The following is a 56427-nucleotide window of genomic DNA, read 5'->3' as shown; positions in this document are numbered from 1 at the left end:
AGGCCATGCTCAACGTCCCCTTCGGCGATACGTTCGCCGTGCGCGGCGCCTTCGGCTTCACCCAGCGCGACGGCTTCGACTACAACAGCTTCAACGACACCCATGTGAACGACCGCGACCTGTTCACCACCCGTCTGTCGGCCCGGTGGGAGCCGACGGCGCGGTTCCGCGCCAATGCGATCTGGGAGCATTTCGAGGAAGACGACCACCGCTCCCGCACCGGCAAACAGCTGTGCACCACCGATCCGGGTCCGACCCAGGTCGGATCGGCGACGATCACCACCCCTTACAATCAAGATCAGTTGAGCCAGGGCTGTCTGCCGGGTTCACTGTATTCCGACGCCGCCTATGGGGCGCCCAACGGTGGTTCCTTCGGGCCGATCCGGCTGCTGTCCGGTTTCTTCAGCCTGGGCGGCTTCGACGCAAACGGCGCCAGCGTCTATCCGATCCCACAGGGCTTCGACCCCTATGAGGGCGTCGTGCAGTCGCGAGACCTGCGTGAGATCGCCACCAACTACGATCCCGTCTTCCGGGCCGAGAACGACGTCGTCCAGGTCAATCTCGAATTCGACCTGACCGACACCCTGACCCTGTTCTCACAGACCGCCTACGCCAAGGACGACTATTATGCGTCGCAGGACTATGCGCGCTACGTCTCCAACCCCGCCTTCTCGGACAGCAGCCAGGTGTTCGATTTCTTCGGCGACCTGATTCCGTCGCCGGCCGCGCCCGGCGGCGTCTACACCGATCCGCAACTGGGGCCGTCAAACCGGATCCTGTCGGCCGACATCAGCCAGTCCGACAATCGACAATGGTATCAGGAGTTCCGCCTTCAGTCCGACATGGCGGGCGATTTCAACTTCAGCCTCGGCGCCAACTATTTGGACTTCAAGTCGCAGGACGATTACTACGTTTTCAACAACACCTTCTCCTACCTCGCCGAATATTTCTACAACTTCGAGCTGGGTCCGGACGGAAGTTCGCAAACCGTACCCTGCGATGACGATCGCGTGTTCGAATGCGTCTATGTCGACCCCAATCCGCTGAGCGAAATCAACGGCGAAGGTCACAACTATTTCCGCAGCAAGAACGTCGTCCACACCCGCTCCTGGGCCGTCTTCGGCGAAGGCTATTGGGACCTGACGCCGGAACTGCGGCTGACGACCGGCCTGCGCTATACCGAGGACCGCAAGGACACGACACCCTATCCCAGCCAGCTGCTGCTGGGCGCGCCGCTCGGCGGCGGGTCCGGTCCGGGGTCGGGCGGATTCGTGCGTCGGGGCTATTACGCCCTGCCGGACATCGAACAGAAGTGGGAGGCGGTCACCGGCCGGATCGTGCTGGATTGGACACCCGATCTGTCCTTCACCGACGACACCCTAGTCTACGCCTCCTTCTCCCGCGGCTATAAGGGGGGCGGCACCAATCCGCCTCGCCTGGAGCTGGACCCCAAGGTCGTCCAGTACCAGCCCCTGGCCAGCACCTTTGATCCCGAATACGTCAACGCCTTCGAAATCGGCGCCAAGAATACGCTGATGGACGGGGCGCTGCGGCTGAATGCGACCGGTTTCTACTATGATTACAAGGACTATCAGGTTTCCCAGATCGTCGATCGCATCTCATTGAATGAGAATTTCGACGCTGAAATCTGGGGTCTGGAGCTTGAAGCGGTCTACCGGCCGACGCCCAGTTTCCAGATCGACGGCAATCTCGGCTATCTGAAGTCCCGCATCGCCGACGGCGAGCGGTCCATCAACGTCATGGACCGCACCCAAGGCGACCCCGACTGGATCACCATCCGTCCCTGGATCCAGGTGCCGTCGAACTGCATCGCCCCGCGCGCCTATGCTGAAACCATCCTCAACAGCGCTTTCGGACCCGATGCGGCCAATCTGGCGCTGAGCGCCCTGTGCGCCGGCTCGTCGCGGTTCGGCACCTTCAACCCCAACTTCAACTCCATCCTTCCCTTCTGGGCGCTCTACGGCTTCACCTATGATCCCTTGACCGAGGCGCCGAACGGCGGACGGGGTTTCGAGGCCGACCTGGGCGGCAACGAACTGCCCAACTCGCCCAACTGGACCGCCAACATCGGGGCCCAGTACAGCTGGTTCCTGGGCGATTGGGACCTGACGCTGCGCGGCGACTATTATCGCCAGGGCGAGAGCTTCTTCCGCGTCTACAACACCGAATACGACCGGCTGGAGGGCTGGGACAATCTGAACCTGTCGGTGTCCCTGACCAATGAGGCGCGGGGCCTGAAGCTCCAGGCCTATGTCAAGAACGTCTTCGACGATGCGCCCATCGTCGACGCCTTCACCAACTCGGACGACACCGGGCTGACGACCAATGTCTTCACCCTGGACCCGCGGCTGTTCGCCGTGCGGCTGACCAAGTCGTTCTGAGGCTGACGTCAGGCCGGTCTTCCCGGCCACCCTGTAAGGCCGTCCCCGACGTCAAGAGACGCCGACAGGACGGCCTTATGTCGTTTTATATCACTGAAAAATATACGTATTTCTCCTTGACTCCGACCTACCTTCCGCGTTGTAAGTACATCGCCCCTAGCGGGTGAACACACGCTCAACGGGTCCAACCAAGGACCCACTCAAAGGGAGGACTACCATGATCAAGATGCTTTCCATCGCAGCTGCGGCGCTCGCTTCCGTCGCCGTCGCTTCCCCCAGCTTCGCCCAATCCTTCTCGCCCAGCTCGGGCAGCGTATCCGGATCGGGTTCTGTGACCCTGTCGCAAACGATCAGCGTCACCTGCAACGTCTCCATCACCGCAAGCCCGCTGAGCGCGACCAGCGCGCCCATCCCGACTCGCAGCATCTCGCCCGGCGGCATCGCCTGCTTGGCCGTTGCGCCGTCCGGCGCTTGGAGCGCGGCCGTGGTGCCGGGATCGACCACCTCGATCGCCCTGACCATCGGCGCCAACACCGTGGCCAACGATCCCTGCTACGGCACGGTGGTGGTCGCCTGGAACAATGCGACCAGCACGGCGACCTTCAACAACAACGTCCTGCCCCCCGTGAACGCCGGCGGTCGCAACTGCACCATCGTCAGCGGCTCGATCCGTATTCCGGGTCTGCAAATCCTCTAGGCTCGGCTGGTCCCCGGATCCTAAACCTGAAAGCCTGGCCGGGCGTCCGCGACGCCCGGCCTTTTTTCTTTCCGCGCGGTCCGGCTCGCTCCTAGATTGTCCCTGTGATCTCCCTCTGTCTCACGCTCGCCGGGTTCAGCGCCGCCGCCGTCCAGGCGACGCCGGCGCCGCAGGCCGATCCGCCCCCGGTGACCGTCCTGCCCGACGTGGAGGTGGCCGCCCGGCGGGGGGCGGCGCGCACCCCGCCCCAGTATGAATATGACGCCGCCCGCATCGACGCCCTGGCCGGCGCCAGCGTCGGCGACGTCCTGGGCCAGGCCGCGCGTCAGTTCAGCCCCGGCCAGCCGCCCGTGGTCATCATCAACGGCGTCCGCATGCCGGACCCCTCCGTCTTTCTGGACCTGCCGCCCGACGCCCTGGAGCGGTTGGAGGTCCTGCCGGCCGGTTCGGCGGCGGAATACGGCGGCTCTCCCTCCGGCCGGGTCTTCAACCTGGTCCTGCAGCGCAGTTTCGCCAGCCGCGACGGCGCCCTGACGGCGGCCGCTCCGACCGCCGGAGGATTCCGCGAGCTTTCCGCCACGGCGCGCCAGTCCCGGCTCCAGGACCGCAACATCACCAACCTGACCCTGACCCTGCGCGACGTCTCTGCCCTTCTCGCCGACGATCGCCCGGCCTATCTGCGTGATCACCCCGACAGCGCGGACGTCAGCCTGACGCCCGAGAGCCGGTTCCTTTCGGCCAACGCCGCCTTCAACCGCAGCCTGGGCGACTGGGCCGCCAGCCTGAACGCCTCGGCGAGCCAAACCTCCAGCCGATCGACCACGCGGGACGCCGACGGCCTGACGGTTCTCTCCACCGACACCCGCCGTTGGGAGGTGCGCAGCGGCCTCAGCGGTTCGGTTCTAGACTGGACCGCCCAGGTCAATCTCCTCGCCACGGCCGATGTCGTCGAGGCCGAAGGCCCGACGCCTTCCCAGACCGACCTGATGAGCTGGAGCGGCGCGGTCGCCCTGAACCGCAGCCTGCCGGGCCTGGGCGCCGGCCCGATCGCCGTCAATCTGTCCGCCGATGCGAACCGGAACCGAACCCGGACGGAGGCTGGGGGAGAGACGGACCGGCGCGCCACGACGGCCTCCGCCTGGCAGGGGCAGATCACCGTCCCCCTGTCCCAGCCTGCGCCGCCGCCTGGTCTCGAGGGCGAGGCGAAGACCCTGAAAATCGGGGGCGTGAGCCTGGGCGGCCTGTCCGTCAGCCTGGGCGCGGGGGGCCGCGACACCGACGCCGGGGGCGGAAACAGTCTGGACCTGGGCGCCGCCTGGCAGCCGCGTGACAAGGTCAGCCTCAGCGCCAGTTGGAACCGCACCCTGACCGCGCCCAGCGACCTGGACCGCTTCGCCCCGCCGCGCCAGGGCCCGAACGCCGTCGTCTATGACTTCCGCACCGGTGAGGCGGTCGAGGTCCAGACCCTGGTCGGCGGAAATCCCGACCTGACCGCCGCCCGGTCCGAAGGCGCGGCTCTAAACCTGTCGCTGGGCCCCTTCACCCGGTGGAGCGTCGGCTTCAACCAGGGCCTGTCCCTGGCCCGCACGCGCGACGGGATCTCGTCGAGTCTTCAGCCGACGCCACAGACCGAGGCCGCCTATCCCGACCGGTTCCTGCGCGATGCGTCGGGCCGTCTCGTTCGGATCGACCTGCGCCCCTTCAACGCCACGGCTTCAGAGACCCGGTCTCTGACCACCAGTCTGAGCCTGAACCCGCCGGTCGATCCGGAGGCCTCCGCCGCGACCTGGACGGTCAACCTGTTTCACACCTGGCGGCTGACCGACCGGACCGAGCTGGGCCGGGGCCTGCCGGTCCTGGATCGTCTGGCCGGTGACGGCGGCGGCGTGTCCGGCCAGGACCTGGGATGGACGCTCAGCCGGATGAAGGGGCCGCTGAAGATCGACGTCACCGGCCGGTGGACGGCGGGCTATCGCAGCCGGGCGACCATCGGTGAAGACGGCCCGGCCGACCTGCGGATCAGCGACTTCGCCCGCCTGGACCTGAAGGCGACCTATCGCCTCTTCCGGGACGTGTCCGGGCGACGGGCGGAAGGGGCGCGGCTGGAGCTGTCGATCCAGAACCTGACCGACGAACGCCCCTCCGCCCGCCTCGCCGACGGCGCCCCCGCCCCCGGCTACGGCCGCGACAGCCGCGACCCCGTCGGCCGCCGCATCGAGATCACCTTGGGCAAGCGGTTCTAGATGTGCAGGCCCAACAGCGGGAGCCCGCGTCAGGGCGTGAGATAGATCGGATTGCCGATGAGGACGAGGCGACCGTGGATGTCGCGGACCTGAACCCGGATCCAGTGGCGCGCGCCGTCTCCGGATACGGCGAAGCTCGCCTCGCCCTCCGCCGGGGTCGGACGGGCCAGGGCCGGAACCAGAGCCGCGTCCTCGATCACCTCGATCTGCCCGCCGGGCACGCCGCGCGCGGTGACGAAGAAGGTCGCCGTCGCTCCCCGAGCCAGCGGGAGCGATCCGCCCATCTCGGCCCGGGCGGGCCCCGCCTCCGCCCGTAGATCCAGCAGCCGATCAGGCCGCATGTCGATATCTATGAACACCCGCCCGGATCGGACGCCCGCCAGCAGCCCCTTGACCGAAAGCTCGGGCATATAGACCGCCGTGGTAGGGGAGCCGAGCGTGCCCAGACGTTCGGTCGGAAGGTCCGGATTGTGGATGTCGCTGCCGCCGATCCCGGTGACGTGTTCGCCCTGATTGAGCAGTCGGTCCCACAGGTCGAACCCCTGTTTAGGGCCCTCGGGCGTGCCGAACTCGTCCAGGGTGCCGCCGTTCACCACCTCGACCGCGCCGATGGAGCCGGGTGGAAGGGGATCGACGGACCAGCCGCAGCCCATACATTCCTCTCCGGTCGCTACGCCGGGGTGGTTGACCGACACCAGGCCGCCGGAGTCGTTGGCCGCCTGAATCCACGACAAGGCGTCCGCAGCGTCGGGCTGCGTCATCCGGTACTCGAGGAACTGCGTCAGGCCGAAGACATTGGCGTGGCCGAAGAAGGTCGTCATCTCCCGCCCCGGCGCCAGAAGCACTTTGTCGAAATGCTCCTGCAACTCGCGCATCTCATTGTAGTGGGCGGTGGTGTTGTGATCGGTGATGGCGACGAAATCCAGGTTTCGGCCCGCAGCTGTTTCGACGGCGCGATAGACGGGGCAATGGGTCTCCCGTCCGCTGTGGGCCGCGCAGCTGCCGTCGGAATCGCCGGTGTGGACGTGGAAATCGCCGCGATACCAGCCCGGCGCGGGATTGATCGGGGCGTCTGCGAACTCGACCGGGCGAGGGCGGGTTTCGACGGCGACGCGGGTCTCGTACTCGATCTCGGCGCCGGGTCGGATCTGCGAGGCGCTGAGAACCAGCCGCCAACGTCCCGCCGGCAGCGGGCCGGGCAGATAGCCCGGCGTCGCCTCTTCCGTGGACAGGGTGAAGACGTCGCGGGTCGTGCCGCTCCACCCCCTGAAGCGCTCAGGGTCGAACACGCCGATATCGACCCCTGCGTCCTGGGTGCGCCTGAGATAGCGGAAACGAACGGTCACCCGGGTGGCGCCGGGCGGCACCGTGAAGACCACTTCGCGGTGGGTCTGGTGATCGGCGCGAGTCAGACGGCCGGTGATGACCTGTTCGGGAGGATCGACGCGGCGGTCGGCGGCCAAGGCCGAGCCGGCGGCGAAAAGGACGAGCGCGGCGAGCGTCGCGCAGAGCGGCGTTTTCATGAGGATCTTTCCTCTTCATCAGAGCCGGGACGGCGCGCGGCGTCGCCGCGCGCCGGAAAGGCTGGACTAGAAGCTGTATTTGGCGGTCAGGAGGGCCGTCCGCCCCGACTGGACGATGTCGGAGATGGCGGAGCTGTTGCGGCCGACATGCGACCAATAGCTGTGGGTTCCGGTCAGGTTCGCGATCGAAAGGTCCAGATCGACCGCGCCCAGGCGATAGCCCGCGTGCAGATCGACCCGCCTCGTCGGGCGGACCCACACGTCGCTCCAGCTCGAGCCCGTCGAGAACAGATCGTACTTCTGCAGGAAGTCGCTGGTGTAGCGATAGAGAAGATCCAGGGTGAAGCGGTCGTCGGCGTAGAAGACGCCGATATTGCCGGTGACGTTCGGCGCGTTCTGCATGCGCTGATGGCGGCCCCACTCGGCGCCGATGTCGACTTCGGAATGCTGCAGCGTCAGATTTCCGCCGATGGAGAAACCGTCGAGCACAGGGTTCAGCGCGCCCAGCTTCTGCTGCCCTTCGAACTCGACGCCGAACAGATCCCCGTCGCCGCCGTTACGGGGCTGGTTGACGATGACTCTGCTGATCTGGCCGCGTTCGGTGTTCACATAGTTCGAACCGCTGCCGTAGATGTAGTTGGACAGGTGCTTGTAATAGGCGCCGATGTTCAGATAGCCGTGTTGATCGAAGGTCCACCCGCCGCTGACGTCGAAGTTGATCGCGTCGATCGCCTTGAGGTCCGGATTGCCGCGCGTGATCGAGGTCACGCGCGTCGCCGGATCATAGGTCTGGGTCGCCGATCCCCCCAGTTGGAAGAAGGGCGGCCGGGTGTAGCTGGTCCAAAGACTGGCGCGATAGACGGAGCGATCGCTGGGGCGATAGGTCAGGGCGATGCTGGGCAGCAGTTTGGAATAGGCGGATCGGTTGCTGTCGAAGGCGCCCAGAACCTCGTCCCCCGCCTCATTCCATTGCCGCACCCAGTAGCGGTTGTGGATGATGCTCTTTTCGTAACGCAGGCCCGCCACCACCTGGGCGTCGCCGAAAACGGACAAGGTGCTGATATAGCCGGCCCACACCGCCTCGCTGCCGCTCAGGGTGTTGCAGTTCTCGTTGGTGACGACCTTCCAGGCGGAGTCGCTTCCGGTGCAGATGTCGCTGGCGGCGTCCAGCTTGGCCTGGGTGTCGGTCAGGGCGCCGAAGCGACGCGACAGTTCATCCAGATCGAAATCGGGGATCGGATAGTCGTACTGACCGGGAAAGCCCGGAAAATACCCCTTCAGCAGTCGGCGGTCATCGGCGATCGTGGCTAAAGGATTGGGTTCGTTCACCGTCCAGTCGCGGTTGCTGACGTCGCGGCTGCTGCGCACATACCGAAGCCCCCCGCTGATCAGACGGGCGAAATCGCCGTCTCTTTCGCGGCTGACGTCCAGCTTGGCGCCGTATTTGGTCTGCTCGCTGAGGCCGGTGGTCTTTTCGTAGCAACAGGCGGCGGGCATGGAGCCGGGACTGGAGGCCGCCCTTTCCATGTCCGGCGTCAGCTGGGGCACGGGGTAGCCGCTGGAATTATAGCTCACCAGGGTCGGCCGTCCGAACGGGGAGGCCCCGGCGCTGGCGCCGCCGATCGGCACCGAAGTGGTCCAAAGCTCCAGATGGTCCGGGCGATCGTTGCGCCCCTGTGAATAGAAGGCGTTGGGAGCGAACGTCCAGCCGTTCGCCTGTTTGTCCATGCCCAGAGACAGGGTGATCAGCTCCGCCCGTTCCGGGTTGGTCTCGTACCAGAGCCGGTTCGAGACGAAGGGAATTGTGGTGCCGTAGCGACCGCCGCCCAGGTCGATGTACTTGCCCTGGAAGACCTTGTTGCCGTCGGCATCCAGGATGTAGCCGCCTGCGGCGTCGGTCTTGTACACATTGTCGCTGACGATCTTGGCGCCGTTCCTGTCGAGGATGAAATTCCCGTCAAGATCGGTCTTGAACGGACTGCGCCCCTCGCGATTGACGGCGTGTTCGCCGATGATCTGGTTCAGGCTGGAGTTCTGGGTCGTGAAATAGCGGGCGGAGGTTCCCCGGAGATAGACGCTGGTGTCGGCGTCCGGCCGCCAATCCAGCGAAAGCGTTCCCCCCCACATCTCCGTCCGGCCGCTGGACACGCCGATATTCATGCCCGCCAGGAGGATGTTGGAGATCGGATCGACCCCGGCGGGATTGTTCCCATCGGCGTCCACCACGGCATAGGCGCGGGAATCGTCGCCGCTGGCCGCAGCCTGCAATCCGCCCATCAGCGAATTGGCGTAGTTTCGTACCGAATAATAGCCGCTGGCGTAGACGCCGAACCGTTCCTCCGCATCCAGCTTGCGGCCGTATTCGGCGGCGACGCCCTGACCGGCGCCGTCCGCGTCCAGCCGCAGGGCCTGGCTTTCAAGACGCCCGCTGACGCTGACCGACCCGCGCGACCGTCCCGAAAAGTCGAAGGCGGTGGGGGTGCGGAAATCAATTGTCCCGCCGATTGCGTCGCCGTTCATGTCGGGGGTGGAGGTCTTTCGCAAGACCACGGTCTGCACCGCCGCGGGCGGCAGAAGGTTCAGCTGCACCGCGCGGGAGTAGGCCTGGGCCTGGGCCACCTCCACCCCGTTCAGCAGGGTCACATTGTATTCGGCGTTCATGCCCCGGATCGAGACGAACTGGCCTTCGCCGCGCGAGGCGCCGTCGATCGCATAGGCGTTGCTGCCGCTCAGGAACGAACTGCCGTTCTGCATGACGTTGACGCTGGGCAGCAGCCCCAGAATCTCGGCGGCGTTGTGGGTGGCGGTATGCTGTAGGTCGGCGGCCGACAGCATCGATATGGGCTGGATCGCCTGGAACGCTCTGAAGCCGGCGTCGCGGCGGGTGCCGACCACCACCACCTCTTCCAGCTGCGCTGCGGCTTGCTGATCGGCTTGGCGAACGGCGCGATCCGTCGCTGCCTGGGGTGCGCGCGCCGCAGGCCGAATGACTACGACATTGGACCTGCGCTGGTAGGACAGGTCCTGGCCGCGCAGAAGCTGATCCAGAGCCTGCTCGACGGTCAGGCGGCCGACCGCGCCCTGCGTCGTCCGCCCCGCGACGACCTCAGGGTCGGCGACCACAGTGAGGCCCGTGGCGCGCGACAGGCGGATCAGAGCCTCGCCCAGCGCGCCAGGGGGAATGTTGAAGGCGATCGGCGCCGCAGCGTCGGACGCCGCCGGAGCGGTGGCGGCCGCAGGCGTGACCACAGCGGCGCAGGCGCCGGCGGCGATCGCCACGGCCAGGGCCGAGGCGTGGAAGTCGTAGATGCGTTTGGTCATTCTATCCCCCGATATTCCGGCGCTCTGGCCGAGATGACGGGAGTTACGACGCCGGGGTCCGGCGAAACCGGACAGGGAGTTTTGACAAGGTTTTGTGAAAGGCGCCTTCGCCTCAGCCGCCCTGGGTCAGCACCAGACCGTCCGAACGTTCTCGGACGACGAAGCCGTGCAGGTCGGCCAGGGCGTCCAGATCCTCACGCGGGGTGTCCAGCCGCACCCGGCCCGTGATGCGTTTGGACTCCAGGGCCGGGCTGGCCACGACGATGGCGACGCCGCTGCGCCGTCTCAGCGCCTCGACCACGCGGTGAAGCGGCCAATCGCGCGCCTCGATCCAACCGCCCCGCCAGTCGCCGGCCTGGGCGTCGAAGCCGCTGACCGATCCGACGACTCCTCGGGTCAAATCGGCCTGTTGATTGGCGTTCAGCGTCGCCACCCCCGTCTCACCCTTCAGTCGAACCGTGCCGGAATAGACCTGAACGGCGGCCTGATCGCCGGAGATGCTGACATTGAAGGTGGTTCCCAGATCGGTCAGCGAGCCGTGATCCAGCGCAAGGACGAAGGGCCGTTCCGGATCGTGGCGGATGTCGAACAGGGCCTCGCCCCGGATCAGCCGCGCATGTCGTCCGCCGCCTTGCTGCGCCAGGCTCAGTCGGGTGTCGCCGTTGAGGTGGATTCGGCTGCCGTCCGACAGGGTGATCGTCCGCAGTTGTCCCGGCGCTGTGACCACCAACAGAGGCGACCTGGGCGCCGCGACCGGATAGAGGCGCTCGCGCAGCGGCGGCGCGCTCAAGACGCCGGCCAGCAGCAGGCCGGCGACCAGGGCGGCCGCCAGGGCCGGCGTCCAGCCCCGGACCGGGCGTGTGAAGGCCCCTGCGCGCGCCTGGGGGCGCAACCCGACGACCTTGGGTCGGGCGTCGTGCAGCCGCATGGCCTCGACCAGCGCGGGATCGCGCATCGTCTGATCGATCTGATCATAGGCGCGCCTGTGTTCGGGCGACGCCTGGAGCCAGTCGTTCAACGCCTCGGCGCCGCCGCCCTGGTCCACCCACCGCGCGGCCTGATCTTTGAGGGAGGAGGTCATCTCTGGTCGATCGCTTCGCACAACTGCCGCATGCCGCGCACGATGTGTTTTTCCACGGCATCCGGCGTCAGGTCCAGAGCCTCGGCAATCTCCGCATGAGTCTGGCCGTGCAGTCGACGCCGGATGAAGACTTCCCGACGCAGCGGCGGCATCTCTTCGAGCAGTTGGACGAACTGTTGAAGCCGCTGTTTGTGCAGCAGCATCTGGTCCGGCAGGGGCGCATCGCTGCTCTGGCCGTCGCTCAAGGGCTCGGCCTCGACACGGCGACGGCGGCGGAAGTGGTCGCGCATGACGTTCCAGGCGATGGTCCTGGCCGCCGCCGAGATGTTCTGGACGGCGTGTCGACGGGAAAACAGCAGCAAGCGGACCAGGCTTTCCTGCACCAGATCCTCGCGCACGCTCTCATCTCGCACATGACGCGACAGAAATCGCATCAACGGCCGGCGCTGCCCGTCGATTTCCAAGGCTTCGGAGAAGCGCGCGTGATCGTCCAAGACTGTCGCCCGTCTCTCCAGACCCGGAGCCGGGCTTAGCAGGCGCTTTTGACAGACTCATAACGCCTCGACGGCCGCCCTCGGCTTTCAACCAAAGATCGGCCCAAGAGGGCGAAACCGCTCGGAAAAGCGCGACCGCGTTTCACCCTTCCCGCATCAGGCGGCTGATTTGGCGCGGCGCCTCGCCCGGCGAACAGGGCCGAATCCAGCGCATTCAGCGCCTCGGGCCGGGGGTGTCGGCCATCATTGGGCCTCCAGCGCGTCCAGCCGTCCGCGCAGCATCTGCAGCATGGCCGAGAAGTCGCGGCCGCCGTGGCCCAGGCCGTCGAACAGGGCGTAGAGGGCCTCGGCCTGGGCGCCCAGGGGGGTGGAGGCGCCGGACTTGGCCGCCGCGTCCTGGGCCAGTTTCAGATCCTTCAGCATCATGGCGGTGGCGAATCCGCCCTGATAGCCGCGGTTCGACGGGGCGGCGGGTACGGGGCCGGGCCAGGGGTAATAGCTGGTCACGCTCCAGCACTGGCCCGAGGATTTGGAGGCGATCTCGAAGAAGCGCTCCGGGTCCAGACCCAGTTTTTCGGCCAGGGCGATCGCCTCGCACGCGCCCAGCATGGATATGCCCAGGAGCATGTTGTTGCAGATCTTGGCCGCCTGGCCCGCGCCGTGATCGCCGGCGCGGATGGTGATCCGGCTCATCGGCTCCAGCGCCGCCTCGACCCGGGCGAAATCGCCCTCGTCGCAGCCGACCATGAAGGCCAGGGTTCCCGCATCGGCCGCCGCCGTCCCGCCCGACACCGGCGCGTCGGCGAAGGCGTAGCCGGCCGCCTTGGCCAGGCCCGCCACCTTGCGCGCCGTCTCCACGTCGATGGTGGAGCAGTCCAGCAGCAGGGCGCTGGACGGCGCCGCCCCGATGATCTGTTCGGCATAGACCTTATGCACATGGGGTCCGGCGGGCAGCATGGTGATCACCACCTCGGCGTCGCGCACGGCCTCGGCGACCGAAGCCGCAGGCGTGCAGCCGGCGGCGGCGGCCCTGTCCAGGGCCGCCTGCGACAGGTCGAAGGCGGCGACGGCGTGGCCGGCCTTGGCCTGGTTGGCGGCCATGCCCCCGCCCATATTGCCCAGGCCGATGAAGGCGATCTTGGTCATGGTCTCTCTCCCTATTGTCGCCCGCTCATCCCCGCGAAAGCGGGGACGCTGTCAGGGCAGCGGCGTCCATTGTTCATGTTCAGGCAGAGGCGCGAACAGGGCGGCCAGCGTCGCCTCGGTAACGCCCGACAGGTCCGCAGGGGACCATTTCGGCGCATTGTCCTTGTCGACGATCACCGCGCGGACACCCTCCTGGAAGTCGTGGGTCCGCACCATCCGGCCGCCCAGGGCGTATTCCATCGCCATATTGTCGGCGAAGGTGGTCAGCCTGGCCCCGGTGCGGATCTGGCGCAGCGAGACCTTCAACGACTGGGGCGACTTGTTCTTCAGAACCGCCAGCTGAGCCAGGGCCCAGTCCGAACCGTCCGCCTCCAGGGCCGCGAAGATCTCTTCGACCGTGTCGAAGGCGAACAGCCGGTCGATGGCCGCGCGGTGGTCCGAAAGGCCCGGCGGAATGCGGAAATCGTAACGTTCGGCGACCGCGATCGGCTCGCCGCCGTTCACTATGTCCGCCTTCAACGCCTCGATCTGGTCGGACGGGACATAGTGGGTGTGGATGCCCAGTTCGATCGTCTGTTGCGCCTTCAACCGCGCCCCCGTCAGCGCCAGCCAGACGCCGGTCTGGCCCGGCAGGCGCGGCAGGAACCAGCCGCCGCCCACGTCGGGGAACAGGCCGATGCCCGTCTCGGGCATGGCGTAGGTGGTCCGCTCGGTGGCGATACGGATGGCGGCGGGTTCCGATATGCCGACGCCGCCGCCCATGACGATCCCGTCCACGATCGCCGTGATCGGCTTGGGATAGTCGAACATCAGATGGTTCAGCCGGTATTCCGCCAGGAAGAAGGCCCTGGCCTCCGACGCATCGCCCGCCCCGCTCTCGGCGAGCGTGCGGATGTCGCCCCCGGCGCAGAAGCCGCGCTCGCCGGCATGGTCGATCAGCACCGACGTGACCGCCGCATCGTCGCGCCAGGCCAGCAGGGCCTGGGTCATGACCTCGCACATCGGCCGGTTCAGGGCGTGGATGGCCTTGGGCCGGTTCAGGGTGATGCGGCCCACGCCATTCTCGATGCGGGCGATGATTTCGGCTTCGGTGGTCATTCTCGGCTCAATCCCGCAAATCAAAAACATCGACGCCGACGGCGCGGCAGGCGTCCAACAAGGCAGCGTCTCGGGAGGCCAGCGCCCCCCCATTGCCCAAGGCATGAAGCAGATAGGCGGTGTCAAACAGGCTGAGTCCGTGCGTCACGGACGGACCGATCAGGGCCAACGTCGCCTCGCTGTCCCTAGGAGGCGTCACGCGAATGTCCAGCTGACCCAGCTTCTCGCGCAACGGGTCAAGATCGGCGCGGCCTCGCCCCACCCGCAATGAGATGAAGTTGCCGATCTCCCACGCGAACACATCCGGCGCCGTCCGATAAATCGCCTCGTCCAGCAGCAATCGATCCGCCGCCCGTGTGCGCTGTTCGGCGAACAGCCAGCTGATCGCGCAGGAGGCGTCAATCGTGACGGTCTTCATCGCGGATCACTTTTTTAAGCTCGTCCCAGCTCATCTCCGCCAGGGTCGAGTCTATGGGTTGGGCGTCGCGCCAGGCGATGATCTCCTCGGCTATGGCGCGGCGTTCTTCCGGCGACCGGGTCCGGCGCTGCGGCGACGCCGGCACGATCTTGACCGCCGCCCGCCCCCGTCGCGTGACCAGCACCTCTTCGCCCGTTCGCTCCACCTCAGCGATCAAGCTGGTGAACGAGGTCTTGGCTTCCAGCACTCCGATCTCACGCATGGCTCTGTCTCCTGACCATTATGGTCAGAACATAAACCGTCCAAGGGGCTGGAGCCATAGGCGGCGTCATGCCCGCCCCATCTCCCGCGCAATGATCACCCGCATGATCTCATTGGTCCCTTCCAGGATGCGGTGGACCCGCAGGTCGCGCACGATCCGCTCCAGCGGATAGTCCTTCAGATAGCCGTAGCCGCCGTGCAGTTGCAGGGCCTCGTCGGCGATCTGGAAACAGGCGTCAGTGGCCATTCGCTTGGCCATGGCGCACCATTTGGTCTTTTCCGGATGGTCGGCGTCGATGGCCCAGGCGCCGCGCAGCACCATCAGCCGCGCCGCCTCCAGGTCCGTGGCCATGTCCGCCAGCCGGAACTGCAGCGCCTGAAACTCGCCGATCGGGCGGCCGAACTGTTTGCGGGTGGCGACATAGTCCTGGGCCGTCTCCAGGGCCAGCCGCGCCCCGCCCAGCGAACAGGCGGCGATGTTCAGACGCCCGCCGTCCAGCCCCGCCATGGCGTAGCGGAAGCCCGCCCCCTCCTCGCCCAGCAGATTGGCGACGGGCACGCGACAGTCGTCGAACTGGACGATGGCGGTCGGCTGGGCGTTCCAGCCCATTTTCCGTTCCTGGGCCCCGAACGACAGGCCCGGCGTGCCGGCCTCCACCACCAGGGCGCTGATCCCCTTGGGGCCTTCGCCGCCGGTGCGAACCATGACGACATAGAGGTCGCTGGTCCCCGCGCCCGAGATGAAGGCCTTGGAGCCGTTCAGCACATAGTGGTCGCCGTCGCGCACCGCCGTGGTCCGCAGCGCCGCCGCGTCGGAGCCGGACCCCGGCTCGGTCAGGCAGTACGAAGCGATCTTCTCCATCCCGACCAGCGACGGCACGAACCGCGCGCGCAGAGCGTCCGATCCGAACCGGTCGATCATCCAGGTCGCCATATTGTGGATCGAGATGAAGGCCGCCGTCGCCACATCGCCGCGCGACAACTCCTCGAAGATCAGCGCCGCCTCGACGCGGCCGAGCGCCATGCCGCCGTGTTCCTCAGCCGTGTAGATGCCGCAGAAGCCCATCTCGGCCGCCTGTTTCATCACGGCGACGGGGAAATGCTTCTCCTCGTCCCAGCGGGCCGAATGGGGCGCCAGTTCAGCCTCGGCGAAGGCGCGCGCCGCATCCTGGATGGCGCGTTGGTCGTCGGTAAGGGCGAAGTTCATAGGTCATCACTCCCCGCCCCTCCCCCGTCATCCTCGGGCTTGACCCGAGGATCGGAGGCCGGAGCGTCTGCGCGTCCGCGTCGTCGCACAAGCCGCGGACAATCCGGCCCTCGGGTCAAGCCCGAGGGTGACGGCGGCGAAGGGTCAGCGCATCGTCGGAATGACGAACGAGCTGTCCGAATGCTCCAGGGCGCTGTCGGGCCAGCGGGCGGTCACGGTCTTGGTCTTGGTCCAGAAGCGGACCCCTTCCATGCCGTGCTGGTTGATGTCGCCGAAGGCCGAACGCTTCCAGCCGCCGAAGGTGTGATAGGCGACCGGCACCGGAATGGGCACGTTTATCCCGACCATGCCGACATTGACCCAGGCGGCGAAGTCGCGGGCCGCGCGGCCGTTCTGGGTGAAGATGGCGACGCCGTTGCCGTACTGGTGGTTCGACGGCAGGGCCAGGGCCTCCTCGAAGGTTTCGGCGCGGACGATCTGCAGCACCGGGCCGAAGATCTCCTCCTGATAGGACGACATCTCGGGCTTCACATGGTCGAACAGGGACGGGCCGATGAAATAGCCCTTCTCATGCCCCTGCAGGCTGAAGTCGCGACCGTCGACGACCAGTTCGGCGCCTTCCTGAACGCCCTTCTCGATCCAGCCGGCGACGCGCTCGCGGTGCTGGGCCGTGACGACGGGACCGTAGTGGGCGCCGGCGTCGGTCGAGACGCCGACCCGCAGCGAGGGGATTTCGGCGACCATCCGTTCACGGAGTTCGTCCGCCGTCTTCTTGCCGACCGGCACGACCACCGGCAGGGCCATGCAGCGCTCGCCGGCCGAGCCATAGGCCGCGCCCGCCAGATCCTTGATCACCTGATCCATGTCGGCGTCAGGCAGGACGATCCCGTGGTTCTTGGCCCCGCCCATGGCCTGGACCCGCTTATGGTTGGCCGCGCCGGTCTGATAGACATAGTGGGCGATGTCGGACGAGCCGACGAAGCTGACGGCGTGGACCAGGGGATGGGTCAGGATGGCGTCGACCGCGGTCTTGTCGCCATGCACCACGTTCAGCACGCCGTTGGGCGCCCCGGCCTCCAGCATCAGTTCGGCCAGCCGCACCGGCACCGACGGATCGCGTTCGGACGGCTTCAGCACGAAGGTGTTGCCCACCGCGATCGCCACGCCGAACATCCACATCGGGATCATGGCCGGGAAGTTGAACGGGGTGATGCCCGCCACCACGCCCAGCGGCTGGCGCATCGAATAGACGTCGATGCCGGGCCCGGCGCCTTGGGTGTATTCGCCCTTCAGCGCATGGGGGATGCCGCAGGCGAACTCGATCACCTCAAGCCCGCGCTGGATGTCGCCCTTGGAGTCGGCGATGACCTTGCCGTGCTCGCTGGACAGCAGTTCGGCCAGTTCGTTCATGTTCGCCTCGACCAGGCGTTTGAAGTCGAACATGACTCGGGCGCGACGCTGGGGATTGGTGCTGGACCAGCCCTCGAAAGCGTTCTGGGCCGCCTGGACGGCGCGATCGACCTCGCCGGCCGTGGCCAGCTGGACCCGCGCCTGAACCGCCCCCGTATTGGGATCGAACACCTCGCCGAACCGGCCCGACGCGCCCGCGAAGACGGCGCCGTCGATGAAATGGTTGATGTCGCGCATGAGCGTTCCTGCCTTTTTTTATCTTGCCCAGACCTAGACTGTTCATCTACGGACTTGAACTGCGTTTTTGCGTGTTTGAGATTGCATTTCTGCATGTTCGATTGGGACGATCTCCGAGTGTTCCTCGCCGCCGCCCGCAGCGGCTCCCTTTCGACAGCGTCCATCCGGCTCGGGATTGACGCGGCGACCGTGGGCCGCCGGATCGCGAGGCTGGAGTCGGCCCTGAAGGCCACCTTGCTTGTGAGGTCCAAAAGCGGCCTTCGGCTGACAGCCGCCGGCGCCTACCTCCTCGAAACGGGCGCCCAGGCTGAGGTGGCGATGGAAGCTGCGGCGAGCGTCGGCCATCCCGATCGCATCGCGGGCACCGTGCGGATCAGCGCCGCCGAGGGATTCGGCGCCACCATCCTGGCGCCTGCCCTTTCCGGGCTTCGCCGACAGCATCCTCATCTCCGGATAGAACTGGCGGCCAGTTCGGGCTTTCTCTCTCCCAGCCGTCGCGAGGTGGATATGGCCGTCACCCTGAGCGCGCCCGACAGCGCTCGCCTGGTCGTGGAGCCGCTGACGCCCTATCAGCTCGGGCTCTACGCCTCGCCGGAGTATCTCGAGCGACACCCGACGCCCCAGGACGCCAATGACCTGACCGGGCACGACATCGTCGGCTATGTCGAGGATCTGATCTATGCGCCGGAGCTCAGGTATCTCGATGAGGTTTCACCGGGTTTGAAGCCTGTCCTTTCCTCTTCATCCATCCGCGCGCAGAGGGAAATCATCGCCGGGAACGGGGGAATCGGCGTCCTGCCCTGCTTCATGGCGACCGGCCTCCAACGCGTGCTGCCAGACCTCTGGATAGAGCGTCGTTTCTGGCTCAGCACCCACCGGGAGGTCCACGGCAGTGCACGGATCAAGGCTGTTCACGCCTGGATAAAGGACATCTGCGACATGCACCGCACACGACTGTCTCCCCACGAGCGTCGCGGGTCCGATCAGGACCGTCCGGCTCGACAGGGATCGAAGCGGCGCTGACGGCCGCTGTCCCGCGCATCATCGCGTTTGAGGACGGTCTCGCCTATATAGCGACCCTTCCTCCTGGACTCGCATGTTCCGGACGGGAGCTTCGAATACCTCGCCATTTTCGTGTGCGCCCTGCGTGCGCTGAGATGTCGAAAAGCCGGAAACAACGTCGCAAACCGGCGCAAGATCGAGCGCACAGTCTGCCAACCAAAGTTTTGATATTACTGAACAATGCCTATAACCCACGCACGTAGGCTGTCCGTGGCCCCGATGATGGACTGGACCGACCGGCATTGCCGGGCGTTTCACCGCGCCCTCAGCGCGCGGGCCCTGCTCTATACGGAGATGGTGACGGCGCCGGCGGTGCTGCATGGGGATCGGGATCATCTGCTGGGGTTCGATGCGGTCGAACATCCGGTCGCCCTGCAACTGGGCGGGTCCGATCCTGAAGAGCTGGCCCAGGCGGCCAGGATCGGCGAAGCCTACGGCTATGACGAGATCAATCTGAACGTCGGCTGTCCCTCGGACCGGGTTCAGTCGGGCCGGTTCGGCGCCTGTCTGATGCGCGAGCCGGCGCTGGTCGCCGACTGTATGGCGGCGATCCGGGAGGCCGTGTCCGTGCCCGCCACGGTCAAATGCCGGATCGGCGTCGATGACCAGGACCCCCAGGTCAGCCTGTTCGCCACCGTGGACGCCTGCGCCGCCGTCGGGATCGAGGTCTTCATCGTCCATGCGCGCAAGGCCTGGCTTCAGGGCCTGTCGCCCAAGGAGAACCGGGACGTGCCGCCCCTGGATTATGGACTGGTGCGCCGGCTGAAGCGCGAGCGGCCCCAGCTGAACATTTCGATCAACGGCGGGATCGCCGATCTGGATCAGGCCGAGGCCCTGCTGGACGACACCGACGGGGTGCGGCTGGACGGGGTGATGCTGGGCCGGGCCGCCTATCATGAGCCGGCCCTCCTGGGTCAGGCGGATCGGCGCCTGTTCGGGGCCGAGACGGTCGACGTCGACGCCTTTGCGGCCCTGGACCGTTATCGCCCCTATATGGCGGCCCGGCTGGCGGAGGGGGTGCGGCTGGCGGCCATGACGCGCCACATGCTGGGGCTGATGCACGGACGGCCGGGGGCACGGGCCTTCCGCCGCATTCTGACGGTCGAGGCCATCCGGCCGGGCGCGGGGCTGGAGGTTCTGGACCGCGCCGCCGAGGCGGTGCGCGAGGCCGAGGCGCGGCGCGACGCGGCGGCCTGACGCCCAGCCGGGCCGGGAACCGTCCGGGTCGCCGCGCCTTTCAGCGTCGAACCCTTTTCGCGACCGGAGTCCGCCATGAAGCTCATCGCCCTCGCCGCCGCCGCGGCCGCCCTCCTGCCCGCCGCCCAGGCCGCAGCCCAGACGCCCGTTTCCAGTGCGGAGCGGGGCCGGTTCGCCCTGGGCGCCCAGGTCGGCACGCCGGGCGCCGGGCTTCAGGCCCAGTTCGCCGTGAACGACTATCTGGTGCTGCGCGGCGGCTATGACGCGCTTCAGTGGGACCGCGACGACACCTATGACGGCATCGACTATGAGGCCGACATCGACTTCAAGTCGCCGGGCGCCTTCGTGGATCTGCACCCGTTCAAGAACCCCTTCTTCGTCTCGGCCGGCGCCTATTTCGGCACGCGCAAGGTCGATCTGAACGCCACCCCGACCGAGCCGGTCAATATCGGCGGCCTGGTCTTCACGCCTGAGCAGGTCGGAACCCTGACCGGCCGCATCGACCTGGAAAGCACGGCCCCCTTCGTCGGCCTCGGGTTCGACAACACCTTCACCCATGACGGGCGCTGGGGCTTGCGGCTGCTGGCCGGCGCGGCCTTCGGCGATGCGCCCCAGGTCGATCTGAACGCCTCGGGCGGGACCCTGTCCGACCAGCCGGCCTTCCAGGATCGTCTGGCGGAAGAGGAGCGTGAGATTCAGGCCGACGCCGACGACTACAAGGTCCTGCCCGTCGTGCAGATCGGGCTCAACTACCGGTTCTGATGGTGAAGGCGCCCCGCGCCTGCTAAGGGCGCGGCATGTTCGGCCTGCCCCTGTCTGAAATCGCCCTGCTGGTTCTGGCCCTGATCGGGGCGGGGCTGTTCGGCGGGATCATCGCCGGCCTGTTCGGGGTGGGCGGCGGCACGGTTCTGGTGCCGGTGCTGTTCTACGCCTTCACTGTCCTGGGCGTCGGGGGAGAGGGCGATCTGCACACCGCCATCGGCACCTCGCTGGCGACCATCGTGGTCACGGCCCTGCGGTCCCTGGCCGCCCACCGCAAGCACGGGGCCGTGGACGAACAGGTGCTGCGGACCTGGACGCCCTGGGTGGCCCTGGGCGCCGTGGCGGGGGCGGCCATCGCCGGCGTGACCTCCATGGAGGGGCTGGCCCTGGTTTACGGCGTCCTGCTGATCCTGGTGGCGGCCCAGATGGGCCTGCTGCCCGAGCGCTACGTGCTGAGGAATGACATGCCCACGGGCGGGACCCGAGGCGTCCTGGGAAGCCTGATCGGCCTGTTCTCGGCCATGATGGGCGTGGGGGGCGGCAGTCTGGGCGGCATGACGATGACCCTGTTCGGCCGGCCGATCCACCAGGCGGTGGCGACTGCCTCGGGCTTCGGGGTCGCGATCGGGGCGGCGGCGGCGGCCGGTTTCGTCGTTTTCGGCTGGGACGCGCCGGGCCGCCCGCCCCTGTCGCTCGGCTATGTCAATCTGCCCGCCGCCGTGATCATGGGGATGATGACGGCCCTGTCGGCGCCGCTGGGCGCGCGACTGGCGCACCGGCTGGATCGGCGCGTCCTGAAAAAAGCCTTTGCAGTCTATCTGTTGGCGACAGCCCTATCGGTCGTCATCAAGGCGTTTTGAGCCGCGCCCCTTTCTGGCCACAAGTCCCGGCGACAAAACGCGCGCCGGCGGCGTTGGGAGCCGGCGCCTCTATGAGCAAATCGGATGATCGGCGCCTCCGCTGCCTTCGCCTTGTTGTGGACCGCTCTGTCCTCGGTTTCGAGCGAGCCAGTCCCTTACAATGTCGCTGTCGCGGCGGATGCAGCCAGGGTTGAAACCCCGGCGGACGACATCGGTTCCCCCGATCTGGAGGCTGCGGCCCTGACGGAGGAACAGGCCGAGCTTATGGCCGGCGATCCCGACTGGCGCGCCTCGGCCCGGCTCTATCATGCGGGCGGCGGCGGGGCGACGGGCAATGATTCCCTGGGTTGCCGTCCCATCGCCATGCGCACCGTGGCGGTCGATCCCCGCGTCATTCCGCGTCGCACCAAACTCTTCATCCGCGAAACCGTGGGGATGCGTCTGGCCGACGGTTCGATCCATGACGGCTATTGGTACGCCTCCGACACCGGCGGGGCGATCAAGGGTCAGAAGATCGACCTCTATACCGGAAGCGGCCGCGGCTCGATGGCCCAGGCGCGCCGTCTGAACATGCGGACCCTGACCATCGCCGACGCCGGTCGTTTCGACGGCTGCCCCCCGGCCTGGGAAAGCGCCGGCCGCTAAATCACCTTCAAGACGTGAAAAACGCCGGCTCCGTCAGGGGCCGGCGTTTTCATGTGCGGGATTTGCGAAGGCTCAGTCCAGTTCGCTGACCTTCAGCGTCGACTGGACCATGTCGTCGCCATAGGTGCCGACCCAGACGTCATAGCGGCCGCTCTGCGGATTGGTGATCTGGACCTTGGGGTTCAGACTGCCGCCGCTGTCGTCGTCGCAGTACCAGCGGCCGTTCGGCGTATTGATCAACAGGGTGGTGTCTTCCGACGCCTCGACCAGGAAGGTCAGGTCCAGATTTCCCGCCTCGAAGAAGACCTGATAGTCGGGCGCCGCGCTGACCGAACCTTCACAGCCCGCCTTGGCGTTGGCGGCCGGGACCGAGCCGCCGGCCAGGATCGACTTTTCGTGGGGATCGGGGGTAAAGCCGGTGCGCAGGCGCACCGAGCCGTAGTTCGGCTCCTTATCCGTATCGGGGCTTTCGCCGCCGCCGCTGCTGGAGCCGCCCAGTTCGCTGACCTCGAGCGTCGCCTGGACCATCTTGTCATTATAGGTGCCCAGCCAGATGTCGTAGCGGCCGCTCTGCGGATCGGAGATCAGCACCTGGGGGTTCAGATCGCCGCCGCTGTCGTCGTCGCACAGCCACTGACCGTCGGGCGTATTGATCAGAAGCGTGGTGTCTTCCGAGGCCGTGGCCCGGATGGTCAGGTCCAGTTCGCCGGCCTCATAGGTCAGTTGCAGATCCGGCGCGGCGCTGACCGAACCTTCGCAGCCCGAACGGGCGGCCGAGGCGGCCACGGAACCGCCGGCCAGGATGGACTTGGTCCAGGGATCGGGGGTGAAGCCGCTTTCCAGCTCCACCTCCCCATAGTTGGGCGACAGGGTGAAGTCCGGGCGGCTTCCCGACTTCTGGGCCAGGGCCACGCCCGGTGTGAACATGAGGGCGGCGACGGCCGCGGCGGCGATGCGTTTCATGAAGCGTTTCCCCTTCCCTGCGGCCTCCCGCCGCACCTTCTGCATAACCCATTTTCCAGAAAGGCGCAGCTTCCGAAACCCAGGGCGCGCGGTCAGAATTTGCGTTTGCCGGACACCGTCTCGAAGAACAGGCGGAAGTCGCCCATCAGGCTCCACAGCGGATATTTGAAGGTGGCAGGCTTGTTCTTCTCGAAGAAGAAATGTCCAACCCAGGCGAAGCCGTAGCCGACCAGGGGCATGGCCAGAAGCCACCAGGGATTCAGGGTCACGACGAAGGCGAGAAGGGCCAGGATCACCAGTCCGGTGCCCACGACGTGGATGCGCCGACAGGTCCGGTTGGAATGCTCATGGATGTAACAGGGGTAGAAGGCCTCGAACGAGGCGTATCGGCCCTGGGGTTCGGACGGCGTGCTCATGGGCGAAGGGTGCGCCTCCGTCCAGAATCAATCAAGTCTCAGCCCTTGGGCTTGCCCTTGAAGCCGTCCTTCTTGAACCCGTCCTTCTTGAAGCCCGGCTTGGCCTTGAACGGCTTCTTGGCGAAGGGCTTGTCGCCCGCCGCATTCGACCGCGGATTGGCGGCGCCGTCGGTCTTGGGCGCCCAGGGCTTCTTCTTGAACGGCGGACGGGCGTCGCCCTCTCCGCCTTCGGCGCGCTTGTAGGACGTCTTCTTGAAGGGGCGGTCGCCGTCCTCGCGCGGCTTGCCGGCGAAGCGCGACGCCTTCATCGACCCCGGCGTGGGCGCCTCCGACGGCGTGATCTTCACCTCTTCCTTCGAAGCGGCGACCGCTTCGCGGAAGGCCTTTTCATGGGTCTTGGCGATTTCGAACCGGGTCTCTTCGGGGAAGGTGCGGATCGAGCCGATCTGAGGCTTGGAGATGCCGCCGATGCGGCAGATCAGCGGGATAAGCCACTTGGGGTCGGCGTTCTTGTTGCGGCCCACGTCCAGGCGGAACCAGACCACCTCGTCGGCGCCCAGCCGCTCGCCCGGCCAGGGCTGGGCCGCCGTGCCGTCGTCATTGCGGGCGGCGCGGTCGCGCTTGGCCGGTCCGCGATCCGAACCCGGATCGGACAGTTCTTCCGGCGCCGGCTGTTCCTTGCGCAACAGGCGAACCAGGGCGGCGGCGATCTCGTCGGGCGTGCGCTCGGCGATCATCCGTTTGGCGACGATCATGTCCTCGTCCGACACCTCGGCCTCGAAATGGGCGGGCGACAGCAGCCGATCCTCGTCGGCCTTGCGGATTTCGTCGAAGGTCGGGGCGCCGGACCAGACGGCCTCGATCCCCGCCTCGTCCATCAGACGCTCGGCCTTGCGGCGACGCGAGTGGGGCACCAGCATGACCGAGACGCCCTTCTTGCCCGCCCGGCCCGTCCGGCCCGAACGGTGCAGCAGGCCGGCGCGGTTCATCGGCAGTTCGGCGTGGATGACCAGGCCCAGGTCGGGCAGGTCCAGACCCCGCGCGGCGACGTCGGTGGCGACGCAGACGCGGGCGCGGCCGTCCCGCAGCGACTGAAGCGCGTCGGTCCGCTCGCGCTGGCCCATTTCGCCCGACAGGCTGACCGAGGAGAAGCCGCGTTCCAGCAGCGACGACTGCAGATGCCGCACGCTGTCGCGCGTGGAGCAGAAGACCATGGCCCGCGGCGCCTCGAACCAGCGCAGGGTGTTGACCACGGCGTGTTCGATCTCGTTGGGGGCGATGCGATAGGCCCTGTATTCGATGTCGGCGTGCTGGCGCGACTTGTCGGTGGCGTCGATGCGCACCGCATCCTTCTGATAGCGCTTGGCCAGGGTCACGATCTCGCGCGCCAGAGTGGCCGAGAACAGCAGGGTGCGGCGGCCTTCCGGCGCCTGGTCCAGAATGTGCTCCAGGTCCTCGCGGAAGCCCATGTCCAGCATCTCGTCGGCCTCGTCGAGCACCGCGACCTTCAGCTCGGACAGGTCCAGATTGCCCCGGTCGATATGGTCCTTCAGACGGCCGGGCGTGCCGACGACGATGTGGACGCCGAAGCTTAAGGCACGCGCTTCACGGCGCGCGTCCATGCCGCCGACGCAGGTGGCGATCTTGGCGCCGGAATCGGCGTAAAGCCATTGCAGCTCGGCGGCGACCTGCATGGCCAGCTCCCGCGTGGGCGCGATGGCCAGGCACAGGGGCGCGCCGCCGGGGCCGAACTGGGGACTGTCGCCCAGCAGGGTCGGCGCCGCCGCCAGGCCGAAGGCCACCGTCTTGCCCGATCCGGTCTGGGCCGAGACCAGCAGGTCGCGGTCCGCATGGCCCTCTTCCAGCACGGCGGCCTGAACCGGGGTCGGTTCGGCATAGCCCTTGTTGATCAGAGCGCGGTCGAGCGCGGGGTGAACGGCGGGAAAGGGCATCGGCTACCTGGAATGACGGACGAGGCGGTCGTCGAAACGACCGCGCCCGGCCGAGGACAGACCTCAGGCCGGGCGAATGATGGGCGCTCTATACACGGATAAAGGCTGAAGCGGGGCGGAAAACGCCGTTCACCCTGTTCCTTCAGGCGACGTTGACCTGAGGGCGACAGTCTGGCGATCAAACCCGCCTCGTTCGGAGCCTATCATGCAAGCGCTTTCCATCGCCGCCGCCGGAATGACCAGCGCCCAGATGCGGTTCGAAAACAGCGCGCGCCGCACTGCGACCGCGCCGCTCGACAACCTCGCCGAGGAAACCGTCGAACGGCTTCAGGCCAAGACCGCCTTCAGCGCCAACGCCGCCGTGGTCCGAACCGCCGACGAAATGACGGCGACCCTGCTGGACATCCTGGCCTGAGCCGCGACGCCGTTTAGAACTCTTCCCAGCCGTCGGCTTCGGGCGCCGCCTTGGGCGCAAGGGCCGCGCCGCCGCGCCCCAGGGTCTTCAAGGCCGCCGCCATATGGGGCGTAGACGCCCGCGCCGAAGCCGGAGCCGGCGCCGCCGGACGTTGCGCCGCGGACTTGGCGGGGGAGGCCTGACCCACGGTCCCGACCTTGAACCGGGCCGCAGAGGCTTGCAGGGACTGGGCTTCCTGATCCAGGGCGTGGCTGGCGGCGGTCGACTGTTCGACCATGGCCGCATTCTGCTGGGTGACCTGGTCCATCTGGTTCACGGCCGTATTGACCTGGGCCAGGCCGACCGCCTGTTCCTGGCCGAGGCGGCGATGTCGGCCACCAGGCCGTCGATCTCGGCCACCCGGTCCACGATCCGTTGCAAAGCCTCGCCGGTCTGGCCGACCAAGGTCACGCCCGTGCCCACCTGGCTGGTGGAGGTCGAGATCAGGGTCTTGATCTCTTTCGCGGCCTCCGCCGACCGCTGGGCGAGCGCCCGAACTTCAGACGCCACCACCGCAAAGCCGCGACCGGCCTCGCCCGCCCGGGCCGCCTCGACCCCGGCGTTCAGGGCCAGAAGATTGGTCTGGAAGGCGATCTCGTCGATGACCCCGATGATCTGGCTGATCTGCGAGGACGAGGATTCGATCGCCTGCATGGCTTCGACCGCGTCGCGGACGATGACGCCGGAAGTCTCGGCGTCGCCCTTGGCGGCGTCGACGACGTCGGCCGCCTGGCGAGCGCCGGAGGCGGTCTTCTTCACCGTGGCGGTGATCTCGTCCAGCGCCGCCGCCGTCTCTTCCAGAGAGGCCGCCTGCTGTTCGGTGCGGCGCGACAGGTCGTCGGCGGCCTGGGAAATCTCGGCCGCGCCTGAGCGGATGCCGGCCACATTGCCCAGGACGACGCTCATGGCCTGTTGCAGCTGGGCGATGGCGGCGTTGAAGTCGGACTTGAGCTGGGCGGCCTTGGGCGCGAACTCGGTTTCGATCCGATAGGTCAGGTCGCCGTTGGACATGGCCGACAGCCCCTCGGCCAGGGCCGTAAGCGCGATCCGATCCTCCTCGGCGATCCGGGCCTTTTCGGCTTCATTGGCGCGATGTTCGGCCTCGCTGACCGCCCGCTGCGACTGGGCCTCGGCTTCCAGCCGGGCCTTTTCGACGGCGTTGTCGCGGAAGGTGCCGACGGCCGCGGCCATCCGGCCGATCTCGTCGCCACGCTCCTGGGCCGGGATGGAGACCTTCAGATCGCCGCCGGCCAGCTGCGCCATGGCGCGGGTCATGGCGACGATCGGCTGGCTGAGCGCCCGGACCAGCCAGACCGTCATGGCGGCGGCGACCAGCAGGGCCAGGATCCCGCCGACGACCAGGGCCGCATAGCCCCGTCCGAAAGCCGCCTTCTTGGCGGCGCTTCTTTGGCTCAGCACCGCATCGGCGGCCTGATCGACAGCGGCGACGGCGGCGCGAATGTCCTTCAGGTCCGCCGTCTGCAACAGCCGCGCTTCGGCCTGGAGCCGGGTCGCCGGATCGGCGGCCTGGGCCATCAGCCCCTGCGACTGCTGGTGAAAGGCGTCGCTGGCGGCCTTCAACGCCTGATGCTGGGCGGCGTAGACATGATCGGCGTCGCTGGCGTCCAGGGCCTGGGCCGCCTGGTCGAAGGCGGCCTTGCGCGCCAGATAGTCCCGTCGCGCCGTCTCCTGGCCCGTCGCCACATAGGCGCGCAGGGCGTTCTGCTGTTCCACGGCGGCGGCCAGGGTCAGAGTGGCCGCCTCGCTGATCTGATAGGCGGACCGTTCGGCCGTGTCCGACCGTTGCAGCGTCACCAGGCTGAACAGGACGACCAGGGTCGCCACGCCGCACGCGCTCATCATCGCCCCGAGCGCGATCATCAGCTTGATGGATATGGACAAGGACTTGAACACGACCGGCTCCGAAAGCGGTTAACCCGTCGCAACTACCGGACAAGCCTTACCAAACCTTCTAAGGCGACGCTTCCAATCCGACCTTTTCGGGTAGGTGGAAATACCCAGTGAACTGTTCGAAGACCGCCCGGTCGCCGACGATCCTCAGCCCGCCTTCGGCCTCAAGCGCCGCCGTCGGAACCTTGCCGTAAACGGCCGCCGCGACCCGTTCGGGGCGGGTGGTCAGGACCACGGCGGCGTCGTCGATCGGCCCCCGCCGCGCGTCCAGACCGCCGTCCCGGATCTCAACCCGGAAGGTCTCGTCTTCAAAGACGAAGCCCAGGACCAGGGCGGCGTCGCCGGCCAGGGCGGGATCGAACATGGTCTTGAACGACAGCATGATCGAGACGGCGCTGATCGGCAGGGTCGGATCATGCTGGGGCGACCGCGCCGCCCAGCGCCCCAGGACGATGAAGACCGGCTCGATCTCCAGCCCCCAGTCGGTCAGCTCATAGACCTGGACCGAGGCGGGCGGCGGCAGTTTGCGACGCCGCAGAACTCCCGACGCCTCCAGCCCCTCCAGCCTCTGGGTCAGGACATTGGCCGATATGCCGTGCAGGTCCTTCTTCAGATCGCCGAACCGGCGCGGGCCCAGCATCAGCTCGCGCACGACCAGCAGGGCCCAGCGTTCGCCGATCAGATCCAGCCCATGGGCGGCCCCGCAGGCGTCATGATAACGACGCCCCGGCTTTGCAGTTACTTTTTCTAACTTCATTATTGACTATTCTAACTACCAAAGGCACGGTCCGCAAAGAGGGAGAGGAACGCCGCATGACCCAACTGATCTTCATCAACCTGCCCGTCGCCGACCTTGACCGTTCGATCGCCTTTTATGAAGCCGTCGGGGCGACGAAAAACCCGATGTTCAGCGATGAGACGGCCGCCTGTATGGTGGTGTCGGACGTGATCCACGTCATGCTGCTGACCCACGACAAGTGGCGCAGCTTCACCGACCGGGCCATTCCCGACGCCCAGGTCTCGGCCCAGATGCTGCTGTGCCTGTCGCGCGAGGACAAGGCGGCGGTGGATGCGACGGTCGCCCAGGCCGCCGGCGCCGGGGGTCTGCCCGACCCGAACAGCCCCCAGGATTACGGCTTCATGTACGGCCGCAGCTACGCCGATCCCGACGGCCATATCTGGGAGGTCATGTGGATGGACCCCACAGCCGTCGCCGCCGGGCCCGAGGCCTTCGCCGCCCATGACCTGACGCCGGCCTGAGGCGGAGATCGTCATGTCCGAGATTTTCGAACTCCGCATCAGCCGCCTGATCAGGGCCGCGCCGGAAACGGTCTGGAACGTCTATACGCAACGCACCGCCGAATGGTTCTGCCCCCGCCCCTGGACCACGCCGGTGGTGGACTGGGACCTGCGCGTCGGCGGCCGGGCCAATGTCGAAATGGCCTCGCCCGAGGGGGAGCGTCATCCCTATTCCGGCGTCTTCCTGGAGGTGGTTCCGGGCCGCAGACTGGTCTCGACCGGCGCCTTCACCGAGGGCTGGGTTCCCCAGGCCGGCGAGATGAACTTCGTCCGCATCGACACCTTCGAGGCCGAGGACGATGCGACCCTCTACACCGCCGTCGCCCGCCATTGGGACGAAAAGGCCATGTCGGCGCACCGAGCCATGGGCTTCGAACAGGGCTGGGCCGCCGTCGCCGATCAACTGGCCGAACTGGCCGAGGGCGTGGCGTGATGGCCGACAAGATCGTTCCCTGCCTGTGGTTCGACGGCGAGGCGGAAGCCGCCACCGCCTTCTATGTGTCGCTTCTGCCCGACAGCCGTATCACCGCCGTCAACCACTCGCCGGTCGACACGCCGTCCGGCCCGGCCGGTTCGGTCCTGACGGTGCAGTTCGTCCTGGCGGGCCGTGAGTATCTGGCCCTGAACGGAGGGCCGAACTTCCGTTTCACCGAGGCCGTCTCCTTCATGGTGATGACCGAGGATCAGGCCGAAACCGACCGGCTGTGGGACGCCCTGACCGCTGACGGCGGCCGCGAGAACGCCTGCGGCTGGTTGAAGGACCGTTGGGGCCTGTCGTGGCAGATAACGCCTCGGCGCCTGGTGGAACTGACGACCGACCCCGATCCCGCCCGCGCCAAGGCCGCCATGCAGGCCATGATGGAGATGATCAAGATCGACGTCGCGGCCCTGGAACGCGCCGTCGCCGACCTCTGAACCCTCAGCAAAGGACGACCCCATGACCTATGTGACCGGCTTCCTGACCCCCGTGAAATCCGAGGACAAGGCGCGCTACGTCAAGTCCGCCCAGGCCTCCTGGCCCCTGTTTCAGAAATACGGCGCCCTGTCCCAGGTCGAGACCTGGGGCGAGGACGTGCCCGACGGCAAGCTGACCAGCTTTCCCATGGCCGTAAAGCTGGAGCCGGGCGAGGTGGTGGTCTTCTCCTGGGTCACCTGGCCCGACCGCGCCACCGCCGACGCCTGCTGGGCGCAGATGGAGACCGACCCCGGCTTCGCCGAGATGGACATGCCCTTCGACGGCAAGCGGATGATGTGGGGCGGTTTCGAAACCATCTTCCAGTCATAGGGGCTCAGCGGCGCGCCGCCTTCAGGGCCGCCGTCAGGGCCTTGCGGCGTTTTGCATGGGTCCGCTCCCGCTCGGCCTGTTCGTCCTCCAAGGCCTTCAGCCGATCCGCCAGATCCGCCATCGCCTGCTGATGTTCGGCGTCCAGGGTCTCAAGCTCGGCTTCCAGCCGCTGGATCTTGGCGCGCCGGGCCTTGGACGGACCGGCGGCCTTCTTCGGTCCGGCCGCCTTCTTGATCTTGCCGACGTCGATGGCCAGGCCGCGTTCGATCACCTCGCCTGGAGCGGCTAAGGCCGCCTCATAGTCGGGGCCGCCGCTCAGTTCGCTGGCCAGGCCCGTGGCGAACAGATCCTGTTTGGAGCCCCAGGCCTCCAGCGCCTTGGGCCGCGAGCTGACCGCGACCGTGAAGGCGTGAAACCCGTCCGACCAGGTGAAGACCTTCAACCGTTTCGCCATGCGCCTCTCCCGGCCGACGGCCCGACTCGGCGCCGTCTCAGCGGCAGAAACGTGTGTCGGTCGCTTCCAGATGCAGATGGTCGAAATGGACGGCGTTGTAGTCTGGGCTCAGCACCGTGCCGAAGATGCGGCAGGCGTCGTCGCGGATACGGCGCAGGAATCGGGCCTCGGGCGCATCGCCGCTCCAATCCTTCGTCACCGTGATCCGCCGCCCGTCCCTCAGCCGCACCCCGGCGAAGTCCAGGGCGGCCGCCTGGGCGTGGGCGCTGATCCGGCTGGAGCCCACGCCGTTGTTCACATTGCGACAGGCGTAGGCGCCCATATGGTCGATCTGGACCACGTCCGACCCCAGGATTTCGCGCGCCGCCGGTTCCAGCGACTGACGCCGCCAGACGCTCAGCGCCAGGGCGGTCTGGCAGGTCATCTCGACGTCGCCGGGCGCCATCCGCGCCACCGTCCCCAGGTCCGGCCCCAGCACCCCGCCCTGTCTCAGGCCGCAGACGGCCGAGTTCTGCCGATCCGGCACGGGGCTGAACCGCACCCGCGCCGCGGTCAGCTGGGCCATGCACCGCCCCAGCTCAGAGCCTTCGCGCACCACCGCCGCCTGGGTGCCCCCGTCGATCGGCCGGTCGATCAGCCCCCCGATGAGAGGCGCCGCCGTCTGGCCCGGATAGGGCGACGGCCGCAAGGGCTCCGGCGCGCGCCGGACGCAGCCGGCCAAAATCAGCAGGAGCGAAAGGCCGGCGCAAAGGCGCATCAGACGAGGCGACGAGGACATGGCTCCGGTCCTAGCCGATTCCCGCCGGGTCCGGCGGTCACGAGGCGGAGAGCCGCCTATCGCCGCTCTTCCGACACGCCCTTGGCCCGACAGCGGTCCGAGCAGAACCGCACACGATCCCAGTCCCGCGCCCATTTCTTGCGCCAGACGAACGGCAGGCCGCAGGCGGCGCAGACCTTCTGCGGCAGATCGGCCTTGGCCGGCGCCGTGCCCAGATTGACGTGTTTGCGGCCCATCCGGTCCTCTATTTGAAACGGCGGGCGAGGGACCGCGCCGCCATTGTTGCGAAACACTCTCAACCTTGCTACAGGGCGCACGTCGCCTCGGCGGCCGTAAGCGTCTCACGTCAGGCAACGCATCCATCCCGGTCTTCGGCCGGGGCCGGTTCGTCCGGCGGATGCCCGCGCCGAAGACCTGAGTTTAAGAGAGACGCAAACCATGCACCCTCATCCCGCCGTCGTCCGGTTCCGACGCCTGCCCGCCCGCTACGCCGGACTGGTCATGCCGCTGATCCTGTCGCTGATCATGACCTTTGTGGTCTCAGCCATCGCCACCGCTCGAACCCTGGGCTTCGCCCCGGCCTTTCCCAGCGCGTGGATGCAGGCCTGGGGCCTGTCCTGGCTGATCGCCTTCCCGGTCCTGCTGCTGATCCTGCCCCTGGTCCGGCGCATCGTCGCAGCCCTGGTCGAGCCCGCCCGCTGAACGAAAAAGGGGCGGCCCTTTCGGCGCCGCCCCTGATCGTCTTCAGCTGTCCAGGAAGGACCGCAGCTTGCGCGACCGGCTGGGGTGTTTCAGCTTGCGCAGGGCCTTGGCCTCGATCTGACGGATCCGTTCGCGCGTCACCGAGAACTGCTGGCCGACTTCTTCCAGCGTGTGGTCGGTGTTCATGCCGATGCCGAAGCGCATGCGCAGCACCCGTTCCTCGCGCGGCGTCAGGGACGCCAGGACGCGGGTGGTGGTCTCGCGCAGGTTCGACTGGATGGCGGCGTCGATCGGCAGGACGGCGTTCTTGTCCTCGATGAAGTCGCCCAGGTGCGAATCCTCTTCGTCCCCGATCGGGGTCTCCAGGCTGATCGGCTCCTTGGCGATCTTCAGGACCTTGCGCACCTTCTCCAGCGGCATGGCCAGCTTTTCGGCCAGTTCTTCCGGGGTCGGCTCGCGGCCGATCTCGTGCAGCATCTGGCGGCTGGTGCGGACGATCTTGTTGATCGTCTCGATCATGTGCACCGGGATGCGGATGGTGCGCGCCTGGTCGGCGATCGAGCGGGTGATCGCCTGACGGATCCACCAGGTGGCGTAGGTCGAGAACTTGTAGCCGCGGCGGTACTCGAACTTGTCGACCGCCTTCATCAGGCCGATGTTGCCCTCCTGGATCAGGTCCAGGAACTGCAGGCCGCGGTTGGTGTATTTCTTGGCGATGGAGATGACGAGGCGCAGGTTGGCCTCGACCATTTCCTTCTTGGCTTGCCGCGCTTCGCGTTCGCCCTTCTGCACCGTCTGGACGATGCGGCGATAGTCGTCGATCGGCAGGCCGGCCTCCAGGGCCACGGCGGCGACGTCGGCGCGGATGGTCGCGATCTGGCCGGCCTCGTTCTCGCTGAACTTGGTCCAACGCACGCCCTGGTCCTTGATCCGGTCGGTCCAGGTCGGGTCCAGTTCGGAGCCGAAATAGGCCTTCAGGAACTCAGGCCGTGAAATGCCGTAGCTGTCGGCCAGACGCAGCAGACGGCCTTCCAGACCGATCAGGCGCTTGTTGATCGCATACAGCTGCTCGACCAGGGCCTCGATGCGGTTGTTGTTCAACTTCATCGTCTTCAGACGATCCGAAATGGTCGTCGTCAGGGTCTGATAGGTCTTTTCGTCCTTGGCGCTCAGGGTCTCGCCCTTCAGCCGGGCCTGGACCAACTTGTCCTGCAACGCGCGGAAGGCGCCGAAGTCGGCGGCGATGGCGTTCAGAACCTCCATCACCCCGTCGCGCAGCTCGGCCTCGAGCGCCGAGATCGACATGCCGCCGCCGTCGTCGAAGTCGTCGTCGTCCTCGTCATCGGACTCCGGCTTATCCTCAGCCACTTGTTTTTCTTCGACGTCTTCTTCCTCTTCGCCCTCAGCCGGGGCGGCGCCCGGCAGGGACGAAGGGTTCAGCACGCCGTAGGTGGCGTCCAGGTCGATGACCTCGCGCAGCAGGATGCGGTTGTTCTCCAGCTCGTCGCGCCAGACCATGATGGCCTCAAAGGTCAGGGCGCTTTCGCACAGACCCGAGATCATGGCGTCGCGGCCAGCCTCGATCCGCTTGGCGATGGCGATTTCGCCCTCACGGCTCAAGAGTTCGACCGAACCCATCTCGCGCAGATACATCCGCACCGGGTCGTCGGTGCGGTCATAGGCGGCCTTGGCGGGCGTTTCCGCCACGCCGGTCGAGGCGGCGGCGGCGACGTCGGTGGACTGCTGCTCCTGCGCGTCTTCTTCGGCCTCGACGACGTTGACGCCCATTTCCGACAGCATGGCCAGGGTGTCTTCGATGGCGTCGGGGGTGACTTCTTCGGACGGGAGGACCTTGTTCAGCTCCTCCATCGTCACATAGCCGCGCGCCTTGGCCTGTTTGATGAATTTCTTGACGCCGGCGTCGGTCAGATCGAGCAGGGGGCCATCGGTCGAAACCTCGGTGTCCTGCGTCTCGGTCTGTGCGTTCATAGTCAGTCTGTCTCCGGCCGGAGGGGGTGATCAATCCGCCCCGGCGAAAATACAATGCTTGGCGAGGCGTAAGGTTACGCGCCCGCGCTGTCTTCCCAAATCGTCCCGGCTTTGATCGCACGGCGAAGCGCATCCCGCGCAGCTGCCGCCGACGGAACCCCCTCATCCCGCCCCGACGCCTCTCGCGCCGGGACCGAGGCGTCGTCAAACGCCTGCGACCATCGGACCCTTGCCTCGGCGAGGGGCGCATTTGCGGCCAGGAATGGCGCGCCGGACTTCGCCGCCGCCTTCTCGACCTCGCGCACTAAGGCGTCATGATCCGATTGCGCCAGATGGCGTCGCAAGGCGGCGGAGTCAAGGCCACCCTAACCGACACGCAGCCAGTTCTCGACCCGAAGGCCCGGCACGCGCGAGAATTCGCGTTCATTGTCGGTGATGAGGATGCAGTCCAACGCCAGGGCGTGGGCGGCGATCAGCAGGTCGTTGGCGCCGATCAAGCGGCCCGAACGCTGAAGTTCCGCGCGAACCTCCCCATAGAGGCGATCCGCCGGGGCGTCCCAGGCCTTCACCGCCAATCCTGACAGCACGCGTTCCAACTGCATCGCAATCCTGGGAGAACCGGATTTGCAAGCCCCGAAGCGGAGTTCCGCCATGGCGATCAGACTGACGCAGACGCCCACGGGGCCCAGAAGGGCCAGTCGCTGACCGACGGGGCCGATCGGATCATACATCAGGTCCGACACGGCGTTGGTGTCCAGCATATAGCCGCTCAAAGATCCACCGGTTCAGGCGGTTGATCATCGAAGGGGTCGAGACGCTCACCGATCGGCTGCAGAGTCGCGAGCACCGCCAGAAGACGGGCGGAAGACCCCATCGACGGCCCGGCCTTCTCGATGATCAGCCGCTCCCCGTCCTGACGCACCACCGCGTCCGCCGGAACGGCGACGCCGCTCGGCAGGTGGACGACCTGATGGTCGCCTTCGCGGGTGATCCTGACGGGTTGGGAGCCATCCATGGGGCGAGACTACTCCAGATCGTCAAGCCCGCCAATCGGCGCGGCTCAGTGCACCGTTGCTGCCTCGCTCCATATATCGCCGCTGGCAATAAATCGGTCCAAAGCGTCGCGCTGGCCTTTGAGACTGATGAAAGCTTGAGAGTCGAAGCTCTGCTCAGATTTCATCTCATTCATTGCGCGACTTAGAGCGAGGGAATGCAACAACACATCGACCGCACGGCTCAACCCCACAGCAGCCTCTTCCAATGAAGCGGCACTATTCAAAAACGGCGCATGGGCGATGGAGGCTGTTCGATCAATACGCCGAAGAGTCTCTTCATGACCCAATGCCACGAGACGCGACCTAAGCAAGCCCTCGCTCATAGCTTGAGCTTCGTACGTCAGTCGCACCAAATCACCTATCAGCCGATCCAAACCAACATCCCCAAAGTTTTGGGTTGCTAAAGTCTCGCCACGCTCGCTCGCCATTGCGGGATACGTAATAAGCCCTTCAACGATGGCGGAGAGGACGGGCCTTGGAGCGCGCGCTAACGTCATCGCGGCTGCGCGTGCCTCCGGGGTAACATCCATTATCGGCGCCAAAGACCGAGCTTTCCGATCTCTATATATAATCCTGTTCGCAGCTTTTCTTTCTTCAGGAGAAGGGCGAACTCGCTGGTAAAAAGCTCCAACTAGAAAATCTTTGTATGTCCTTGCTAAGTCAGGATCAGAAATCGTCGCCGCAGCTTTTCGCAACCTGACAAGAAGTCCCGCCTCCTTTTCAGGAGTATCCAAGGGCCCGACCTCTTCCATTTCTTTTTCGAACAGCTTCCGCGAGAAAGGCGTCGTCAAAGACATCGCCTCTCTCAAGGCTGGCGCGCCTTTCTCCCGCAGCATGTCATCTGGGTCGAGGCCACCCGAAAGGGTGACAAAACGGAAACTGCGCTCAGGCTTCAGCAGTGGCAAAGCGCGCTCTACTGCCCGATAGGCAGCTCGCTGACCCGCTGGATCTCCGTCAAAACAAAGGATTGGCTCCGCACTTATCCGCCAGAGCAAGCCCATCTGTTCTTCGGTCAGGGCCGTGCCCATGGGCGCCACGGCCGGCAGGCCCGCGCGCTGGCAGGCGATGACGTCCATATAGCCCTCGACCACGATGATCGGCTGGTCGTTCCGGCTCTCGGCCCCCAGAATGCGCCGCGCCTCAGGCAGGCCGTAGAGGGTGGAGCCCTTGTGAAACAGCGGGCTTTCCGGCCCGTTCAGATATTTGGCCCGGTCGTCGGGGTTCATGGCCCGGCCGCCGAAGCTGACGATCCGCCCGCGCGCGTCCAGAATGGGGAAGATCAACCGGTCGCGGAACCGGTCATAGGGCTGGCCGCCGCTGTCCGGCGCGATCAGCAGCCCGGCCTCGACCAGTTCGGCCGGCCGCGCCCCGCGCTGGACCAGGGCCTGTTTCAGCCCCTCGCGGTCATTGGGCGCATAGCCCAGGCCGAACCGCTCCCACTGATCCTCGGGCAGGCCGCGCTTCTCAAGATATTCGCGCGCCGCCTTGCCCGGCGTGCGGCGCAGATTGGCGGCGAACCATTTCTGGGCCAGGTCCATCCACTCGGACAGGCCTAAGCGCTTCTGCTCGCGCTCGGCCTCCTTGGGGTCTTCGGCCGGCAGTTGCATGCCCGCCTCGCCCGCCAGCCGCTGTACCGCCTCGACGAAGCTCAGCCGCTCGGTCTCCTGCAGGAAGGAGATGATGTCGCCGTGTTTGCCGGACGAGAAGTCGTGAAAGAAGCCCTTGTCGTCATTGACGAAGAAGGACGGCGACTTCTCCTTCGAAAAGGGCGACAGGCCGACATACTCGCGGCCCTGCCGCTTGAGCTTCACCGTCCGCCCGATCACGTCGGACGGCCGAAGGCGGGCCTTCAGTTCATCGATGAATCTCTCGTCGAAACGCACACGAGCACAAGCCTTCAGCAACTACAAAATAAAACAGGGAAAATCTGCGTCGGGCGGGACATCCCCGACCATGATTCGCGCTGTGGATAATAGTGAGGATTAACTCCCACCTGCGCCAGTATCGGTCGCAACTCATAATGACACAGAACGATCAGGCGGTTCGTCCGGGCATCCCCCGATAGCCGAACGAACCGCCGCATCGCAGAAGGCGTAAGCCGCAGCGTCCCCCAACGCCTTGGCTAACGAAGTCCTAACGCCTCGCGGACCTTCATCTGACGTTCGACGGCGTCGGCTGTCGAGAGGCCGGCGACCGGCGTGATGCGGATCATGGCCGGACTGTGTCTTTCGCGTCGCAACGGCTTTTCAGCGGCGAGGTCCAAAGGGCACCACCTTATTGGCCGTATCGTGCCCGATATCAGCGGAGCCCAGGTAGTCTATGCCCGATCTCAGGCACCAGTATCGAACGATCTCCTCCGGAGTCTGGCCGAAATCAGGATCGTTTGGCGTGACATCGGAAACACGCCCCAGGCGAATTCCGGCCACACCTCTGATAGAAGCCTGGCCCGTCAAGTGAAACATCATCCGGTCGATCCGATAGGCGGCCTCCGACACCTCCTCCAGCATCAGGACATGGCCGGTCAGATCCGGCTCCAGCGCCGTGCCGACCAGCTGGTCGATGATGGTCAGGTTGAAGGCGACGGCGGGACGCGGGTCGGCGGCTAGGGAAGGCTCGATCCAGTCCGTCCGGCCCGTGGTCAGCCAGGCCAGGGCGCCTTTAGCCGTCACATCGTCCCGCACCGAATCCGAAGCCATCGGCCCATGGGCCAGATGTTCGAATCCGGCCCGGTACATGCCGGCCAACAGACTGCCCGCGTCGGAATAGCCCAGATAGCGCTTCTTGCGCGCCACCGCGTTCAGCCGGGGGATCACCGCCTCGGCGATGCGGCAAGAGCCATAGCCGCCGCGGGCGAACCAGACGGCGTCGATGCGCGGATCATTGGCGAACTCGATAAAGGCCTCGGCCCGCGCCCGGTCGTCCCCCGCGAAGTGACCGTGCTTCAAGAAGCAGGCGGGGTGGAAGACCACAGCCACGTCGCGATCCGGGTGATGTTCGGCCATCCACTGTTCGACGGCCTCGGCCCGCTCCTTTGAAAAGCGGGAACTGGCGCAGACCACGCCGATCTTGAAGGTGTTTGCGTTCACGCCCGTCTTCTTCGTCGAAATTGCGATCCGGCTCTGGCGGATCGGCCCGATCCCCTGTTCTAAGGGGGCATGAACCAAGACGCCTCCTATTTCTTCTGCGGCATCGGCGGGTCGGGCATGCTGCCCCTGGCCCTGATCGTCCAGGCCCAGGGCGGCCGGATCGAGGGCTCGGACCGCGCCCTGGACCAGGGCCGCACGCCCGAGAAGTTCGACTGGCTGCGCGCCCACGGCGTGACCCTGCACCCTCAGGACGGATCGGGTGTGACCCGCGCCGCGCAGACGGTGATCGCCACCGGCGCGGTCGAGGACACGGTGCCCGACATCGGCGCGGCCCGCCGTGTCGGGGCGACGATCAAGACCCGCCCCGAACTGCTCAGCGAACTGTTCAACGCCGCCCCCACCTCGATCGGGGTGGCGGGCACCAGCGGCAAGTCCACCATCACCGGCATGATCGCCTGGATCCTGCACCAGACCGGCCGCGATCCGACCGTGATGAACGGGGCGGTGATGAAGAATTTCGCCGACGCCGACCATCCGTTCGCCAGCGCCCTGATCGGCGGTTCGGATCTGTTCGTGTCCGAGGTGGATGAATCGGACGGTTCGATCGCCCGCTACGATCCGACCGTGGCGGTCGTCTCCAACATCTCGCTTGACCACAAGTCGATGGAGGAGCTGCGCGACCTGTTCGGCGGCTTCGTCCAGCGGGCGGCCAAGGCGGTGCTGAACCTGGACAATCCCGAGACGGCGGCCCTGGCGCAGGACCTGGCGCCCGGAAAGGCGATCACCTTCGCCCTGGGCGAAGAGGCGGCCGACCTGTCCGCCCACGACCTTCAGCCCCAGCCGACCGGCATGCGGTTCCGCCTGATCGAGGGCTGGAGCGAGTTCGACGTCACGCTGAACGTGCCCGGCGCCCACAATGTCGCCAATGCGCTTGCGGCGCTCGGCGCGGTCAAGGCCCTGGGCGTTTCGACGGGCGAGGCGGTCAAGGCGCTGGAAAGCTTCGCCGGCATTCGGCGGCGAATGGAGGTGGTGGGGGCCGTCAACGCCGTCACCGTCATCGACGACTTCGCCCACAACCCCGACAAGATCGCCGCCACGCTGAAGACGCTGCACGCCTTCGACGGGCGTCTGCTGATCCTGTTCCAGCCCCACGGCTTCGGCCCCTTAAAGCTGATGCGGCGGGAGTTCATCGACGGTTTCGTCGGCCTGATGCGCGAGGACGACGTCCTGCTGATGCCCGAGCCGGTCTATTACGGCGGAACCACCGACCGCAGCGTCGGCAGCGCGGCCATCGCCGAAGGGGTGCGCGCGGCCGGCCGCCAGGCCGAGGCCCTGCCCGACCGCGCGGCCTGCGGCGACCGCATCGTGGAGATGGCCCGGCCCGGCGACCGCGTCCTGGTCATGGGGGCGCGCGACGACACCCTGTCCAGCTTCGCCGCCGATCTGCTGGAGCGGCTGGGCGCGCGCTGAAGCCTGACGTTCGGAGCCAAGGCGCCGCTTCGGACGTTGCTGCAAGATGAGCGCCGCCGCCCTGATCGATCTGAGCCGAGAACGCGCCTATCTGCGCGACCTGGGCCGCGCGTTCGGGGGCGCCCTGGTGTTCAGCATTCCTCTGCTGATGACGATGGAGATGTGGGAGCAGGGGGTGGCCATGGACCGGGGCCGGCTGCTGGCCTTCATCGTCGCCGGCCTGCCCCTGCTTTACGGCCTGGCCTATTATGCGGGCTTCTCCGACCGGCGGGGGCTGGCGAACGATCTGATGGACACGGCCGTCGCCCTGGCGGTCGGCTTCCTGACCGCCGGCGTGCTGTTGAGCCTGTTCGGCGTGGTCCGATGGGGCGATCCCCCGCGTGAAGCCCTGGGCAGGATTGCGCTTCAGGCCGTTCCGGGCGCCATGGGCGCCCTGCTGGCCCGCCGCCAGCTGAGCGGCGACGCGGACGGCGGCGAGACCCAGGAGGATCAGGCCTCCTATGTCGGGGAGCTGTTTCTGATGGCGGCCGGCGCCCTGTTCTTCGCCCTGAACGTCGCCCCGACCGAGGAAATGATCCTGATCGCCTACAAGGCCGGCGCCCTCAACGTCCTGGGGCTGATGGGCGTGTCGATCCTGCTGCTGCACCTCATCGTCTTTCGCGCGGGCTTCGCCGGTCAGGAAGAGGCGGATCGACCGGCCCACGCCTTCTTCCACTTCACCCTGCCCGGCTACGCCATCGCCCTGGGGGTCAGCCTGTTCGCCCTATTCGTCTTTGGGCGGATCGAAGGGCATTCTCTGGCCGGGGTGGTCCAGGCGATGGCGGTCCTGGGCTTTCCCGCCGCGATCGGCGCGGCCGCCGCCCGTCTGCTGGTCTGATCCGATGAACCGAGCCACGCGCCGAAAAACCGCCCCGCCCCGCCCGCTTTTGCAGACCGCCATGGCCGCTCTGGGCGGGGTGGTGACCCTGGCCGCCGTCGGGGTGATCGTGTGGGAGGCCGTGCAACCCGCCGCCCCGGCGACCCTGAGCGCGCGGATCGAGAGGGTCGAGACCACCGCCCACGGCCATGTGGCCGAGATCAAGGTGGTCAATGACGGCGACGAAACCGCCGCCGGGGTCGATGTCGAGGCCGTGGCAGGCGACCAGACCGCGACCGCCACCCTGGACTATGTGCCCGGCCGCGGCCATGCGACCGCCTATATGCGGTTCGACGCCGATCCGCGCGCGGCGGTGGTGACGGTCAAGGGCTGGTCGGCGCCCTGAAGGGCTCAGATCAGCAGCAGGGGCAGGGTCTGAAACACCACCCCGACGCCGCCGATGAAACAGCCGCCGACGCCGATGGCCGGCTCGAATCCCCGACGGGTCTTCAGGATCAACAGGGCGAGCCCCGCCTCGCCCGCCAGACAGGCCAGGCTGAATCCCCCGCCGATCAGGCGCCACAGGGGCGCCTCGGCCGTCGCCACCACGTCCGCCGTGGACGAGATCAGATAGACGCCCAGGAAATGGGCTGCCCAGATCAGCAGCCCGCCCGTCAGGATCAGCCAGCGTCCGATGTCAGCCTCCCGGGAACAGATGGGTCAACAGGGCGGCGGCCGCCCCTTGCGCGGCGGAAAAACCGATGAACAGGGCGATCAGCTGATAGGTCGCCGGCCTCCGGGCCGACAGCAGGCCGAACACCCAGCGCATCAGGGCGAAGACCGCCATGATGGCGCAGATGGCCGCGAACAGCCCCTGCCAGGCGATCAGGGCGAAGACGGTCGCCCCCTGGCCGCTGGCCTGGGGACGCAGGCCAGCCCCCCACCAGGCGGACGCCTCGACCGCCCAGCCCGCGCCGATCGCCAGGCCCGCCAGCAGCATCAGGACGGCGGCGATCACCCCGCTGCGCGGCCGGTCCAGCGCCAGGGCCCGCAGCGAGACCCAGGCCAGCAGCGCCGCCGCCGCGCAAAGGCCGACGACCTGGATCAGAGACCCCGTCTCCGGCGGCGCCTGCCACAGATCGGGACGACGGCTCCACAGGAAGACGTAGGAGAAGCCGGCCATGACCGCGACCATGCCGGCGACGATCAGGGTGATGACCATGGCCCACCAGCCGTGGCTGGTCGGGCCCGAGACATAGGTCGGCAGGCGCACGCCCGCCCCGACGTCCACCACAGCCGCCCCGCCCTCGCGCCGGTCCGGCCGGTCCAGCTTCCAGCACCATTTGAGGATGCAATATACGGCCAGAATTCCACTGATCACCGAAGCCAGATAGGCCTGGATGGTCAGGATCAGGAAAAAGCCCGCCGTAAACACCGCCCCCCAGACGTGCCAGCTGGAGGGCCGGGGGATTTGCAGCAGATACTGGGGTTCGGCGTTCAGCGGGCTGGTGACGATGGTCTCGCGTTCGCCGCGCGGGGCGCCGGGCAGGAAATAGCGGCCGGCCTCGACGTCCTCGGCCAGCCCCTTCTGCTCCCAACCGGGATAGAGGCTCTTGATCACCGGAATGGAGCGCAGCGAATAGAGGCCGGCCGGCAGCCACTCCAGCCCCGGCCCATTGAAGACATTGCCCGCCTCGCGTCGCCCGAAGGGGCGGAAGTTGCGGATCATGTCCACCAGCCAGATCAGCACCGCCAGGCCGAACAGAAAGGCGCCGACGGTCGAGATCATATTGGGCAGGTCCCAGCCCCGATCCGGCAGATAGGTGTAGACCCGCCGCGGCATCCCCATCAGCCCGGTCAGATGCATGGGCAGGAAGGTCACGTTGTGGCCGACGAACATCAGCCAGAACACCCACTTGCCCCACCGCTCGCTGAGCGGCCGGGCGCTGGACATCGGCGTCCAATAGTAGATGGCGGCGAACAGCGGAAACACCATGCCGCCGATCAGGACGTAGTGCAGGTGAGCGACGATGAAATAGCTGTCGTGGGCCTGCCAGTCGAAGGGGACCATGGCGACCATGACGCCCGTCAGCCCGCCCATGACGAAGATCACCAGCCCCCCGACGGCGAACAGGCCCGGCGTGTTGAACCGCATCTTCCCCGCCGCCAGGGTGGCGATCCAGGCGAAGACCTGAACCCCGGCGGGCACGCTGACCGCCATCGAGGCCGCGCTGAAATAGTTGATCGAAATCTGGGGCATGCCGGTGGCGAACATGTGGTGCGCCCAGACGCCGAAGCTGATGAAGCCCGTCGCCAGCATGGCCAGGACCACCAGCCTGTGTCCCACCAGCCGGGTCTGGGCCACGGCCGGGATGATGGTGGACATGGCGCCCGCCGCCGGCAGGAAGATGATGTAGACCTCCGGGTGGCCGAAGAACCAGAACAGGTGCTGCCACAGCATCGGATCCCCGCCCCGCGCCGCGTCGAAGAAGGGCCAGCCCAGGGCGCGTTCCAGCTCCAGCAGCAGGGTGGACAGGATGATCGACGGGAAGGCGATGATGATCATACAGGCGAAGATCAGCATGGCCCAGGCGAAGATCGGCAGCTTGTCCAGGGTCATGCCGGGCGCCCGCGTCTTCAGAACCCCGACGATGATCTCGATGGCGCCGGCGATGGCCGAAATCTCGATGAAGCCGATGCCCAGCAGCCAGAAGTCGGCGTTGATCCCCGGCGAATAGGCCACGGAGGTCAGGGGCGGATACATGAACCAGCCCCCGTTCGGCGCCAGGCCGAAGAACAGGGAGCAGAAGAAGCACAGTCCCCCGATCAGATAGGCCCAGAAGGCGTAGGCGCTGAGACGCGGGAACGGCAGGTCGCGCGCCCCCAGCATCTGGGGCAGCAGCAGCACGCCCAGGGCCTCGACCGCAGGCACGGCGAACAGGAACATCATCACCGTGCCGTGCATGGTGAAGATCTGGTTGTAGGTCTCCTGGGCCAGGAAGCCCGTCATCGGCAGGGCCAGCTGGGTCCGCATCAACAGGGCCAGAACCCCCGCCAGCACGAAGAACAGCATGGCCGCGCCGACGTAATAGACGCCGATATAGTTGTTGTTGATCGCCGTGACCCATTCCCACGGCTTTCGCGGCGCGCACCAGACCTGTTCCAGCTGCTCCAGCTCGCCCTCGGGGCGGGGTTCGCGGGTCGGCAGGCGTTTGTAGAGTTCGGGATCGAACCCGGTTTCCGAACTCATTTCAGACTGTCCAGATAGGCCGAGACGGCGCGCAGGTCCTGGCCCGTCAGGACCGGATAGGAGGGCATGCGGTTGCCGGGCTTGATCCCTTGGCTGTCCGAAATCCAACCGGCCAGCGTGCCCTGGTTGTTCGGCAATATGCCCGCCCCGATCGTCTGGCGCGATCCGACATGGGTCAGGTCGGGACCGGCCAAACCATTGGCCTCGGTTCCCCGAATGGTGTGGCAGGCGCCGCAGCCGGAGGCGGCGAAGACGTCGCGGCCGCGCGCGATCATTGCGGCGGTCGGCGCGGCCGCATCCAGGGCTACGGCCGGCCCGGCCTGACGCGCGCGCCAGGCGGCGAATTCCTGGGGCGTATGGGCCACCACGACCAGCCCCATCAGCGCATGGGGCCCGCCGCAGTATTCGGCGCACTGGCCGCCGTAGGTTCCCGGCTGATCGGCCTGCAGCCGCATGAAGTTGCGCCGGCCGGGGATCATGTCGGTCTTGCCGCCCAGGCGCGGAACCCAGAAGCTGTGGATCACGTCGGCGCTTTCCAGCTCGAACACCACGGGCTGACCGGCGGGGATATGGACCTCATTGGCGTCCTGAAGGATTTCGCGCCCCTGGTCGTCCAGATAGGCGACCCGCCACCACCACATCTCGCCGGTGACGCGGACCCGCATCTCGCCCGGTCGCGGCGCCTCGGCGACCCGCGCGGTCGTGGTCAGGCCGTAGATCAGAAGGCCGGTCAGAACCACGATCGGAAAGGCCAGGCCGCCAATCCAGACCAGACGCTCGCCGCTGACCCGCCGCTTCCACCGCCGGGGGCCGAACAGGGCGATCCCCAGGGCGATCAGCACCACGGTCATCACCACCGCCGCCATGACGAACAGCACCCAGGCCACCACCTCGATCGGCCCGGCGAAGGGGCCGGCCGGGTCCAGCACAGGCGGGGGCCAGCCCGCGGTTCCCGGCGTCGGTTCAGTCGTCATCGAGCGTATACAGATAGGCCGCGACGTCGCGGGCTTGGGCTTGGTTCAGGGGCATGGGGGGCATGGCGGTTCCGGGATCCAGGGACGGCGCGTCGATCAGCCAGCGGGTCAGGACGCCGGGCTGGTTCGGCAGGCGCCCGGCGATGAAGGGGCGCGCCCCGAAGCCCGCCAGGTCGCCGCCGCTGCGGCCTTCGGGCCAGGCGACGCCGGGAATCGTGTGGCAGGCGGCGCAACCGACGGCCTCGATGACCGCCAGGCCGCGCGCCGGATCGCCCTGGGCCACCGGCCGGGGCTGATCCGCCTTGTCGACGCAGGCGCTGAGGCCCGCCGAGGCGAGCGCGAGCAGAGCCGCGGCGGCGGTCCGCCCTGCCTCGCCCTGTCCGCCCCATCTCATCGCCGCCCGGTCCCCCGCCCTGAATCGCCTCGGGCCAGGCCTCGAAAGCTTCACCAGACCAATCCCCCCAGGACGAGGAAGTTCCCCGGCTGCGACATGGCGTCTCCGTCGGGCGGCGCCTTCGGAACCGGGGCCGTAGGCGGGGGTTGGATGCAGGTGCGCGCGCCCCTTGCCCCTCTGATGCTCCTGATGCTGCTGGCCGGATGCGAGGCGGCGGCGACCGACACCGACCGCGTTCTTTCGGCCAATGGCGAAGTCATCGCCCTCAGCGGCGGCGCCGGCGGGGCGGCCAACGCCTGTTTCACCTGTCACGGCCTGGACGGCGGCGGCGACGGAGCCGCCGCGCCGCGCCTGGCGGGCCTGGACGTCGGCTATCTGCAGAAACAGATGGAGGACTACGCCTCGGGCCTCAGGGCCGACGACCAGATGACGCGCATCGCCAAGGCCTTGGATCAGAGAAGCCGACGCGAGGTGGCGGCCTATTACGCCGCCCTGCCGATCCCGCCGACGGAGCTGAACGCCGCCGCCGCCCCGGCGCCGTCGGTCTATCTGAGGGGCGATCCCGCGCGGGGGGTGGTGGCCTGCGCCGCCTGTCACGGCTTGAACGGCGAAGGAACCGGCCTGGGCGGCAATCCTCAGATCGCGGGCCAGCCCTACCCCTATCTGGTCGAACAGATGGAGCGGTGGAAGTCGGGCGAACGCCGCAACGATCCGCGCGGCGTCATGGCCGCCGCCGTCAAACCGCTTTCGGACCCAGAAATCCGCGCCATAGGGCTTTGGCTGTCCGCGCAACCTGCTTCTCCAGCGCCCGCCAGCGCCTCTGCCACCGGGTCCGCTTCCGTCGACGCAGCGGCACGACCGGCAGCATCGCGTGAAACACGTCGTCCCGATCGATCAGATGGTGCTTGAGGGCGGCCCCGGCGTGGATGGGGATCATCAGCAGCAGGGTGACCACCAGGCCCCAATGCATCCATTCCGCCGCCGCCTCGATCGCCCATAGCTGGCTGTTGGACAGGTCCTGGAACGGCAGCAGGGGCCAGGGGATGAAGCCCAGCGTCTCCAGTTCGCGCGTCCGGTCCGTCGCCGAGATCATGGCCCAGCCCGACAGGGGCAGGCCGAACAGGCAGACGTAGAAGACATAGTGGGTGACGTGGGCGGCCCAGCTCTCCCACCCCGGCTTGTCCGCATCATTGATCAGGTCCGGCGCCAACAGCCGCCAGGACAGTCGGCCGATCACCAGGATCAGCATCAGGACGCCTACGGCGAAGTGCAGATCATAGGCGGCCAGCATCTGACCGCCGACCGGCTGACGCCCCATCCACCAGCCCCAGCCCAGTTGGAAGATCACCAGGGCGGCCATGACCCAGTGAAACAGGATGCCGACCGGCGAATATCGGCCTTCGTCATGGTGGCCCGCCGCCCATTCCAGCAGTTGGGTGAAGAGCTTTTCGATCACGCCGGACGCACCCCGGCCTCGGCGGGAAGGTCCGGCCCCAGCATCCGGCCCAGCCGCCACAGGGCCGCCAGCAGATAGAGGCCCGCCGCCGGAGCCCACATGATCAGCCCCGCCGCCTGCTGGTCCTCCAGCGGGGTCAGGCCCCAGGCCAGGGTCGTATAGGCGTGGGGCGCATAGACGGCCTGGCCGGCGAAGGTCAAGACCGCGCCCAACAGCCCCATCGCCAGCATGGCCGCCAACAGGCCGACCACGGCCGCAGGCGCGCTGGCCGCCCGCGCCGCCGCCCAGAACCAGACGGCGGAGGCCAGAAGGCTGAGCTGCATGATCCAATAGACGGCGTCGCTGGACAGGGCGGCGCCATAGGCGGCGGGCGCATGCCACACCCACAGCACCGCCGCCTGGACGAAGGTCGCCAAAGCCAGAGACCCGTATCGCCGTCTCGGCGCCATCTCGGCCAGCAGGGGGGCGGCGACCGTGACCAGCAGGACGTGATGCACGGTCCGGGCCGAAAACAGGGCGGAGCTGAGGGCGCACAGGGGCGAGACGAAGCTGACGCCCAGCACGGCCATGGCGGCCAGGCCCAGGCCCCGCGACCGACCGTGCGTCCGCATCAGGATCAGGGCCGTGGCCCCGGCCATAAACAGAAGCAGGACGGGGTCCAGGTTCCAGCGCCAGTCGCCGGCGGCGGGCGCGGGGCCGCAATAGGGCGCCCAGCCCGAAACGGGGGTCGGGGTCGGGTTCATCGGTATGGTCTGGTCGGCCGCATGCGCCCCGCCCTTGCTGCAAGCTTCACATCGGAAAGGTGCGACAGGCCGCCCGGTTCCGCGCGGAAACGGTCGCAGGCCTGCGGCGTTAGGTCACCGAACCCGAGGCGAGGAGACGATCATGGCCGCACGACCCACCTGGCAGGGGCATTTGAAACTGTCCTTGGTGACCTGTCCGGTCGCCCTCTACACCGCCACCGCCTCCAACGCCCACGTCAGCTTCCACCTGATCAATCCCGAGACCAACAACCGCATCCGCATGGTGCCGACCGACCCCGACACCGGCCCGATCGAACGGTCGGATCTGGTCAAGGGCTATGAGGTGGCCAAGGACGAATATGTCCTGTTCGACGACGCCGACTTCGACAAGGTCAAGCTGGAGACCACCCGAACCATCTGTATCGACAGCTTCGTGGACGAGGACGAGATCGACCGTCTGTACTGGGACGACCCCTTCTATGTGGTGCCCGAAAAGGGCGTGGGGGCCGAGGCCTTCGCCGTCATCCGCGACGCGATGAAGTCGGCGGGCAAGATCGCCATCGGAACGCTGGTCCTGCGCGGGCGGGAACGGCAGCTGGCCCTGGAGGTGCGCGGCAAGGGGCTGGTGGCCTATTCCCTGCGGGCGCATGACGAGGTGCGGCCCGCCGAGGACTATTTCGACGACATTCCCTCGGTCAAGGCGGACAAGGACATGGTGGAGATCGCCAGCCGGATCATCGCCCAGAAGGAGACGGACTTCGACCCGACCGACTTCAAGGACCGCTATGACGAGGCCCTGCGCGAGATGGTCAAGGCCAAGCAGAAGGGCGGCAAGTCGGTGGTCGAGGCGCCCGAGCCCGACGACACCAATGTGATCGATCTGATGGAGGCCCTGCGCAACAGCCTCAAGGGCTCCGCGACCGGCGCCAAGCCGAAGAAAAAGGCCCCCGCCAAGAAGAAGCCGGCGACGCGCAAGACCGCGGCGTGATGGGGGCGGAGCGCTAGTGATTAGTGCTGGTGATTAGTGCTAGTGAGCAAAAGGTGGGCCGGGCGCGGATCAGCGGACACTCCCACTGCTCATGCCTTACTCACTAGCACTAGCACTAATCACCAGCACTAATCACCGGCACCGCCCCTCTAAAGCCCCATCGCCTTCAGCACGGGTCGCAAGCTGACCTCTCCGGCCCTGAAGTCCTTCCACGGATCGGGCTTCTTCAGCAGGGCCGGGGCGTCGTGCAGGGTGAAGGCCTTAGGGTCCAGGCCCGCCTTGACCTGCCCCCAGGACAGGGGGAAGGCGATGCCTGCGCCCGGCCGCGCCCGCACCGACCAGGGGGCGACCGCCGTCGCCATCCGCCCGTTCCTCAGATAGTCGATGAAGATCTTTCCGCCGCGCGCCTTCTTGGCCAGGGTGGTGGTGAACCGGTCGGGATCGGCGCGGCGCACCTCTTCGGCCACGGCCTTGGCGAAGGCCTTGCATCGGTCCCATTCGATCCGGCTGCGGCCGTCCGAGCGGATCGGAACCACGACATGCAGCCCCTTGCCGCCGGTCGTCTTGACGAAGGGGTTCAGCCCCTTGGCCTCCAGCGTTTTTCGCACCGTCTTGGCCGCCGCGATGACCGCTTCGAAATCCAACCCCTCGTCGGGATCGAGGTCGAAGGTGACCTGTTCGGGCGTCTCCGGATCGCCGGGCCGACAGCCCCACGGGTGCAGCTCAAGCCCGCCCGACTGGGCGACGGCGACCAGCCCCCCGACATCGACCACGGCGACATAGGGTTTGCGCTCATGCACGTCGATCAGCTTCAGCCGCGGGTTCGAGCCCGGCATGGCGTGGCGCTGGAAGAAGGTCTCGCCCTCGATCCCGTCGGGCGCGCGGATGATCGACACCGGCCGGTCGGCGACATGGGGCAGGATCCGTTCGGCCGCCTGTTCATAGTAGCGGGCCAGGTCCGTCTTGGTGATGGCCGGCCGCCCCCCGACGGCGGGCCACAGCACCTTGTCCGGGCTGGACAGGGTGACGCCGGCGACGACCACCTTGTCCTTGCCCGTTCGGCGCGGCGTCGGCGCGGCCTTCTCCGCCTGTTTCGGCGACGGCGGTTGCGGCTTATCGACCACCTCCTGAGCCCGCTTGTCCTCGCGCAGCCCCTTGAAGGCCGCATGGCGCAGGGAGCCGCCTTCGGTCAGACCACCGTGCTCCAGCTCAGCCACCAGAACCGGCCGCAGCCAGTGGATGTCCTTGCCGCCGCGCGGCGCCCCCTTGCCGACGAAGGGCGAGGCCTCGGCCGCCGCCGCCTTCAAGGCCGGCAGCAGGGTCTTCAGCAGGGGGGCGGAATAGCCGGTCCCGACCCGGCCGAGGTAACGCAGCCCCTCCTCCTCCGCCACGCCGACCAGGAGGGAGCGAAAGCGCGTCCCGTCCTCCGACGACCAGCCGCCGATGACGACCTCATCCCTGCCCCGGCATTTGGACTTGACCCAGGTCGAGGACCGGCCCGGCTGATAGGGGGCGTTCAGCGTCTTGGAGATCACCCCCTCCAGATCCATCCGGCAGGCGCTGTCCAGCACCGCCTGGCCGGTGGAGGCGAAGTGATCGACATAGCGCACCCTCCCCCGCGCCTTGGCCGGAATCCGGTCGATCAGGGCCTGGAGCCGCGCCTTGCGGTGCGACAGGGGCAGGGCCGTCAGATCGTCCCGCCCCTCCTTCAGCAGGTCGAAGGCGAAATAGACCAGGTCCTGGGTCTTTCCGTCGGCGATGGCGGCCTGAAGGGCGGAAAAGTCCGGCGTGTGGTCCTCGGTCAGGGCGCACAGTTCGCCGTCCACCACCCCGTCGGGCCACTGGGCCGCATCGGCCGCCAGTTCGGGAAAGCGGTCGGTCCAGTCATGGCCTCGACGGGTGTAGAGGCGCGCCTGCCCGCCGCCGACGGCGATCTGGATGCGATAGCCGTCGAACTTGATCTCATGCACCCAGCCGGCGCCCCCGGGCGGATGGTCCGCCACCTTGCACAGCTGGATCGGCTGGAAGGCGGGCGGCTGGGCCAGGTCCGCCTCGCGCGGCTTGGCCTTCGGCGGCTTGGGGCCCTTGCGCGCCACGGGGCGAGAGGCGGTCCATTGGGTCTTGCCCTCCGCGATCTCGGCCAAGCTGCGGCCGCTGGCGACGGAGGCGTCGATCTCCATATTGGCGTCGCCCTCGCCGGGCACGGCCGCCTCGTCCTTCTCCTTGATCAGCAGCCAGTTGTTGCGTTTGGACGGCTTGCCGCGATCGGACTTCAGCCGCACCAGGGCCCAGCCGCCGCTCAGCCGCTCGCCGTGCAGGATCATCTTCAGCGAGCCGCGCTCCAGCGCCGCCTCTATGTCGGGCTCCTGCGGCTCCCATTCGCCCCGGTCCCACAGCTGGACGGTCCCGGCGCCGTAGTTGCCGGACGGAATGGTCCCCTCGAAGGTCCCATAGGCCAGGGGGTGGTCCTCCACCTCCACCGCCAGTCGTTTGACGGCCGGGTCGCGCGACGGCGCCTTGGTGACGGCCCAGGACTTCAGGACCCCGTCATGTTCGATGCGGAAGTCGTAGTGCAGCCGGGTGGCCGCATGGCGCTGGATCAGATAGGTCAGCCGGCCCTTGCGTCCGGCCTTGGTCTTTCCCGCCGGTTCGGGGGTGCGGGTGAAGTCGCGCTTGGCCCGATAGGCTTCCAATCCGTTCGCCATGTCGCCGCCTCGCCCGTCTTCGTCCCTGGTCGGACGACAACGTGCATGGGGCGAATTCGATCACCCGGCTCTCCGGCGACCGTCAGACGGTTTCGTTGGCCGAAGCGGCGGCTTGCAAGGCGCCCCATCCCGACAGAAGAAGGACGCAGACGTCGTCGGCCCAGGGCGCGCCCTCTTCAGACACCGACAGGGCCATCTGAAGCAGGGCCGAGACCATGCCGGCCCTGTCGCAGCAGTCCGGCATGACAGGGCTCAGATCGCGCTCATCGACCTCATCGGCCAGCCAGGCCGCCACGCCGTACGGGGGCCAGGAGGCGTCTGCGGCCGGGATCTCAAGCTGCGGCGATCGCATCGAAAGCCTCGTCGGCGGGACGGCTGCGGTCCGGCGGCAGCAGATTGTCCAGGTCCAGCAGGCTGAGCATGGCGCCGTCCACCGCGAAGATTCCGGCGACGACCCCACCCTGGCCATGGCCCATGTCCGGCGTCGCCTGGCGGTCGGCGTCGTCCAGTTGGACGATGTCGGACACTCCCTCGACCAGCAGGCCCACGGTCCGCCCGCCGCAGTTGGCGACCATGATGGCGTGACGCGCTGAGGGTTCAGTCGTCGGCAGGCCCAGGCGCGCGGCCAGGTCGATGATCGGCAGGACGCTGCCGCGCAGATTGACCACCCCCTTCATATAATGGGGCGACTGGGGCACGGGCGTCGCGGGGGTCCAGCCCCGGATCTCCAGCACCGAGGTGATGTCGATGCAGAAGGCTTGGTCCCCGACCCGGAAGCCGACCATCTCACGACGGCCGGCGCCGGCGCGGTTGACGGAAAAGGCGTCGGTTTGAGTATGCGCCATGGACATCAGAAGGCCTCCCATTCGGAGTGAACGGCGGCCTGTCGGCCTCCGCCCGCGGCGAGTTTCAGTCGGGGCGCAGGGCGGTCGGCCGCGAAGGCGGCGATCCGGCCATGGGCCTCTTGCAGCGGCGCAGGTCGGCTGGAGCCGCCGTCCTGGCTGGTGGTGAACCGGCCGACCAGCTGGGCCAGTTCGGCGGCCTCGCGGCTCAGGGCCACGCTGGCGGCCGTCGACTCCTCGACCATGGCCGCATTCTGCTGGGTCACCTGGTCCATTTCATTGACGGCGGTGTTGACCTCGGCCAGGCCGACCGCCTGTTCCTGGGTCGATCCGCGAATCTCGCTCATCAGCTGAGTGACTTCGACGATCCGGCCGGCGATGCCGGTCAGGGCCTCGCCGGTTTCACGCACAAGGACGACGCCGGATTTGACCTGGGCGCCGCTGGCGGAGATCAGGGTCTTGATCTCCTTGGCCGAGTCCGCCGACCGCTGAGCCAGGGCCCGCACCTCCGAGGCCACGACCGCAAAGCCCCGCCCGGCCTCGCCGGCGCGCGCCGCCTCGACTCCGGCGTTAAGCGCCAGAAGGTTGGTCTGGAAGGCGATCTCGTCGATGACGCCGATAATCTGACTGATCTGGTCGGACGAGCGTTCGATCTCGCCCATGGCGTCCACCGCCCGTTGGACCACGGCGCCGCCCGTTTCGGCCTGGGCGCGGGTCTGGCTGACCACCTTGTCGGCCTCCTGGGCGTTCTCGGCCGTCCGGCGGACGGTGGCCGTAATCTGATCCAGGGCGGCCGCCGTCTCTTCCAGGCTGGCCGCCTGACGTTCAGTGCGACGGGACAGATCTTCGGCCGCTGAACTGATTTCCTTGGCGCCGGACTGCATGGTCTCGGCGTTGCCGCCGATGACGGCGATCGCCTGGTCCAGCGCCGCCATGGCGCGGTTGAAGTTCTCGCGCAGAGCGGCGTACTCGCCCGGAAAATCCTCTTCGATCCGATAGGACAGATCGCCCGAGGCCATGGCCGACAGGCCCTGGCCCGTATTTCGCACCACCATGGCCTGAACGGCCGCCGCCTGACGATCAGCCTCGGCGCGGCGTTCGCGCTCCTCTTCGACGGCGGTGACGTCAATGGCGAACTTGACCACCTTATAGGGCTTGCCGTTCACGTCGAAGATCGGGTTGTACGACGCCTCGATCACCGCCCGCTTGCCGTTCTTGCCGTAACGGACGAACTTGTCGGCGACGAATTCCCCGGCGTTCAGCCGTTTCCAGAACTCGGCATAGGCCGGCGAGCGGGCCTCGGCCGGATCGACGAACATCCGGTGATGCCGGCCTTTGATCTCGGACAGTTCATAGCCGAGCACCGCAAGGAAGTTGGCGTTGGCGTCGAGCACCACGCCGTCGAGATCGAACTCGATCACCGCCTGAGACAAATGAACGGCCGCGACGATGGCGCGAAGCTCCAAGAGCTCCTCGCTTTCCGCCTGCGGTCGATTGAACAGCTTACGCATTCGGGTGGCTTTCTCTTCTTTGCCGCCTTTTCCCAGACCCACATTACCGCTTCGCTATACGATGCTTCGCGCCCGAAGCTTTTACAACCTTGGTCGATGCCGCTACGCCACTACCAGTTTAACTTCGTTTGTAAGTAAAAGTACTAGTATCCCCGAAAAGCACAGCGATGTTGGGTTCAGATAAACATTCCGTACACTTTCCAGTAATGAGTGAGCACTAACGCTGCAGCCAAAGGGCGACGAACGCCCGCAGCATCGAGAGCGGATATGTGGGCCAAGGGGAAAAAGCCGGCGAGCGGCATGCTGGAAACGGCTGTAGAGGCTCTTCGCACCAACATCATGTTGGCCGACAAGGACCTGAACATCACCTATCTGAACCCGGCGGTTCGCAATCTTCTGCAAGAGGCGGAAGCCGAGCTACGGTCAGACCTGCCCAACTTCAGCGTTGATCGGCTGGTCGGCTCCAACATCGACGTCTTCCACAAGAACCCGGCCCACCAGCGGCGGATGCTGGCGACTTTGAGCGAACCCCATTCGGCCACCATCCGGGTCGGGGGTCGCGCCTTCGACCTGTTGGTCACGCCGCTGAAACAGGGCGGCAAGGCCGCCGGTTTCGTCGTGGAATGGGCGGACGCCCGCTATCGGCTCGCCAGCGAGGACTATGCGGCCCAGATCGAGGCCATCGGCCGATCTCAGGCCATGATCGAATTCACCCTGGACGGGACCATCGTCAACGCCAACCGCCTGTTCCTGGACGCCATGGGCTATCAGTTAGAAGAGATCGTCGGGCGCAAGCACGCCATCTTCGCCGAGCCGGCCTATCGCGACAGTCCTGAGTACAGCCAGTTCTGGGCCGCCCTGTCGTCCGGCCAGTTCCAGTCCGGCGAGTTCCGGCGCGTCCGCAAGGACGGCGGGGCCGTCATCATCCAGGGCTCCTACAACCCCATCGTCAATCCGGACGGCAAGGTGGCCAAGGTGGTCAAGGTCGCCGTGGACGTGACCCGTCGAGTCGAGGCGGTGGAACAGATCGGCGACGCCCTGACCGCCCTGGCCCAGGGCGACCTGGAGCGCCGCATCACCACGGCCTTCATCCCGGAACTGGACAAGCTGAGAACCGACTTCAACGCGGCCGTCGACGCCTTGCAGGCGACGATGAAAAGCGTCGGCGAGACGGCGGGCGCCATCCGTTCCGGCGCCGACGAGATCGGCGTGGCCTCCGACGACCTGTCGCGCCGCACCGAACAGCAGGCCGCCAGTCTGGAGGAGACCGCCGCGGCTCTGGATCAGCTGACCGCCACCGTCCAGCGCAGCGCCGCCAACGCCCAGCAGGCCGCGACCGTCGCCGCCGGGGCGCGCGGCGACGCCGAACGGTCCGGCGCCGTCATGGAAGAAGCGATCGGCGCCATGGCCGAGATCGAGCGCTCCTCTGGCGAAATCAACCAGATCATCGGCGTCATCGACGAAATCGCCTTCCAGACCAATCTTCTGGCCCTGAACGCCGGGGTCGAGGCGGCGCGCGCGGGCGAAGCCGGTCGCGGCTTCGCCGTCGTGGCGTCTGAAGTTAGAGCCCTGGCCCAGCGGTCGGCTGAGGCGGCGAAAGAGATCAAGGGTCTGATCGCCGGCAGCACCAGTCAGGTGGGCAAGGGGGTGAAACTGGTCGGCGAAACCAGCCAGGCCCTGGCCGTCATCGTGGACCGGGTCGCCGAGATCGACGGCCTGATCACCGAAATCGCCACCTCGGCGCGCGAACAGTCGACCGGCCTGGCCGAGGTCAACACCGCCGTGAACCAGATGGACCAGGTCACCCAGCAGAATGCGGCGATGGTGGAGGAGTCGACAGCCGCCTCCCATTCGCTTCGCCAGGAGACCGAGAACCTCGCCTCGATGATCGGGCGGTTCCGCCTGGGCGCCGGATCAAACGTGCTCGCCGCCGCTCGCCCCGCCTCGCCGCCCCGTCCCGCGCCGGTGAAGCTGGCCGCCGTCGCCGGCCGTCAGACCGCCGCCGCCCAGAGCGTCGAGGCGGACTGGGAAGAGTTCTAGAACCCGATCGTTCGGCCGGCGCCGCGCAGCGGTTCCGGCCAAAGCGTCAGTCAAGCGCTCGCTTGGATTTTCAGCCGATCAGGCCCTGGGACCGGACGCAGCGGGCGGGCGTCGACGCGGGGCGGGCTTGAGCTTGCGCCCCTCCTGCTCAGACAGCCGTTCGACCGCCGCGCCGATCTTTTCGAGCGTTCTCTGGGTCACGGCCAAGTCTTCGGCGCCGACAGACTCGAGAATCTGCTCCTGAACGCAGGACAGGCACTTAGACCAGACGTCATGGGCCGACCGTCCCTCGGCGGTGATCTGCAATAGATGCGCCCGTCGGTCGCCGATCAGGGTCTGACGGCTCACCAACCCCGCCGACAGCAGGGCGGCCGTGCGGGTGGACATGACCGCCTCTGACACAGCCAAAAGGTCGGCGGCCTCGCGCTGGGTCAGGCCGGCAGGCCGGTTCTGCAACAGCGTCAGCACGGCCAACTGGCCGACGCCGAAGCCGGCTTCGGCCAAAACCTCGTCCAGGTGGGCGGCCCACCGCCGCGCCAGGATCGCAACCGTCAGCCCCAGGGTGTTGCCGACGTCGCCCTTGCCGCAGTCGCCGCAGTTCGCGTCCGGGCCATGACCTGCGCAGGTCGTAGGATCGCCACAGACGAGGGGTCGATCTTCTGGCGCGGCGAGTCGGGCGCCGTCGTGCATGTCAGGTGACGTGACCCCCTGAAACTCCTCCAGGAATAGCTAGAGTCCGCCCCTCGAAAGGACGGACAGAATGAAGCGATCACGGTTCACGGAAGAGCAA

General features: G+C 67.2%; 52 protein-coding genes and 2 pseudogenes (1 of these 54 only partly in view). 20 read left to right on the top strand and 34 right to left on the bottom strand.

Annotated elements, in window-relative coordinates; all coding sequences use genetic code 11:
- From GGQ93_RS14715 to GGQ93_RS14705, 3 genes are all read left to right on the top strand, one after another.
- Positions 1-2402: the 3' portion of a TonB-dependent receptor gene (locus GGQ93_RS14715; RefSeq protein WP_183218002.1), read on the top strand. It extends 604 nt beyond the left edge of the window; the window shows 2402 of its 3006 coding nt (coding positions 605-3006); its start codon lies off the left edge, out of view; the stop codon is at positions 2400-2402.
- Between the two features lie 217 nt (positions 2403-2619).
- Positions 2620-3099, top strand: a complete 480-nt coding sequence (locus tag GGQ93_RS14710; RefSeq protein ID WP_183218000.1) for a PraA/PraB family alkane oxidation protein activator — start codon at positions 2620-2622, stop codon at positions 3097-3099.
- 104 nt (positions 3100-3203) lie between these two features.
- Entirely contained in the window at positions 3204-5342 is a 2139-nt protein-coding gene (locus GGQ93_RS14705; RefSeq protein ID WP_183217998.1) for a TonB-dependent receptor plug domain-containing protein, read from the top strand.
- Between the two features lie 29 nt (positions 5343-5371).
- Here the strand turns inward: GGQ93_RS14705 and GGQ93_RS14700 are convergent, their stop codons facing one another.
- From GGQ93_RS14700 to GGQ93_RS14655, 10 genes are all read right to left on the bottom strand, one after another.
- Positions 5372-6865, bottom strand: coding sequence for a CehA/McbA family metallohydrolase (locus GGQ93_RS14700; protein WP_183217996.1), 1494 nt, complete (start codon positions 6863-6865; stop codon positions 5372-5374).
- 66 nt (positions 6866-6931) lie between these two features.
- Complete coding sequence (locus GGQ93_RS14695) at positions 6932-10186, bottom strand: TonB-dependent receptor (protein ID WP_183217994.1); 3255 nt, start codon at positions 10184-10186, stop codon at positions 6932-6934.
- A gap of 112 nt (positions 10187-10298) precedes the next feature.
- The gene (locus tag GGQ93_RS14690; RefSeq protein ID WP_183217992.1) at positions 10299-11267 is read right to left on the bottom strand and encodes a FecR family protein; all 969 of its coding nucleotides are present in this window, start codon (positions 11265-11267) and stop codon (positions 10299-10301) included.
- Positions 11264-11761, bottom strand: a complete 498-nt coding sequence (locus tag GGQ93_RS14685; protein WP_182714142.1) for an RNA polymerase sigma factor — start codon at positions 11759-11761, stop codon at positions 11264-11266. Before GGQ93_RS14685 ends, GGQ93_RS14690 begins: the two co-directional genes overlap by 4 nt.
- 243 nt (positions 11762-12004) lie before the next feature.
- On the bottom strand, positions 12005-12907 hold the full coding sequence (mmsB, locus tag GGQ93_RS14680) for a 3-hydroxyisobutyrate dehydrogenase (RefSeq protein WP_152949563.1): 903 nt from the start codon (positions 12905-12907) through the stop codon (positions 12005-12007).
- A 51-nt stretch (positions 12908-12958) separates the two neighbouring features.
- The gene (locus GGQ93_RS14675; RefSeq protein WP_183217990.1) at positions 12959-14005 is read right to left on the bottom strand and encodes an enoyl-CoA hydratase/isomerase family protein; all 1047 of its coding nucleotides are present in this window, start codon (positions 14003-14005) and stop codon (positions 12959-12961) included.
- Positions 14006-14012: 7 nt separating this feature from the next.
- The gene (locus GGQ93_RS14670) at positions 14013-14423 is read right to left on the bottom strand and encodes a type II toxin-antitoxin system VapC family toxin (RefSeq protein WP_182714145.1); all 411 of its coding nucleotides are present in this window, start codon (positions 14421-14423) and stop codon (positions 14013-14015) included.
- Entirely contained in the window at positions 14404-14685 is a 282-nt protein-coding gene (locus GGQ93_RS14665) for a type II toxin-antitoxin system Phd/YefM family antitoxin (RefSeq protein ID WP_182714146.1), read from the bottom strand. The genes GGQ93_RS14670 and GGQ93_RS14665 overlap by 20 nt, the downstream gene beginning before the upstream one ends.
- 66 nt (positions 14686-14751) lie before the next feature.
- Positions 14752-15891 carry an isobutyryl-CoA dehydrogenase gene (locus tag GGQ93_RS14660; protein WP_183217988.1) on the bottom strand — a complete coding sequence of 380 codons (1140 nt, stop codon included), beginning with the start codon at positions 15889-15891 and terminating at the stop codon, positions 14752-14754.
- Between the two features lie 144 nt (positions 15892-16035).
- The gene (locus tag GGQ93_RS14655; protein WP_183217986.1) at positions 16036-17538 is read right to left on the bottom strand and encodes a CoA-acylating methylmalonate-semialdehyde dehydrogenase; all 1503 of its coding nucleotides are present in this window, start codon (positions 17536-17538) and stop codon (positions 16036-16038) included.
- A 93-nt stretch (positions 17539-17631) separates the two neighbouring features.
- Between GGQ93_RS14655 and GGQ93_RS14650 the strand changes: the two genes are divergently transcribed.
- From GGQ93_RS14650 to GGQ93_RS14630, 5 genes are all read left to right on the top strand, one after another.
- Positions 17632-18561: a LysR family transcriptional regulator gene (locus GGQ93_RS14650; RefSeq protein WP_054764807.1), complete on the top strand. Its 930-nt coding sequence runs from the start codon at positions 17632-17634 to the stop codon at positions 18559-18561.
- Positions 18562-18780: 219 nt separating this feature from the next.
- The gene (gene dusA, locus GGQ93_RS14645) at positions 18781-19797 is read left to right on the top strand and encodes a tRNA dihydrouridine(20/20a) synthase DusA (protein ID WP_183217983.1); all 1017 of its coding nucleotides are present in this window, start codon (positions 18781-18783) and stop codon (positions 19795-19797) included.
- Between the two features lie 75 nt (positions 19798-19872).
- A complete protein-coding gene (locus GGQ93_RS14640; protein WP_183217981.1) occupies positions 19873-20559 on the top strand; it encodes a hypothetical protein in 687 nt (228 codons plus the stop codon).
- 35 nt (positions 20560-20594) lie between these two features.
- Positions 20595-21419 carry a sulfite exporter TauE/SafE family protein gene (locus GGQ93_RS14635; protein ID WP_183217979.1) on the top strand — a complete coding sequence of 275 codons (825 nt, stop codon included), beginning with the start codon at positions 20595-20597 and terminating at the stop codon, positions 21417-21419.
- 84 nt (positions 21420-21503) lie between these two features.
- Positions 21504-22064, top strand: coding sequence for a 3D domain-containing protein (locus tag GGQ93_RS14630; RefSeq protein ID WP_183217977.1), 561 nt, complete (start codon positions 21504-21506; stop codon positions 22062-22064).
- Positions 22065-22136: 72 nt separating this feature from the next.
- Here the strand turns inward: GGQ93_RS14630 and GGQ93_RS14625 are convergent, their stop codons facing one another.
- The 3 genes from GGQ93_RS14625 to GGQ93_RS14615 form a co-directional block, all read right to left on the bottom strand.
- The gene (locus tag GGQ93_RS14625) at positions 22137-23027 is read right to left on the bottom strand and encodes a hypothetical protein (RefSeq protein ID WP_183217975.1); all 891 of its coding nucleotides are present in this window, start codon (positions 23025-23027) and stop codon (positions 22137-22139) included.
- Between the two features lie 92 nt (positions 23028-23119).
- Positions 23120-23443: an Mpo1-like protein gene (locus tag GGQ93_RS14620; RefSeq protein ID WP_183217973.1), complete on the bottom strand. Its 324-nt coding sequence runs from the start codon at positions 23441-23443 to the stop codon at positions 23120-23122.
- Positions 23444-23481: 38 nt separating this feature from the next.
- Positions 23482-25395 (bottom strand): DEAD/DEAH box helicase, encoded by a 1914-nt coding sequence (locus GGQ93_RS14615; RefSeq protein ID WP_183217972.1) that lies wholly within the window; start codon positions 25393-25395, stop codon positions 23482-23484.
- 205 nt (positions 25396-25600) lie between these two features.
- On the opposite strand from GGQ93_RS14615, the gene GGQ93_RS14610 reads away from it, so the two are divergent.
- Entirely contained in the window at positions 25601-25810 is a 210-nt protein-coding gene (locus GGQ93_RS14610) for a flagellar basal body rod C-terminal domain-containing protein (protein WP_182714154.1), read from the top strand.
- 13 nt (positions 25811-25823) lie between these two features.
- On the opposite strand, the pseudogene GGQ93_RS14600 reads toward GGQ93_RS14610, so the two are convergent.
- A pseudogene (locus GGQ93_RS14600) lies at positions 25824-27730 on the bottom strand (methyl-accepting chemotaxis protein).
- 91 nt (positions 27731-27821) lie between these two features.
- Complete coding sequence (locus GGQ93_RS14595; RefSeq protein WP_183217967.1) at positions 27822-28517, bottom strand: HxlR-like winged helix-turn-helix transcriptional regulator; 696 nt, start codon at positions 28515-28517, stop codon at positions 27822-27824.
- A gap of 56 nt (positions 28518-28573) precedes the next feature.
- On the opposite strand from GGQ93_RS14595, the gene GGQ93_RS14590 reads away from it, so the two are divergent.
- The 4 genes from GGQ93_RS14590 to GGQ93_RS14575 are packed head-to-tail and all read left to right on the top strand — an operon-like array spanning position 28574 to position 30344.
- Positions 28574-29020, top strand: a complete 447-nt coding sequence (locus GGQ93_RS14590; protein WP_054764799.1) for a VOC family protein — start codon at positions 28574-28576, stop codon at positions 29018-29020.
- A gap of 13 nt (positions 29021-29033) precedes the next feature.
- Positions 29034-29492 carry an SRPBCC family protein gene (locus GGQ93_RS14585; protein ID WP_054764798.1) on the top strand — a complete coding sequence of 153 codons (459 nt, stop codon included), beginning with the start codon at positions 29034-29036 and terminating at the stop codon, positions 29490-29492.
- The gene (locus tag GGQ93_RS14580) at positions 29492-29974 is read left to right on the top strand and encodes a VOC family protein (protein ID WP_183217965.1); all 483 of its coding nucleotides are present in this window, start codon (positions 29492-29494) and stop codon (positions 29972-29974) included. Before GGQ93_RS14585 ends, GGQ93_RS14580 begins: the two co-directional genes overlap by 1 nt.
- A 22-nt stretch (positions 29975-29996) precedes the next feature.
- Positions 29997-30344: a DUF1428 domain-containing protein gene (locus tag GGQ93_RS14575; protein ID WP_054764796.1), complete on the top strand. Its 348-nt coding sequence runs from the start codon at positions 29997-29999 to the stop codon at positions 30342-30344.
- 4 nt (positions 30345-30348) lie between these two features.
- Here the strand turns inward: GGQ93_RS14575 and GGQ93_RS14570 are convergent, their stop codons facing one another.
- The 3 genes from GGQ93_RS14570 to GGQ93_RS14560 are packed head-to-tail and all read right to left on the bottom strand — an operon-like array spanning position 30349 to position 31812.
- A complete protein-coding gene (locus GGQ93_RS14570; RefSeq protein WP_152949550.1) occupies positions 30349-30798 on the bottom strand; it encodes a hypothetical protein in 450 nt (149 codons plus the stop codon).
- A gap of 37 nt (positions 30799-30835) precedes the next feature.
- Positions 30836-31576, bottom strand: coding sequence for an extensin-like domain-containing protein (locus tag GGQ93_RS14565; RefSeq protein WP_182714156.1), 741 nt, complete (start codon positions 31574-31576; stop codon positions 30836-30838).
- A gap of 56 nt (positions 31577-31632) precedes the next feature.
- Complete coding sequence (locus GGQ93_RS14560; RefSeq protein ID WP_152949548.1) at positions 31633-31812, bottom strand: DUF2256 domain-containing protein; 180 nt, start codon at positions 31810-31812, stop codon at positions 31633-31635.
- Positions 31813-32014: 202 nt separating this feature from the next.
- On the opposite strand from GGQ93_RS14560, the gene GGQ93_RS14555 reads away from it, so the two are divergent.
- On the top strand, positions 32015-32278 hold the full coding sequence (locus tag GGQ93_RS14555; RefSeq protein WP_054764792.1) for a DUF2798 domain-containing protein: 264 nt from the start codon (positions 32015-32017) through the stop codon (positions 32276-32278).
- Positions 32279-32320: 42 nt separating this feature from the next.
- Here the strand turns inward: GGQ93_RS14555 and rpoD are convergent, their stop codons facing one another.
- The 5 genes from rpoD to GGQ93_RS14530 all read right to left on the bottom strand — a co-directional run bounded on the left by rpoD (position 32321) and on the right by GGQ93_RS14530 (position 38408).
- A complete protein-coding gene (gene rpoD / locus GGQ93_RS14550; protein ID WP_183217963.1) occupies positions 32321-34267 on the bottom strand; it encodes an RNA polymerase sigma factor RpoD in 1947 nt (648 codons plus the stop codon).
- 365 nt (positions 34268-34632) lie between these two features.
- The gene (locus GGQ93_RS14545; protein ID WP_221233740.1) at positions 34633-35028 is read right to left on the bottom strand and encodes a PIN domain-containing protein; all 396 of its coding nucleotides are present in this window, start codon (positions 35026-35028) and stop codon (positions 34633-34635) included.
- 8 nt (positions 35029-35036) lie between these two features.
- Complete coding sequence (locus tag GGQ93_RS14540) at positions 35037-35282, bottom strand: hypothetical protein (protein WP_183217959.1); 246 nt, start codon at positions 35280-35282, stop codon at positions 35037-35039.
- A 45-nt stretch (positions 35283-35327) separates the two neighbouring features.
- Entirely contained in the window at positions 35328-37205 is a 1878-nt protein-coding gene (gene dnaG, locus GGQ93_RS14535; protein ID WP_183217957.1) for a DNA primase, read from the bottom strand.
- 363 nt (positions 37206-37568) lie between these two features.
- Positions 37569-38408 (bottom strand): LD-carboxypeptidase, encoded by an 840-nt coding sequence (locus GGQ93_RS14530; protein WP_183217955.1) that lies wholly within the window; start codon positions 38406-38408, stop codon positions 37569-37571.
- Positions 38409-38477: 69 nt separating this feature from the next.
- Here GGQ93_RS14530 and GGQ93_RS14525 point away from each other — a divergent pair, with 69 nt between their 5' ends.
- Genes GGQ93_RS14525 through GGQ93_RS14515 form a run of 3 tightly spaced genes read left to right on the top strand, consistent with a single transcriptional unit; the run spans position 38478 to position 41140 of the window.
- Positions 38478-39878 (top strand): UDP-N-acetylmuramate--L-alanine ligase, encoded by a 1401-nt coding sequence (locus tag GGQ93_RS14525; protein WP_183217952.1) that lies wholly within the window; start codon positions 38478-38480, stop codon positions 39876-39878.
- A gap of 46 nt (positions 39879-39924) precedes the next feature.
- Positions 39925-40755 carry a TIGR02587 family membrane protein gene (locus GGQ93_RS14520; protein WP_183217950.1) on the top strand — a complete coding sequence of 277 codons (831 nt, stop codon included), beginning with the start codon at positions 39925-39927 and terminating at the stop codon, positions 40753-40755.
- Positions 40756-40759: 4 nt separating this feature from the next.
- Positions 40760-41140, top strand: coding sequence for a hypothetical protein (locus GGQ93_RS14515; protein WP_224764355.1), 381 nt, complete (start codon positions 40760-40762; stop codon positions 41138-41140).
- A 5-nt stretch (positions 41141-41145) separates the two neighbouring features.
- Here the strand turns inward: GGQ93_RS14515 and GGQ93_RS14510 are convergent, their stop codons facing one another.
- The 4 genes from GGQ93_RS14510 to GGQ93_RS14495 form a co-directional block, all read right to left on the bottom strand.
- On the bottom strand, positions 41146-41340 hold the full coding sequence (locus GGQ93_RS14510) for a hypothetical protein (protein ID WP_224764354.1): 195 nt from the start codon (positions 41338-41340) through the stop codon (positions 41146-41148).
- Positions 41341-41431: 91 nt separating this feature from the next.
- Positions 41432-43984 (bottom strand): cbb3-type cytochrome c oxidase subunit I, encoded by a 2553-nt coding sequence (locus GGQ93_RS14505; RefSeq protein ID WP_183217948.1) that lies wholly within the window; start codon positions 43982-43984, stop codon positions 41432-41434.
- Positions 43981-44958, bottom strand: a complete 978-nt coding sequence (gene coxB, locus GGQ93_RS14500) for a cytochrome c oxidase subunit II (RefSeq protein WP_054764779.1) — start codon at positions 44956-44958, stop codon at positions 43981-43983. Before coxB ends, GGQ93_RS14505 begins: the two co-directional genes overlap by 4 nt.
- Positions 44948-45352 (bottom strand): c-type cytochrome, encoded by a 405-nt coding sequence (locus GGQ93_RS14495; protein WP_152949536.1) that lies wholly within the window; start codon positions 45350-45352, stop codon positions 44948-44950. The genes coxB and GGQ93_RS14495 overlap by 11 nt, the downstream gene beginning before the upstream one ends.
- Before the next feature lie 96 nt (positions 45353-45448).
- Between GGQ93_RS14495 and GGQ93_RS16335 the strand changes: the two are divergent.
- Positions 45449-46042, top strand: a pseudogene (locus GGQ93_RS16335) (c-type cytochrome); the annotation flags it as partial.
- Positions 46043-46088: 46 nt separating this feature from the next.
- Here the strand turns inward: GGQ93_RS16335 and GGQ93_RS16330 are convergent.
- Together GGQ93_RS16330 and GGQ93_RS14485 are read right to left on the bottom strand one after the other, a co-directional pair.
- The gene (locus tag GGQ93_RS16330) at positions 46089-46808 is read right to left on the bottom strand and encodes a cytochrome b (protein ID WP_224764353.1); all 720 of its coding nucleotides are present in this window, start codon (positions 46806-46808) and stop codon (positions 46089-46091) included.
- Positions 46805-47551 carry a cytochrome c oxidase assembly protein gene (locus tag GGQ93_RS14485; protein WP_183217944.1) on the bottom strand — a complete coding sequence of 249 codons (747 nt, stop codon included), beginning with the start codon at positions 47549-47551 and terminating at the stop codon, positions 46805-46807. Before GGQ93_RS14485 ends, GGQ93_RS16330 begins: the two co-directional genes overlap by 4 nt.
- Positions 47552-47693: 142 nt before the next feature.
- Here GGQ93_RS14485 and ku point away from each other — a divergent pair, with 142 nt between their 5' ends.
- Positions 47694-48539 carry a non-homologous end joining protein Ku gene (gene ku, locus GGQ93_RS14480; RefSeq protein ID WP_054764775.1) on the top strand — a complete coding sequence of 282 codons (846 nt, stop codon included), beginning with the start codon at positions 47694-47696 and terminating at the stop codon, positions 48537-48539.
- 149 nt (positions 48540-48688) lie between these two features.
- Here ku and ligD read toward each other — a convergent pair whose 3' ends face one another.
- The 4 genes from ligD to GGQ93_RS14460 form a co-directional block, all read right to left on the bottom strand.
- Positions 48689-51244 carry a DNA ligase D gene (gene ligD, locus GGQ93_RS14475; protein ID WP_183217942.1) on the bottom strand — a complete coding sequence of 852 codons (2556 nt, stop codon included), beginning with the start codon at positions 51242-51244 and terminating at the stop codon, positions 48689-48691.
- An 82-nt stretch (positions 51245-51326) separates the two neighbouring features.
- Positions 51327-51596, bottom strand: a complete 270-nt coding sequence (locus tag GGQ93_RS14470) for a hypothetical protein (protein WP_183217940.1) — start codon at positions 51594-51596, stop codon at positions 51327-51329.
- Positions 51577-52089 (bottom strand): chemotaxis protein CheW, encoded by a 513-nt coding sequence (locus GGQ93_RS14465; protein ID WP_054766834.1) that lies wholly within the window; start codon positions 52087-52089, stop codon positions 51577-51579. The genes GGQ93_RS14470 and GGQ93_RS14465 overlap by 20 nt, the downstream gene beginning before the upstream one ends.
- Positions 52090-52094: 5 nt before the next feature.
- Entirely contained in the window at positions 52095-53597 is a 1503-nt protein-coding gene (locus tag GGQ93_RS14460) for a methyl-accepting chemotaxis protein (RefSeq protein WP_183217938.1), read from the bottom strand.
- Between the two features lie 300 nt (positions 53598-53897).
- Between GGQ93_RS14460 and GGQ93_RS14455 the strand changes: the two genes are divergently transcribed.
- The gene (locus GGQ93_RS14455) at positions 53898-55637 is read left to right on the top strand and encodes a methyl-accepting chemotaxis protein (RefSeq protein WP_224764352.1); all 1740 of its coding nucleotides are present in this window, start codon (positions 53898-53900) and stop codon (positions 55635-55637) included.
- Between the two features lie 78 nt (positions 55638-55715).
- Here the strand turns inward: GGQ93_RS14455 and GGQ93_RS14450 are convergent, their stop codons facing one another.
- Positions 55716-56327 carry a MarR family winged helix-turn-helix transcriptional regulator gene (locus GGQ93_RS14450; protein WP_183217934.1) on the bottom strand — a complete coding sequence of 204 codons (612 nt, stop codon included), beginning with the start codon at positions 56325-56327 and terminating at the stop codon, positions 55716-55718.
- Between the last annotated feature and the right edge of the window lie 100 nt (positions 56328-56427).

Origin of the sequence: Brevundimonas aurantiaca (assembly GCF_014199955.1) — a bacterium.
Classification (GTDB): Bacteria; Pseudomonadota; Alphaproteobacteria; order Caulobacterales; family Caulobacteraceae; genus Brevundimonas; species Brevundimonas aurantiaca.
This window is presented reverse-complemented; position numbering and strand designations above follow the sequence as displayed.

Bases quoted from the DNA above. Each gene is read 5' to 3' on its own strand.
- GGQ93_RS14670 (WP_182714145.1), bottom strand. From the start codon at position 14,423: ATGAAGACCGTCACGATTGACGCCTCCTGCGCGATCAGCTGGCTGTTC.
- GGQ93_RS14565 (WP_182714156.1), bottom strand. From the start codon at position 31,576: ATGTCCTCGTCGCCTCGTCTGATGCGCCTTTGCGCCGGCCTTTCGCTC.
- GGQ93_RS14635 (WP_183217979.1), top strand. From the start codon at position 20,595: ATGTTCGGCCTGCCCCTGTCTGAAATCGCCCTGCTGGTTCTGGCCCTG.
- GGQ93_RS14655 (WP_183217986.1), bottom strand. From the start codon at position 17,538: ATGCGCGACATCAACCATTTCATCGACGGCGCCGTCTTCGCGGGCGCG.
- GGQ93_RS14540 (WP_183217959.1), bottom strand. From the start codon at position 35,282: ATGGATGGCTCCCAACCCGTCAGGATCACCCGCGAAGGCGACCATCAG.
- GGQ93_RS14560 (WP_152949548.1), bottom strand. From the start codon at position 31,812: ATGGGCCGCAAACACGTCAATCTGGGCACGGCGCCGGCCAAGGCCGAT.
- GGQ93_RS14650 (WP_054764807.1), top strand. From the start codon at position 17,632: ATGTTCGATTGGGACGATCTCCGAGTGTTCCTCGCCGCCGCCCGCAGC.
- GGQ93_RS14690 (WP_183217992.1), bottom strand. From the start codon at position 11,267: ATGACCTCCTCCCTCAAAGATCAGGCCGCGCGGTGGGTGGACCAGGGC.
- ku (WP_054764775.1), top strand. From the start codon at position 47,694: ATGGCCGCACGACCCACCTGGCAGGGGCATTTGAAACTGTCCTTGGTG.
- rpoD (WP_183217963.1), bottom strand. From the start codon at position 34,267: ATGAACGCACAGACCGAGACGCAGGACACCGAGGTTTCGACCGATGGC.
- GGQ93_RS14700 (WP_183217996.1), bottom strand. From the start codon at position 6,865: ATGAAAACGCCGCTCTGCGCGACGCTCGCCGCGCTCGTCCTTTTCGCC.
- GGQ93_RS14585 (WP_054764798.1), top strand. From the start codon at position 29,034: ATGTCCGAGATTTTCGAACTCCGCATCAGCCGCCTGATCAGGGCCGCG.
- GGQ93_RS14695 (WP_183217994.1), bottom strand. From the start codon at position 10,186: ATGACCAAACGCATCTACGACTTCCACGCCTCGGCCCTGGCCGTGGCG.
- GGQ93_RS14580 (WP_183217965.1), top strand. From the start codon at position 29,492: ATGGCCGACAAGATCGTTCCCTGCCTGTGGTTCGACGGCGAGGCGGAA.
- GGQ93_RS14525 (WP_183217952.1), top strand. From the start codon at position 38,478: ATGAACCAAGACGCCTCCTATTTCTTCTGCGGCATCGGCGGGTCGGGC.
- GGQ93_RS14575 (WP_054764796.1), top strand. From the start codon at position 29,997: ATGACCTATGTGACCGGCTTCCTGACCCCCGTGAAATCCGAGGACAAG.
- GGQ93_RS14595 (WP_183217967.1), bottom strand. From the start codon at position 28,517: ATGAAGTTAGAAAAAGTAACTGCAAAGCCGGGGCGTCGTTATCATGAC.
- GGQ93_RS14470 (WP_183217940.1), bottom strand. From the start codon at position 51,596: ATGCGATCGCCGCAGCTTGAGATCCCGGCCGCAGACGCCTCCTGGCCC.
- GGQ93_RS14675 (WP_183217990.1), bottom strand. From the start codon at position 14,005: ATGACCACCGAAGCCGAAATCATCGCCCGCATCGAGAATGGCGTGGGC.
- GGQ93_RS14620 (WP_183217973.1), bottom strand. From the start codon at position 23,443: ATGAGCACGCCGTCCGAACCCCAGGGCCGATACGCCTCGTTCGAGGCC.
- GGQ93_RS14710 (WP_183218000.1), top strand. From the start codon at position 2,620: ATGATCAAGATGCTTTCCATCGCAGCTGCGGCGCTCGCTTCCGTCGCC.
- mmsB (WP_152949563.1), bottom strand. From the start codon at position 12,907: ATGACCAAGATCGCCTTCATCGGCCTGGGCAATATGGGCGGGGGCATG.
- GGQ93_RS14515 (WP_224764355.1), top strand. From the start codon at position 40,760: ATGAACCGAGCCACGCGCCGAAAAACCGCCCCGCCCCGCCCGCTTTTG.
- GGQ93_RS14460 (WP_183217938.1), bottom strand. From the start codon at position 53,597: ATGCGTAAGCTGTTCAATCGACCGCAGGCGGAAAGCGAGGAGCTCTTG.
- GGQ93_RS14615 (WP_183217972.1), bottom strand. From the start codon at position 25,395: ATGCCCTTTCCCGCCGTTCACCCCGCGCTCGACCGCGCTCTGATCAAC.
- GGQ93_RS14665 (WP_182714146.1), bottom strand. From the start codon at position 14,685: ATGCGTGAGATCGGAGTGCTGGAAGCCAAGACCTCGTTCACCAGCTTG.
- GGQ93_RS14625 (WP_183217975.1), bottom strand. From the start codon at position 23,027: ATGAAACGCATCGCCGCCGCGGCCGTCGCCGCCCTCATGTTCACACCG.
- GGQ93_RS14465 (WP_054766834.1), bottom strand. From the start codon at position 52,089: ATGGCGCATACTCAAACCGACGCCTTTTCCGTCAACCGCGCCGGCGCC.
- GGQ93_RS14640 (WP_183217981.1), top strand. From the start codon at position 19,873: ATGAAGCTCATCGCCCTCGCCGCCGCCGCGGCCGCCCTCCTGCCCGCC.
- GGQ93_RS14570 (WP_152949550.1), bottom strand. From the start codon at position 30,798: ATGGCGAAACGGTTGAAGGTCTTCACCTGGTCGGACGGGTTTCACGCC.
- dusA (WP_183217983.1), top strand. From the start codon at position 18,781: ATGCCTATAACCCACGCACGTAGGCTGTCCGTGGCCCCGATGATGGAC.
- GGQ93_RS14660 (WP_183217988.1), bottom strand. From the start codon at position 15,891: ATGAACTTCGCCCTTACCGACGACCAACGCGCCATCCAGGATGCGGCG.
- GGQ93_RS14555 (WP_054764792.1), top strand. From the start codon at position 32,015: ATGCACCCTCATCCCGCCGTCGTCCGGTTCCGACGCCTGCCCGCCCGC.
- GGQ93_RS14455 (WP_224764352.1), top strand. From the start codon at position 53,898: ATGCTGGAAACGGCTGTAGAGGCTCTTCGCACCAACATCATGTTGGCC.
- GGQ93_RS14610 (WP_182714154.1), top strand. From the start codon at position 25,601: ATGCAAGCGCTTTCCATCGCCGCCGCCGGAATGACCAGCGCCCAGATG.
- GGQ93_RS14630 (WP_183217977.1), top strand. From the start codon at position 21,504: ATGATCGGCGCCTCCGCTGCCTTCGCCTTGTTGTGGACCGCTCTGTCC.
- GGQ93_RS14545 (WP_221233740.1), bottom strand. From the start codon at position 35,028: ATGCTGGACACCAACGCCGTGTCGGACCTGATGTATGATCCGATCGGC.
- GGQ93_RS14495 (WP_152949536.1), bottom strand. From the start codon at position 45,352: ATGAGATGGGGCGGACAGGGCGAGGCAGGGCGGACCGCCGCCGCGGCT.
- GGQ93_RS14505 (WP_183217948.1), bottom strand. From the start codon at position 43,984: ATGAGTTCGGAAACCGGGTTCGATCCCGAACTCTACAAACGCCTGCCG.
- GGQ93_RS14450 (WP_183217934.1), bottom strand. From the start codon at position 56,327: ATGCACGACGGCGCCCGACTCGCCGCGCCAGAAGATCGACCCCTCGTC.
- coxB (WP_054764779.1), bottom strand. From the start codon at position 44,958: ATGACGACTGAACCGACGCCGGGAACCGCGGGCTGGCCCCCGCCTGTG.
- GGQ93_RS14520 (WP_183217950.1), top strand. From the start codon at position 39,925: ATGAGCGCCGCCGCCCTGATCGATCTGAGCCGAGAACGCGCCTATCTG.
- GGQ93_RS14485 (WP_183217944.1), bottom strand. From the start codon at position 47,551: ATGAACCCGACCCCGACCCCCGTTTCGGGCTGGGCGCCCTATTGCGGC.
- ligD (WP_183217942.1), bottom strand. From the start codon at position 51,244: ATGGCGAACGGATTGGAAGCCTATCGGGCCAAGCGCGACTTCACCCGC.
- GGQ93_RS14590 (WP_054764799.1), top strand. From the start codon at position 28,574: ATGACCCAACTGATCTTCATCAACCTGCCCGTCGCCGACCTTGACCGT.